The organism is Nocardia uniformis NBRC 13702, from assembly GCF_001613345.1.
Classification (GTDB): Bacteria; Actinomycetota; Actinomycetes; order Mycobacteriales; family Mycobacteriaceae; genus Nocardia; species Nocardia uniformis.
Window position 1 is genome coordinate 56,127 of sequence record NZ_BDCE01000078.1, and the last position, 57,671, is coordinate 113,797.

At 66.6% G+C, this 57,671-nt stretch carries 51 protein-coding genes, 1 tRNA gene and 2 pseudogenes (2 of these 54 cut by a window edge); 33 read left to right on the forward strand and 21 right to left on the reverse strand.

The window, feature by feature from the left end; translation table 11 throughout:
* The 5 genes from NU1_RS30335 to NU1_RS30355 all read left to right on the forward strand — a co-directional run.
* A protein-coding gene (locus tag NU1_RS30335; protein ID WP_067526887.1) for a heme/hemin ABC transporter substrate-binding protein crosses the window boundary here: on the forward strand, positions 1-648 show its 3' portion. The gene continues 393 nt to the left of window position 1, outside the view; the window shows 648 of its 1,041 coding nt (coding positions 394-1,041); the start codon falls outside the window, past its left edge; its stop codon occupies positions 646-648.
* Entirely contained in the window at positions 645-1,766 is a 1,122-nt protein-coding gene (locus tag NU1_RS30340; RefSeq protein WP_371859858.1) for a FecCD family ABC transporter permease, read from the forward strand. The genes NU1_RS30335 and NU1_RS30340 overlap by 4 nt, the downstream gene beginning before the upstream one ends.
* A complete protein-coding gene (locus NU1_RS30345) occupies positions 1,763-2,602 on the forward strand; it encodes a heme ABC transporter ATP-binding protein (protein ID WP_245720384.1) in 840 nt (279 codons plus the stop codon). The genes NU1_RS30340 and NU1_RS30345 overlap by 4 nt, the downstream gene beginning before the upstream one ends.
* Positions 2,603-2,682: 80 nt before the next feature.
* Positions 2,683-2,886: a hypothetical protein gene (locus NU1_RS30350; RefSeq protein WP_067526889.1), complete on the forward strand. Its 204-nt coding sequence runs from the start codon at positions 2,683-2,685 to the stop codon at positions 2,884-2,886.
* Positions 2,879-3,184 (forward strand): hypothetical protein, encoded by a 306-nt coding sequence (locus tag NU1_RS30355; RefSeq protein ID WP_067526890.1) that lies wholly within the window; start codon positions 2,879-2,881, stop codon positions 3,182-3,184. Before NU1_RS30350 ends, NU1_RS30355 begins: the two co-directional genes overlap by 8 nt.
* Before the next feature lie 21 nt (positions 3,185-3,205).
* Here the strand turns inward: NU1_RS30355 and NU1_RS30360 are convergent, their stop codons facing one another.
* From NU1_RS30360 to NU1_RS30375, 4 genes are all read right to left on the reverse strand, one after another.
* Positions 3,206-3,577: a YrdB family protein gene (locus tag NU1_RS30360; protein WP_067526964.1), complete on the reverse strand. Its 372-nt coding sequence runs from the start codon at positions 3,575-3,577 to the stop codon at positions 3,206-3,208.
* 2 nt (positions 3,578-3,579) lie between these two features.
* Positions 3,580-5,682, reverse strand: a complete 2,103-nt coding sequence (locus tag NU1_RS30365) for an MMPL family transporter (RefSeq protein ID WP_067526891.1) — start codon at positions 5,680-5,682, stop codon at positions 3,580-3,582.
* The gene (locus NU1_RS30370; RefSeq protein WP_067526892.1) at positions 5,683-6,219 is read right to left on the reverse strand and encodes a WKL family lipoprotein; all 537 of its coding nucleotides are present in this window, start codon (positions 6,217-6,219) and stop codon (positions 5,683-5,685) included. It lies immediately after the preceding gene.
* A 74-nt stretch (positions 6,220-6,293) separates the two neighbouring features.
* Positions 6,294-6,647 carry a hypothetical protein gene (locus tag NU1_RS30375; protein ID WP_307645231.1) on the reverse strand — a complete coding sequence of 118 codons (354 nt, stop codon included), beginning with the start codon at positions 6,645-6,647 and terminating at the stop codon, positions 6,294-6,296.
* Between the two features lie 260 nt (positions 6,648-6,907).
* Here NU1_RS30375 and NU1_RS30380 point away from each other — a divergent pair, with 260 nt between their 5' ends.
* From NU1_RS30380 to NU1_RS30390, 3 genes are read left to right on the forward strand one after another with little or no spacing between them, the layout of a single operon-like run.
* On the forward strand, positions 6,908-7,921 hold the full coding sequence (locus NU1_RS30380; RefSeq protein WP_067526893.1) for a YncE family protein: 1,014 nt from the start codon (positions 6,908-6,910) through the stop codon (positions 7,919-7,921).
* Positions 7,921-8,175 (forward strand): DUF5703 family protein, encoded by a 255-nt coding sequence (locus NU1_RS30385; protein WP_067526894.1) that lies wholly within the window; start codon positions 7,921-7,923, stop codon positions 8,173-8,175. The genes NU1_RS30380 and NU1_RS30385 overlap by 1 nt, the downstream gene beginning before the upstream one ends.
* Positions 8,176-8,189: 14 nt before the next feature.
* Positions 8,190-9,269, forward strand: a complete 1,080-nt coding sequence (locus tag NU1_RS30390) for a quinone-dependent dihydroorotate dehydrogenase (RefSeq protein ID WP_067526966.1) — start codon at positions 8,190-8,192, stop codon at positions 9,267-9,269.
* Between the two features lie 63 nt (positions 9,270-9,332).
* On the opposite strand, the gene NU1_RS30395 is transcribed toward NU1_RS30390, so the two are convergent.
* The 3 genes from NU1_RS30395 to NU1_RS30405 all read right to left on the reverse strand — a co-directional run bounded on the left by NU1_RS30395 (position 9,333) and on the right by NU1_RS30405 (position 10,356).
* Positions 9,333-9,737: a hypothetical protein gene (locus NU1_RS30395; RefSeq protein ID WP_174565949.1), complete on the reverse strand. Its 405-nt coding sequence runs from the start codon at positions 9,735-9,737 to the stop codon at positions 9,333-9,335.
* A 137-nt stretch (positions 9,738-9,874) separates the two neighbouring features.
* On the reverse strand, positions 9,875-10,072 hold the full coding sequence (locus NU1_RS30400; RefSeq protein ID WP_067526896.1) for a hypothetical protein: 198 nt from the start codon (positions 10,070-10,072) through the stop codon (positions 9,875-9,877).
* Complete coding sequence (locus tag NU1_RS30405) at positions 10,069-10,356, reverse strand: hypothetical protein (protein ID WP_067526897.1); 288 nt, start codon at positions 10,354-10,356, stop codon at positions 10,069-10,071. Before NU1_RS30405 ends, NU1_RS30400 begins: the two co-directional genes overlap by 4 nt.
* Positions 10,357-10,915: 559 nt before the next feature.
* Here NU1_RS30405 and NU1_RS30410 point away from each other — a divergent pair.
* The 4 genes from NU1_RS30410 (at position 10,916) to NU1_RS30425 (ending at position 16,159) form a co-directional block, all read left to right on the forward strand.
* On the forward strand, positions 10,916-11,485 hold the full coding sequence (locus NU1_RS30410; protein ID WP_245720385.1) for a GTP cyclohydrolase II: 570 nt from the start codon (positions 10,916-10,918) through the stop codon (positions 11,483-11,485).
* 135 nt (positions 11,486-11,620) lie between these two features.
* Entirely contained in the window at positions 11,621-13,072 is a 1,452-nt protein-coding gene (locus NU1_RS30415; RefSeq protein ID WP_245720386.1) for a carbohydrate kinase family protein, read from the forward strand.
* A 156-nt stretch (positions 13,073-13,228) separates the two neighbouring features.
* Positions 13,229-14,167: a GTP cyclohydrolase II gene (locus tag NU1_RS30420; protein WP_169815172.1), complete on the forward strand. Its 939-nt coding sequence runs from the start codon at positions 13,229-13,231 to the stop codon at positions 14,165-14,167.
* A gap of 156 nt (positions 14,168-14,323) precedes the next feature.
* Positions 14,324-16,159, forward strand: a complete 1,836-nt coding sequence (locus tag NU1_RS30425; RefSeq protein ID WP_067526900.1) for an AMP-dependent synthetase/ligase — start codon at positions 14,324-14,326, stop codon at positions 16,157-16,159.
* A gap of 172 nt (positions 16,160-16,331) precedes the next feature.
* Here the strand turns inward: NU1_RS30425 and NU1_RS30430 are convergent, their stop codons facing one another.
* From NU1_RS30430 to NU1_RS30445, 4 genes are all read right to left on the reverse strand, one after another.
* Entirely contained in the window at positions 16,332-16,868 is a 537-nt protein-coding gene (locus tag NU1_RS30430; protein WP_067526901.1) for a YbhB/YbcL family Raf kinase inhibitor-like protein, read from the reverse strand.
* A 20-nt stretch (positions 16,869-16,888) separates the two neighbouring features.
* Positions 16,889-18,238 carry a M20/M25/M40 family metallo-hydrolase gene (locus NU1_RS30435; protein WP_067526902.1) on the reverse strand — a complete coding sequence of 450 codons (1,350 nt, stop codon included), beginning with the start codon at positions 18,236-18,238 and terminating at the stop codon, positions 16,889-16,891.
* 300 nt (positions 18,239-18,538) lie between these two features.
* Complete coding sequence (locus NU1_RS30440) at positions 18,539-19,753, reverse strand: hypothetical protein (RefSeq protein ID WP_067526903.1); 1,215 nt, start codon at positions 19,751-19,753, stop codon at positions 18,539-18,541.
* Between the two features lie 378 nt (positions 19,754-20,131).
* Entirely contained in the window at positions 20,132-20,491 is a 360-nt protein-coding gene (locus tag NU1_RS30445) for a winged helix-turn-helix transcriptional regulator (RefSeq protein WP_067526904.1), read from the reverse strand.
* A gap of 137 nt (positions 20,492-20,628) precedes the next feature.
* Here NU1_RS30445 and NU1_RS30450 point away from each other — a divergent pair, with 137 nt between their 5' ends.
* Positions 20,629-21,492 (forward strand): NAD(P)-dependent oxidoreductase, encoded by an 864-nt coding sequence (locus NU1_RS30450; protein WP_067526905.1) that lies wholly within the window; start codon positions 20,629-20,631, stop codon positions 21,490-21,492.
* A 136-nt stretch (positions 21,493-21,628) separates the two neighbouring features.
* On the opposite strand, the gene NU1_RS30455 is transcribed toward NU1_RS30450, so the two are convergent.
* Together NU1_RS30455 and NU1_RS30460 are read right to left on the reverse strand one after the other, a co-directional pair.
* The gene (locus tag NU1_RS30455; RefSeq protein ID WP_067526906.1) at positions 21,629-22,852 is read right to left on the reverse strand and encodes a hypothetical protein; all 1,224 of its coding nucleotides are present in this window, start codon (positions 22,850-22,852) and stop codon (positions 21,629-21,631) included.
* The gene (locus NU1_RS30460) at positions 22,852-23,073 is read right to left on the reverse strand and encodes a hypothetical protein (protein WP_067526907.1); all 222 of its coding nucleotides are present in this window, start codon (positions 23,071-23,073) and stop codon (positions 22,852-22,854) included. Before NU1_RS30460 ends, NU1_RS30455 begins: the two co-directional genes overlap by 1 nt.
* Positions 23,074-23,226: 153 nt before the next feature.
* Here NU1_RS30460 and NU1_RS30465 point away from each other — a divergent pair, with 153 nt between their 5' ends.
* Complete coding sequence (locus NU1_RS30465; protein ID WP_084521944.1) at positions 23,227-23,727, forward strand: nitroreductase/quinone reductase family protein; 501 nt, start codon at positions 23,227-23,229, stop codon at positions 23,725-23,727.
* Positions 23,728-23,775: 48 nt separating this feature from the next.
* On the opposite strand, the gene NU1_RS30470 is transcribed toward NU1_RS30465, so the two are convergent.
* Complete coding sequence (locus NU1_RS30470) at positions 23,776-24,096, reverse strand: hypothetical protein (protein WP_067526908.1); 321 nt, start codon at positions 24,094-24,096, stop codon at positions 23,776-23,778.
* 175 nt (positions 24,097-24,271) lie between these two features.
* Between NU1_RS30470 and NU1_RS30475 the strand changes: the two genes are divergently transcribed.
* Positions 24,272-26,560, forward strand: a complete 2,289-nt coding sequence (locus tag NU1_RS30475) for an ATP-binding cassette domain-containing protein (RefSeq protein WP_067526909.1) — start codon at positions 24,272-24,274, stop codon at positions 26,558-26,560.
* A gap of 406 nt (positions 26,561-26,966) precedes the next feature.
* Here NU1_RS30475 and NU1_RS30480 read toward each other — a convergent pair whose 3' ends face one another.
* The gene (locus NU1_RS30480) at positions 26,967-27,809 is read right to left on the reverse strand and encodes a tetratricopeptide repeat protein (RefSeq protein WP_157553252.1); all 843 of its coding nucleotides are present in this window, start codon (positions 27,807-27,809) and stop codon (positions 26,967-26,969) included.
* Positions 27,810-28,197: 388 nt separating this feature from the next.
* Here NU1_RS30480 and mihF point away from each other — a divergent pair, with 388 nt between their 5' ends.
* The 6 genes and pseudogenes from mihF to NU1_RS30515 all read left to right on the forward strand — a co-directional run bounded on the left by mihF (position 28,198) and on the right by NU1_RS30515 (position 35,044).
* Complete coding sequence (gene mihF, locus NU1_RS30485; RefSeq protein WP_067526911.1) at positions 28,198-28,512, forward strand: integration host factor, actinobacterial type; 315 nt, start codon at positions 28,198-28,200, stop codon at positions 28,510-28,512.
* 192 nt (positions 28,513-28,704) lie between these two features.
* Positions 28,705-28,787 (forward strand) — tRNA-Leu (locus NU1_RS30490).
* A gap of 211 nt (positions 28,788-28,998) precedes the next feature.
* Positions 28,999-29,882, forward strand: a pseudogene (locus tag NU1_RS30495) (IS3 family transposase); the annotation flags it as partial.
* A 107-nt stretch (positions 29,883-29,989) separates the two neighbouring features.
* Complete coding sequence (locus NU1_RS30500; protein ID WP_067526912.1) at positions 29,990-32,539, forward strand: NACHT domain-containing protein; 2,550 nt, start codon at positions 29,990-29,992, stop codon at positions 32,537-32,539.
* Positions 32,540-32,602: 63 nt separating this feature from the next.
* Complete coding sequence (locus NU1_RS30505; RefSeq protein ID WP_067526913.1) at positions 32,603-33,637, forward strand: hypothetical protein; 1,035 nt, start codon at positions 32,603-32,605, stop codon at positions 33,635-33,637.
* Positions 33,638-34,345: 708 nt separating this feature from the next.
* Positions 34,346-35,044 carry a restriction endonuclease gene (locus NU1_RS30515; protein WP_067526915.1) on the forward strand — a complete coding sequence of 233 codons (699 nt, stop codon included), beginning with the start codon at positions 34,346-34,348 and terminating at the stop codon, positions 35,042-35,044.
* Between the two features lie 210 nt (positions 35,045-35,254).
* Here NU1_RS30515 and NU1_RS30520 read toward each other — a convergent pair whose 3' ends face one another.
* Together NU1_RS30520 and NU1_RS30525 are read right to left on the reverse strand one after the other, a co-directional pair.
* Positions 35,255-36,148, reverse strand: a complete 894-nt coding sequence (locus NU1_RS30520; RefSeq protein ID WP_084521945.1) for a serine hydrolase — start codon at positions 36,146-36,148, stop codon at positions 35,255-35,257.
* Between the two features lie 44 nt (positions 36,149-36,192).
* Entirely contained in the window at positions 36,193-37,071 is an 879-nt protein-coding gene (locus NU1_RS30525; protein ID WP_067526916.1) for a LysR family transcriptional regulator, read from the reverse strand.
* A 363-nt stretch (positions 37,072-37,434) separates the two neighbouring features.
* Here NU1_RS30525 and NU1_RS30530 point away from each other — a divergent pair, with 363 nt between their 5' ends.
* From NU1_RS30530 to NU1_RS30545, 4 genes are all read left to right on the forward strand, one after another.
* A complete protein-coding gene (locus NU1_RS30530) occupies positions 37,435-39,171 on the forward strand; it encodes a penicillin-binding transpeptidase domain-containing protein (RefSeq protein ID WP_245720387.1) in 1,737 nt (578 codons plus the stop codon).
* Positions 39,172-39,361: 190 nt separating this feature from the next.
* A complete protein-coding gene (locus NU1_RS30535; protein ID WP_067526917.1) occupies positions 39,362-39,850 on the forward strand; it encodes a DUF2599 domain-containing protein in 489 nt (162 codons plus the stop codon).
* Positions 39,851-39,989: 139 nt separating this feature from the next.
* Positions 39,990-41,123, forward strand: coding sequence for a phosphotransferase family protein (locus NU1_RS30540; RefSeq protein WP_067526918.1), 1,134 nt, complete (start codon positions 39,990-39,992; stop codon positions 41,121-41,123).
* Between the two features lie 58 nt (positions 41,124-41,181).
* On the forward strand, positions 41,182-42,270 hold the full coding sequence (locus NU1_RS30545; protein ID WP_067526919.1) for a TIGR03857 family LLM class F420-dependent oxidoreductase: 1,089 nt from the start codon (positions 41,182-41,184) through the stop codon (positions 42,268-42,270).
* A 784-nt stretch (positions 42,271-43,054) separates the two neighbouring features.
* Here NU1_RS30545 and NU1_RS30555 read toward each other — a convergent pair.
* On the reverse strand, positions 43,055-43,789 hold the full coding sequence (locus NU1_RS30555; RefSeq protein ID WP_067526971.1) for a MerR family transcriptional regulator: 735 nt from the start codon (positions 43,787-43,789) through the stop codon (positions 43,055-43,057).
* A 41-nt stretch (positions 43,790-43,830) separates the two neighbouring features.
* Between NU1_RS30555 and NU1_RS30560 the strand changes: the two genes are divergently transcribed.
* From NU1_RS30560 to NU1_RS44395, 3 genes and pseudogenes are all read left to right on the forward strand, one after another.
* Positions 43,831-44,304 (forward strand): DUF6194 family protein, encoded by a 474-nt coding sequence (locus NU1_RS30560; RefSeq protein WP_067526921.1) that lies wholly within the window; start codon positions 43,831-43,833, stop codon positions 44,302-44,304.
* Between the two features lie 490 nt (positions 44,305-44,794).
* A pseudogene (locus NU1_RS30565) lies at positions 44,795-47,086 on the forward strand (MMPL family transporter); the annotation flags it as partial.
* Positions 47,087-47,176: 90 nt separating this feature from the next.
* A complete protein-coding gene (locus tag NU1_RS44395; protein WP_281221281.1) occupies positions 47,177-47,956 on the forward strand; it encodes an MSCRAMM family protein in 780 nt (259 codons plus the stop codon).
* 68 nt (positions 47,957-48,024) lie between these two features.
* Here NU1_RS44395 and NU1_RS30570 read toward each other — a convergent pair whose 3' ends face one another.
* From NU1_RS30570 to NU1_RS30580, 3 genes are all read right to left on the reverse strand, one after another.
* Positions 48,025-48,504, reverse strand: coding sequence for a VOC family protein (locus NU1_RS30570; protein WP_067526923.1), 480 nt, complete (start codon positions 48,502-48,504; stop codon positions 48,025-48,027).
* Between the two features lie 65 nt (positions 48,505-48,569).
* Entirely contained in the window at positions 48,570-50,198 is a 1,629-nt protein-coding gene (locus tag NU1_RS30575; protein WP_067526924.1) for a LuxR family transcriptional regulator, read from the reverse strand.
* Between the two features lie 64 nt (positions 50,199-50,262).
* Positions 50,263-51,375, reverse strand: coding sequence for a flavin-containing monooxygenase (locus NU1_RS30580; RefSeq protein ID WP_067526925.1), 1,113 nt, complete (start codon positions 51,373-51,375; stop codon positions 50,263-50,265).
* Between the two features lie 266 nt (positions 51,376-51,641).
* Between NU1_RS30580 and NU1_RS30585 the strand changes: the two genes are divergently transcribed.
* The 5 genes from NU1_RS30585 to xdhC form a co-directional block, all read left to right on the forward strand.
* Positions 51,642-52,094, forward strand: coding sequence for an alpha/beta hydrolase (locus NU1_RS30585; protein ID WP_067526926.1), 453 nt, complete (start codon positions 51,642-51,644; stop codon positions 52,092-52,094).
* A 351-nt stretch (positions 52,095-52,445) separates the two neighbouring features.
* Positions 52,446-52,949, forward strand: coding sequence for a nucleoside deaminase (locus NU1_RS30590; RefSeq protein WP_067526972.1), 504 nt, complete (start codon positions 52,446-52,448; stop codon positions 52,947-52,949).
* Between the two features lie 713 nt (positions 52,950-53,662).
* On the forward strand, positions 53,663-55,159 hold the full coding sequence (locus NU1_RS30595) for a xanthine dehydrogenase small subunit (protein WP_067526927.1): 1,497 nt from the start codon (positions 53,663-53,665) through the stop codon (positions 55,157-55,159).
* Positions 55,156-57,603, forward strand: coding sequence for a xanthine dehydrogenase molybdopterin binding subunit (gene xdhB, locus NU1_RS30600; RefSeq protein WP_067526928.1), 2,448 nt, complete (start codon positions 55,156-55,158; stop codon positions 57,601-57,603). The genes NU1_RS30595 and xdhB overlap by 4 nt, the downstream gene beginning before the upstream one ends.
* A gap of 1 nt (position 57,604) precedes the next feature.
* Positions 57,605-57,671, forward strand: partial view of a xanthine dehydrogenase accessory protein XdhC gene (gene xdhC, locus NU1_RS30605; protein WP_157553256.1) — the 5' portion only. The gene runs 743 nt beyond the window's last position; only the first 67 of its 810 coding nucleotides appear in the window; it begins with the start codon at positions 57,605-57,607; its stop codon lies off the right edge, out of view.

Consider the following 57,671-nt stretch of genomic DNA (forward strand, 5'->3'; position numbering starts at 1 on the left):
TTGAGCGTGGAAGCCGTTGCGGCACTGCAGCCCTCGGTTTTCCTCACCGATACCACCGCCGCCACCCCCGTCATTCGCGACCAGTTGAACGCTCTCGGTATCACCGTCGTCTACTTCGATCCGCAGCGCACCATGGACACCGTCGCCGCGCAGATCGACGCCGTCGCCGCCGCCCTGGGGGTGCCCGACGCGGGTGCCGCGCTCGCGCAGCGCACCCGCGCCGAGATCGACGCCGCCACCGCGGCTGTCCCGCGGCAGGACGCACCGCCGCGCATCGCGTTCCTCTACCTGCGCTCCACCGCCATCACCATGATCGCGGGCCCGGGTTCCGGTGCGGATTCGCTGATCACCGCCATCGGCGGTATCGACGCGGGCACCGCGTCGGGGATCAGCGAGGAGTTCCTGCCGATCACCAGCGAAGCGATGATCGCGGCCGCCCCCGATGTGCTGCTGGTCATGAGTGAGGGCCTGTCCTCGGTCGGTGGCGTCGACGGGGTCGAGAAGATTCCCGGTATCGCGCAAACCCCGGCCGGCCGCCACGAGCGCGTCGTCGATATGGCCGACACTCTGCTGCTGTCGTTCGGCCCCAATACCGGTCGCGTCCTCGCCGCCCTCACCCAGGCCGTATACGGCATCGACCACGCATGAGTGACCCGGTCGACGCGAAGCGCACCATGCCGCATGAGATTTCGGCGGCCACGGTCGATCCGGGGCCCGTGCGGGGCAGTCGGCGATGGTCGCGGACCGCGCTGATCTTCACCGGCGCGGTGCTGGCGATGGTGGCCCTGGCGGTCTTCTCGGCGGCGGTCGGGCAGGTGCCGACCACACCGGCGGAGGTGGCGGGCAGTGTCTTGCACCGCCTCGGACTCGACTGGGGGTCGATGCCCGCCCACCCGGCCGGATATCTGACCCTGTGGGAGGTGCGGTTCCCGCGGGTGGTGATGGCCGCGCTGGTCGGGGCGGCCCTCGCCACCGCGGGTGCGTTGTTGCAGGGTGTGTTCGCCAACCCCCTCGCCGAACCCGGGGTTATCGGGGTGTCGGCCGGTGCCGCGGTCGGTGCGGGCGCGGTCATCGTCTTCGGTGGGGCGTTCGCCGCGGTGTGGTCGGTGGCGGCGGGCGCGTTCGTCGCCGGACTGGCGACCACGCTGCTGGTGTACGTGTTGGCGCGCTCGAACGGGCGCACCGAGGTGGTGACGCTGGTGCTCACCGGTGTGGCCATCAACGCCTTCGCGGGCGGGCTGCTGTCGTTCCTGCTGTTCACCGCGTCCCCGGCGGCGCGCGATCAGATCGTGTTCTGGCAGTTGGGCAGTCTCAACGGCGCCACCTGGCAGGCGGTCGCGGTGGTCGCGCCGCTGACCCTGACCGGGGTGGCGGCCGCGATCTGGATGGCGCCGCGGCTGGATCTGCTCGCCCTCGGTGAATCCGCCGCCCGGCACCTGGGTGTGGACGTGGAACGGTTGCGGCGCAATGTGATCGTCGTGGTCGCCGTGCTGGCCACCGCGGGGGTGGCGTTCACCGGCATCATCTTGTTCGTCGGACTGATCGTCCCGCACCTGGTGCGCATGCTCGTCGGGCCCGCGCACCGCGTCCTGATTCCGCTCTCGGCGGTGGTGGGGGCGATCGTGCTGCTCGCCGCCGATATCGGTGCCCGTTCCATCGTGCACAATGCCGACCTGCCGTTGGGGATGCTGACCTCGCTCGTCGGTGGGCCGTTCTTCTTCTGGCTGTTGCGCCGCACCCGTGCCAGTGCGGGAGGGTGGGCGTGAAACGCGGTCTCGCCACGGTCTTCCAACGCGCCCACCCGGTGCCCGAGGCCCCCGAACCGGGCAGTGTGACCCTGCGCGCCCGCGCCGTGGTCGTCGAACGCGGTGGCGGCCGCCGGGTCCTCGACGGTATCGATTTCGAGGTGCGGGCCGGACAGATCGTCGCCCTCGTCGGCCCCAACGGTGCCGGCAAGTCCACGCTGCTGGCGGCATTGACCGGGGAACTCGACCTCGTCTCGGGCACCGTCGAACTCGACGATGAACCGCTCACCGCCTGGACTCATCTCGATATGGCGCGCCGCCGTGCGGTCCTGCCGCAATCGCATGCGGTCGGATTCCCGTTCACCGCACGCGAAGTCGTCGCCATGGGTCGCGCCCCGTGGGTGCGCACCGACCGGCAACTGCGCGACGACGACCATATTGCCGCCGCCATGGCCGCCACCGACGTCACCCACCTCGCGGCCCGGCCCTTCCCCGCCCTGTCCGGTGGTGAACGCGCCCGCGTCGCGCTGGCCCGCGTGCTGGCCCAGGACACCCCCACCCTGCTGCTCGACGAACCCACCGCCGCACTCGATCTCGGCCATCAGGAACAGATCCTCGCCCTGGCCCGCGACCGCGCCGGTAAGGGTGCGGCCGTCGTGGTCGTGCTGCACGATCTCGGTATCGCCGCCGCCTACGCCGACCGGGTCGCGGTTCTCGACGCCGGTCGTATCGCCGCCGACGGCCCACCGCGTGCGGTGCTGACCACCGAACTGCTCAGCCGCGTCTACCGCCACCCCGTCGAGGTCCTCGACCATCCGGTCACGGGTGCGCAACTGGTGCTTCCGGTGCGCGGCTAGGGAGGAAGGCCAGGTCGCCGTCGTGATTTTCGGGCGCGTTCCCCCACCCACCCCACCGCGGTTGTGATGCAACTTGTGATATGGCATCAAGGCAGGTCTCGATACGAGTCGACGAACGTGTCATCGACGCCATCGAGCGGATCTCCGGTGGCAACCGGTCACAGGGCTTCGAGAAGGCGGCCCAACACTATCTACTCTTCGCCGCCGCGCAGTCGCTGACCGCCGCCGATGCGGAGTTGCTCGCCGATTTCGACGCGACGTGCGACGAGTGGCGTAGTGCGTAGGGGCGATATCTACGAGATCACCACCGTTACCGGTCGATCCATGACCGCCCTCGTGGTCTCCGATACCGATATCGCCAACCCCATCGGATACGCCTTCATCGCCCCGATCGTGCCGAGCCCACCATCGCGCCAGTACGTCACGACCCCGCTCGCCGCCGTCGACGGCCACGCGATCCTGTGGCGAATGCAGGCGGTCCCCGCCGAACACCTCAGCAAGGGTGTGCACCGCGGCGCGGCCACCGAAGCCGAACTGGGCGAGATCGATGCCATCATGAAGGCGCTACTCGGACTGCAATAGATCTCCTCACCCGACCTTCGTCTACCGCTTGTGCACGGCGGCGACCGTGTCGACCTGATCCCAGAGCACGCGCAGCACCCCGTTGATCACCCACAGCGCGAACAACACCACGCCCGCGGTCGGCGACCAGGTGAACCCCAGCAGTACGGCCCCGCCACCGAACCACAGCACTTCCAGTGCGGCCCTGGACAATCCGGTGAGCTTGTAGCGGGCGTCGCGCGCCGCGCCGAACAGTTTCCACACCACGATGAACACCGCCGTCGCGGCCACGGCCGCGAGAATCCGCACGATCGGCGGGGCGTCGAGGGAGTACCCCCACGCGGCGGCGGTGGCGAGTACCGCCAACTCCAGGACGAACATGAGCAGCAGGTTCGCGCCCTTGGCAATCGACATGTTCACCGCCACACCAGTTTGAGCACCGCGGGGGTCAGCAGCATGCGAATCACGGTGGCGTCCAGGACGAGTGCCGCGATCATGCCGTAGGCGATGTATTTCATCAGGACGAGATCGGAGAAGCCGAACGCGCCGGTCACCACGATCAGGATGGCGGCGGCGGAGGTGATCACGCCACCGGTGTGGGCGATGCCGTAGCGGATCGCCTCCTGCGGTGGTGCGCCGTCGGCGCGCGCCTCGGCCATCCGCGATTGCAGGAACACCTCGTAATCGGTGGACAGGCCGAACAGCACCGTCACGATCAACACCAGCACCGCGAACATGAGCGGGCCGGGAGTGAAGTGGAACAGGTCCGCGCCGTGGCCTTCGACGAAGATCCAGGTGAGGATGCCGAGGGTCGACCCGAGGCTCAACGCGCTCATGGCGACCGCCTTGACCGCCAGCACCAGCGACCGGAACGCCGCGTACATGAGTGCGATCGCCGCGCTGATGAGGATCAACGCCAGCAGTGGCAGACCCTCGATGAGTCCGTGGATGCTGTCGCGTTCGAGCGCGGGCACACCCGCCACCATCACCTGCGTGCCGGGTGGTTGTGGAATCGAGCGCAGTGCGGTGATCGCGGTATCGGCGTCGCGTTTGTCGGCCAACCCCGATCCCAGCACGGTGACCGCGTCCTGGGTCGGTGCGAACGGGTCGAACGGCCCGGTCATCATTCCGGCGGTGCGCTGGGTGGCCTCGTGGCGGATATCGGAGAGCTGTTGCGGATTCGCGTCCACCACAACCAGTTTCAACGGTTCGGTGCGGAAGCTGGGGAACCAGGTGTCGAAATCCTGCTGGGCCACCCGCGCCGGATTGTGTGCCGCCAGATAGCGTTCGCTGAGCCCACCGAATTCGATATTGCGGAACGGCAGGATCAGGGCCAGCAGCATCAGCACGACCGGTGTGATCACCAGCCACGGCTTGCGCATGGCGAACAGCGCCAGCCGGGAGAAGAAGCCGGCGTCGATCTGCTCGGCGGTGCGGATACTGGCCAGCCGATGCCATCCCCACAGGTCGATGCGCTCGCCGACAATGCTCAATACCGCGGGCAGCGCCGTCACCGACAGCACCGCCGCCAGCAGCACCGCGCTGATCCCGCCGAGCGGTACCGACCGCAGTACCCCGTTCGGGTAGATGAACAGCGCGCCCAGGCTCACCGCGATGATCGCCGCCGAGAACAGCACCGTGCGTCCGGCCGTGGCCACCGTGCGCGCGGTCGCCTCCTGCACGCCGCGCCCGGCGGCCAGTTCCTCCCGGAATCGGGTCACCGCGAACAGTCCGTAGTCGATGGCCAGGCCCAAACTCACCAGGGTGACGACGGCACTGGCGAAGACGTTGACCTGAATATGGTCGGTGAGCATCCGCATGATGCCCTGGGTGCCCAGAATCGTCATACCGCCGATGAGTACCGGCAGCAGGGCGCCGATGATCCCGCCGAAGACGAAGTACAGCAGGATCGCCACCAGCGGGAGCGCGATGAGTTCGGCGCGGTGGATATCCTTCTGCATCCCGGTATTGATGCCCTCGACGACCGGCTGCAGTCCGGCCAACTGCACGGTCGTGCCGCCGGGACCGGCTCCGGGGGTGCCCGCGCCGAAATCGTCCTTGATGGCCAGGTAGTTCTCGACGGTGTCGGTGCCGCCGTCGCCGCGCAATCCGATGGAGGCGAAGGCGTGGGTGCGCGACGGGTCGGCGAACTGGCCCATCATCGACCCGTCCCAATAGGAGTCGATCTTGAGGATGTGCTCGTCGTGGTCGGCGCGCAGCCGGGTCAGCTCCCCCGCCACCGCCGCCCGCAGCCCCGGATCGTCGAGGGTGGTGCCCGACGGCGCGGTGTAGATGACGATCAGATCGGAGTCGGTATCGCGGCCGAAGGTGCTGTCGGCCAGTTTCGACGCCGCCACCGATTCACTGGATTCGTCGAACCAGCCCTCCTGGGTCAGATGGTCGCCCAGGTCGCGGCCGTAGAAGCCGGACCCCAGCACCGCCAGCGCGAAGAGGGTGAACACCAGGTACCGATTGCGGTGGATCATGCGCCCCCACCGCAGGGAACCGTTGTGCAGCATCTATCCGCAGGCCGCGGTGGTGTAGTCGGCCGAGCGCAGAATGCCGCACAGATCGGTGCGCGAGATCTTCCAGCGTCCGTCGGTGTTCACGAAATGCACCACCGTGGTGCGCACATTGGTGCCGGTGCCGTCCTTGTCCAGGCTCAGCGTGGCGGTGAGGGTGCCGTCGTGATTGTCGAACACCGGATCCCGGACCCCGTACACCGCGCGCGGATTGTCTTGCAGCGCTTTGTACATATCCGGGATGGCGTCGCGGAAGGCGTCACCGTCCTCGATGAGGGCGACGCGTTCGTCGTCGGGCAGATTCGGATCCAGCGCGGACTTGATCTGGGTGTCCAGGTCGGCGGCGGTCGGAATCGACGGGCGCGCCGCGGCGCTGGTGGCCGCGGCCGCCGAGGAGGACGACAGCGCGGCGTAGGCCGAGGCGCGGGCCGAGGCCACCGAATCATCGTCGGAGCCGCCGCCGCAGGCCGCGAGGGCGGCGCCGAGGACGGCGAGGGACAGTGCGGTGGCGGCGGCCGAACGTCGAAGTGCCATCAACTTCCTCGCGTCGAACTGATGTTGCTTGCCGTTAGTCAATCATGCGCACGCGCAGCAGACCGTCCGGCATGTCACATACCGTCGATCACGGCACTCAATCGCCCCAGCAGCGCGCGCACCGGGGTGGGCTCGCGCGGTTGCGCCGCCGTGACCGGCACCGCCTGGGGTATCAGATCGCGGACCAGTGCCACGATGCTGCGTTCGTCGTCGAGGTCGATATCGGTCACGGTGGTCTGGGCGACGGCGTCGATATCGTCGGTGTCGGGGACGTCGGTCTCGAGGTCGGCGCGGTAGATCTCGAGAACCAAGGTGGAGCGAAAGGTGCGGAATGCGAAGGATCGGCCGTCTCCGGTGCGGCCGAATCCGTGCGCGTACCGACCCGCGGTCACATCCTCGACGGTGAATCCGGATGTGTGGTCTGTCACCAACCAATCTCCCTGATGCGGCCCATTGTTCACTTCCACCGTAACCTTTGCCGCCGACACCCGGCACGAAAGGCCATGTCACGTCATAGAAGTGGGTGCGTCGGTCGGGTGTGGAACTACCCACGGCGCGCCGCCCCCGAACACCCCCGCCCATCCGGGGTGGCGAGAGATCATGGTCAGATGGTCGGGAACCCATGATTGCAGCAGGCAGTGTGATTTCGGCAAGCAGTGTCATCTCGGCAGATAAAGGAGTTCGGTGCATGCGCCGTCGCGGCTGGACCCGCTCGGCCCTCGCGGCCGTGGCGGCGGTAACCCTGCTCGCGGGCTGTTCGTCCCAGGACGACGTCTCGCGCAAGCCCACCCGGGAACCGGCCACACCGGCCGCCGCGCCCACCCTCGCCGCCACCCCCGCCGGTGAGGTGAGCCCGAGTACGCCGATCTCCGCGCTGCTGGTCGAACCGCGCAGCGGGGTGCTGGCGGTGCTGAGCGCGGACGGAAAGTCGTTGCGGCTCATCGATCGTGGGGTCACCCCGGCCGCCGAGCGCACCGTGGCACTGCCCGCCGCGGCCGCCATGCTCGCTCCGGGCGAGCCCGGTGAGATCCTGCTGCCCGCCCCGCGGCGGGTGCTGCGCGTGGACGCGGCCAGCGGCACCGTCGATGAGATCGCGGTCGACGGCGACGCCCGCGCGGTGGCGCTGCGCCCCGAGGGCGGGCTCGCGGTCGGTACCGCCGACGGACGGGTCCTGACCCTGGCCGCCGACGGCACCGTCGACCGCACCGTCACCGGTCTGGTCTCGGTGGACGCGGTGGTGGCCGCCGGTGACGACCTCCTCGCCCTCGACCGCCGACAGACCATCGTCACCGAACTCGACCTGGGCGACAACCGCCCCGGGTTGACGCTGCGCACCGGTGACGGCGCGACCAATATGATCGGCGACCACTTCGGTCGCGTCCTCGTCACCGATACCGCCGGCAACGAGCTGCTGGTCTACACCGCCGATCCGCTCGTACTGCACCAGCGCTTCCCGGTAGGCTCTTCGCCCTACGCACTCGCCTACGATGAGCGGTCCGACACCGTGTGGGTGACGCTGACAGGCACCAACGAGGTCGTCGGCTATGACGTGTCGACGGGTATACCGGTAGAGGTGGGGCGTTTTCCGACGGTGCGCCAACCCGACACGGTAACCATCGACAACCGCGGCGATATGTTCGTGGGATCCGCGACCGGCGACGGTCTGCAGCGGATCGGCGCGGACCAGCGAAAGGGGCAGTGATGGCTCGGGCCTCACACTCGGCGCGCACACTCCCGGCGGGTTGGGAAGACACCAGCGACGAGTACGAATACGTGCCGCTGCGACTACCCCCCGATGTCACTCGGGTCACCGCGTCCATGCGGTTGGCCATATCGGCCGAATTCGGGGGCTGGGAATTGTCGCGCGTGCGCGCCTACACCGACGGCAGTCGCCGCGTACTGCTGCGCCGCCGCAAAACCGCGCTGTTCACCGCCGCGCCGGAGGCGGCGCTGTGACCATAGGGGCCCACCTGTACTCGCTACTGCTCAAACTGATGTTCCTGCTGCCGCCGGAACGCATCCACCACTTGGCTTTCGGTGCCATGCGGCTGGCCACCCGCTTCGCGCCCACCCGCTGGGCGACCTCGAAACTGCTCGTCGTCGACGATCCCATCCTGGCCACCACCGCCTTCGGTGTCGACTTCCCCGCACCGCTGGGTTTGGCCGCCGGATTCGACAAGAACGCCGACGGCGTGGACACCTGGGCGCCGATCGGTTTCGGCTACGCCGAGATCGGCACCGTCACCGCCCAGGCGCAGCCCGGCAATCCCGCGCCGCGACTGTTCCGCCTGTCCGCAGACCGCGCGCTCATCAACCGCATGGGCTTCAACAACCATGGTGCGGGCGCCGCGGCCGACAATCTGGCCCACCGCGCCCCCGACGGCATCCCCATCGGCGCCAATATCGGCAAAACCAAAATCGTCGAGGCCGCCGACGCCGCCGCCGATTACGCGATCAGCGCCGAACTGCTCGGCCCGCTCGCCGATTTCGTCGTCGTGAACGTCAGCTCCCCCAACACTCCGGGCCTGCGCGACCTACAGGCGGTCGAGTCACTGCGCCCGCTGCTGCAGGCGGTACTCGACAGTGTCGAGGTCCCGGTGCTGGTCAAGATCGCCCCCGACCTGTCCGACGACGATATCGACGCCGTCGCCGACCTCGCGGTGGAACTGGGCCTGGCCGGAATCGTGGCCACCAACACCACCATTCGCCGCGATGGCCTGCGCACCGACGCCGCCTCGGTCGAGGCGCTCGGCGCGGGCGGGCTGTCCGGTCCCCCGGTCGCCGACCGCTCCCTCGAGGTGCTGCGCCGCCTCTACACTCGCGTCGGCGATCGACTGGTGCTGATCTCCGTCGGCGGTATCGAAACCGCCGACCAGGCCTGGGAGCGCATCCTCGCCGGAGCGAGCCTGCTGCAGGGGTACACCGGATTCATCTACGGCGGACCGTTCTGGGCGCGCCGGATTCATCGTGGCCTGGCCGCGCGACTGCGCTCGCACGGTTACGCGAACCTGGCCGAGGCGGTCGGCGCGGGCCATTCCGCCCGCGCCTGAGCGGCGGTAGCGCTCGCGGCCGGACCCTCCGTTGCATCGGCCGCGAATTCCCGTCGCGCGCAATCACATCCAGCGTCGTCGCGAGCGGGCGCCCGACACCGCGGGCAGATGCTGGGCCGACCACCCCGACAGCGCCGGTTCCGGATGCGCGGTCGCCGTACGGGCCGCCGCGGTGTCCTCGATCCGGTCGGCCATCCGACAGGCCAGCATGAGCACGGCGTGTTCGACGAGAACGCCCACTCGCCGCGCCAGATCGGCGGCCAGCGCGTGGGTGACGTCGTCGTAGACCACCTCCGGGTCGGAGAGCAATTCGTCGAGTTCCATTCCGGCGCGGGCCTGTTCGGCGGTGAGCCGATGGTCCGGTAGCCAGCTCAATCGCCATATCGGCGGCGCGGCCCCGCGAACGCGACATGCGTATTCGGGGGTGATGTCACTGGTCATCGCCTGGTCATTTATCTCGAGTGCCACAGGTCCTCCCATCGGGCCACAGCGGGCAGAGCGGGTGTCGCCCATCCCCGCGGTGCGTGCCGACGCGAGCGGCTGCCCGCGCCGAAGCTATTGGGTTCTTCATCGGATGCCTTCCGGTTGGTATTTCACGCGCCCGGTCATGCGCGCATTCGCTTCAGCAGCACATAGATGGCGTGCTCCGCCGCAATTCCGAGCTCGCCCGCACTGACAATCACGCGCGCCTGCACCAGCAGCCAACTCAACCGCCACGCCATCTCCCACTTGTCGGCCACCCGGTGCGCGACCTCGTCGGTGAGATCACTGGTCATCTGCCAGTCCGCGACAAAGATCGTCACGATTGCCCCCGCTCCAGTTTGCGCCGATACAGCGCCTCCGCGGCGTCGGCTACCGAAATTCCCAGCCATTCGGCAATTTCTTCGGCGCGCCGATGCCCCTCCGTGCCACTGTGCGGGTCGCTGAGTATCTGGGTGAGTTCCATTGCGTCCCGGGCCTGCTCGCGGGTGAACCGCTGCTCCGGCCGCCAACTCAACTCCCACGCGGGTTCCTCGTCGCTGATACTGCGGCGAGCCCATTCGGGGGTGAGGCTGCTGGTAATGGATCGGCTGCTCTCGTAGATCATGACGGTTCTCCTTGGGGATGAGGAGTCGTCGCCACAGGTGGGAGCCGTTTTCGGTATGCCTGAATCGGTCGATCCCGATTCGGTGATCGACCGGTAGTGTCGCTGCCAAGGAATGACGCGGAATGGGCGACGAATCCGATTTATCGGAGTTGATCCGGGCAGGTGAAATCCCGCCTAGACGCCAACCGTATTTGTCTCCAGCTCTGTATCGGATTCGCTGTGCGCTGCCGTGCGGCACCGTCGGATACGTCGCTTGGGGAGAATCACTCCGAACACCAAGACCTCCCGACCCGTCCGGTGGAGGCGAGGTTATCGCCTACCCCAGCATGGCATTTGCCGCTCGGTCCGGCAATTGCCGTTGCCACAAGTGAATTGACAGTTCGCCGCGCCGTTAAACCCGCTCGGCGGTAACGCTACGAGAACCCGTTCCGGCGCATCGACCGATACGTGTCGGGCAGCTGTCATGATTCCTCTTGTGTGTGGAACCGGACGTTGCTCCGCCGCAGACGATTCGACCCGAACGGCGGCCGTGTCGATCACTGTCGCGGCGGAGCATCCATTGACCCGTAAAGGCCGTGAGATAACCGTCCGGGTGATGGAGGTGACCGGCGGTCACGATATCGGCCATATCCTGGTATTCGGCGAGCTCGGACCGAATCCGCTCGTGCGCTTACACTCTCGCTGCCTCTACGGCGATGTGCTGGGGTCACAGGACTGTGACTGCCGTGCCGAGTTGGAACTGGCCCTGGACATGATTCAGGCCGAGGGGGCGGGCGTGCTCGTCTATCTCGAACAGGAGGGCCGGGGCGCGGGACTGATCGTGAAGGCACAGGGCCTGCGCCTGAGCGAGGAGTCCGGCGTCGACACCTTCACCAGCTACCGCATGCTCGGCGTCGACATCGACTCCCGCTCCTACGAGCACGCCGCCGAAAGTCTGCGCACCGGACTGGATCTCACCGCGGTGCGGCTGCTGACGAACAATCCCGACAAGGTCGAGGCGCTGCGCACCGTGGGACTGGCAGTCGAGGTGATCGCGCTGGGCACGCGGCCCTCGAGTGAGCGCGCGCAGCGCTATATGGAGGCCAAACGGTTGCATGCCGGACATCTGTTTCGCCGACATCCCCCGTAGGGCAATTGCCTTCGCCATAGTGCAATTGCCGTTTTGCTGACGGCGGAAACCTTATGAGCGGTACCGTTGACGCGGATGGCGATGCACCACGGCCCCAGAAGCGCCGAACCTGCCACGGGAGCGCAGGACACCGGCATGTTAGCCGTGCGCAATATTCTCAGCCGCCTGGGCAAACGTTCGGGGTTGAGTCCGGAGCGGTTGCGCGACACCGAAATCGACGTCGACGCCCTGTTGAATCTGCCGATCGTGCACCGCTACGCCACCACGGCGGGCCTGTCACCGGCGGAGGCAGTGCACGGAGTGATCACATACGCGGCGCGGCAGCTCCCACTCACCGAGCGGTTGATCGTCGACGCCGAACTCGCGTTGGGATTGCTCCGCGACAACCCGCCCAACGGTGTCGATCTCGACCGGCTCTATGCCGCCGAACTCGGTGACCGCCGCAGGTACCTGATCGAACGGTGGTGCGACCTGCACGAATCTCTCGGCGCCGAGACCACCCCACGCACGCCCACCGAACGTACGCTACGTGGCGAACCCGAACGTCGCGCCTTCACGGCGCTGGCCCAATTGATCACGGCCGGACCAGCGTTCGGCGCGTCGGCGATCGCTTCGAACGGGGGGGCCGAGGGCAGAGCGCGGGGCCGGGTGACCGTGCTGGGCGACGCGGTGATCGATCACATCTACGTCGTGGACCGTATGCCCGAACCCGGCTCCTCGATGTGGGTCGATTTCCAACGGTCGCCGGGCGGCAAGGGGCTCAATCGCGCGGTGGCGGTCGCGCGGCTGGGGTTGCGTGCGCAATTGCTCGCCGCGGTCGGCGGCGACCCCGACGGCCACGAGATACTGGCGTATCTGCGCATGTGCGGCGTGGAAACGAACCTGGTCGGTGTGGTCGAACGGGCCCGCACCCCGATCACCGCTGTCATCATGCCCGCCGTGGGTCACTCCGCGAATCTGGCGTTCAAGGAAGACCGGCTGCGGCTGCACCCCGACGATCTGGACACTCCGGAAACGCGGGCCGCCCTGACCACGGCCGACGTGGTCCTGTTGACCTTCGAACAGCCGGTCGACGTGATCGTGCGCGCCCTCGAGATCGTCGCGGCAGGCGGCCGGTCACGGGTCATCGTCAGTGCGTCGCCGCCGCTGAACGGTTCGCCGCGCAAGCTGTATCGCAGCTTGCGGTCGGTGCACTACCTGATCGGCACCCCCGACGAACTCGCACGGCTCGCCTCCGAGGACGCGTCGGGCGCCGACGACGCCGTGGAGCGGCTGCTGGTGCTGGGCGTCGACACGGTGTGCACCATCGACGGGTTCCAGCTCACCATTCGTTCGCGGCGGGGTGAGTTGGTCGTGCCGGAGCCTGCTACGGCGATGGCGGGGTCGGCGGGTGCCTATGCCGCGTTCTCCGCCGCCCTGGCCTATCGACTCGCAGTCGGCGGGCAACCCGCGCGCGAGCCGGACTTCCTCTGGGCGGCGGCCGCGATGACAGCGACCCAATCGGTCAGCACGATCGCAGAGGTCATGCCGTCGGTGGCGGAGATCGACCGGTTGATGCCGGTCGACACGACTCGCGAAACCCACTAATCGGAGTTGTCCAGTGCGGCTGGCACACATGTGGCTATCGTTGCGAGGGCTCGGGCCGGCTCGTCGCAAGCGCCGCGGATGTGCTCGCCCAGCAGGGTCTTTCGATGTTTCGCACTTGGCTGACAACGATGTTTGCTTCCCGAAAGGTTGACCACCGTGCTCGCTGCCGACGATAGCTCCGAGCCCACCGAAGTCGTGCACCAGTTCACCCGTAAGGGGCGCACCCTTGCGGTGCGAGTGCGATACATCCCCGGGGTCAGCGATCGCGGCCACCTGTTCGTCTTCGGCGACGCCCGCGACGGCTGTCTGGTACGCATTCACTCGCAGTGTCTCTACGGCGAGGCGATGGGGTCGGACAGCTGTGACTGCGGGCCGGAATTAGAACTGGCACTCGACCTGATCTATCGCGAGCGCGCCGGTGTGCTGATCTATCTCGAGCAGGAGGGGCGAGGGTCCGGGTTGATGGCGAAGGCCCAGGGCTACGCCTACAGCCAGGCCAATCGCACCGATACCTTCGAAAGCTACGAGCGGCTCGGCCTCGCGCCCGACTCCCGCGACTACGGCGGTGCGATCGACGCACTGTGCGCGCTCGGATTCCTCCGGTCGGTGAAGTTGCTGACGAATAATCCGCGCAAGGTCATCGCCTTGCGCGATGCCGGGTTCGATGTCTCGCGGGTGCGGCTGTACACCAAACCCAAAGGCCCGGCCGCCGCGGCATACCTCGATGCGAAGCGTCGGCAGCGTGGCGACATTCGGCACGGTCTGCTGTCCCCACACGCCTGGTGGTGGCTGACCGCGGCGAAATGGTCGCTCCGATTGGCCGGTGGGTCCGCTGTCGCCCTGTCAGTGTGGTCGATGGTGCAGCACTGGCAGTTGAACGCGCAGGCAATGGCCGCCGCGTTGGCGTTCGCGCTCTCGGTTGCCGTCACCCGTCTGCGGTGGAGAGCCGGCCCTGCGCGGCCGCTCTCGCCGTGGCTGGCGGCGACCTGGGACAGGTGGCGGCCGGGTTTCGCGCACGTTGGGGCCGCACCGCTGGACTCGAATCCCGGTGAGGTTTTGGGCCACCGTGGGGTAGCCCGCGACACGGCTGCATGACTATGGCTACGATAAGTGAGCCGCGCCACATGTGGGTCGCGTCGCCAGTGCGTGATCGGTGTGATCGCCCCGGATTCATCTCCGGAGATTCGGGTTCGCGCACGTCAGGGTGTGCGGGTCGGGCGAGGTGTCGGAGTGGAAATCGGAAGCAGGGATATGACGACAGACATCGGCTATACGCACAAATCGGGCAAAACGGTCTACACGGTGCCGGCGGCGTTCCAGGAAACGCTGACGGTGCGACCGGATCAGGTCGCGCTGCGGACCGTGGGCGGAACCCAGCAGATCACCTGGAAGCAGTACGGCGAGCGGGTGCGCAGCATCGCCGCCGGACTAGCGAAGCTCGGGGTGGGGCACGGTGACACTGTCGGGATCATGCTGACCAACCGGCCGGAGTTCAACCTGGTCGATACCGCCGCCCTGCATCTGGGCGCGACACCGTTCTCGATCTACAACACCTCCTCCTCGGAGCAGATCACCCACCTGTTCACCAATGCCGGGAACAAGGTCGTGATCACCGAGCCCGTCTTCCTCGACGCCGTGCGCGGCGCGGGGGTCGAACTCGAGCACATCGTGCTGGTCGAGGGTTCGGCCGCCGGGACGGTCAGCCTGGCCGAGGTGGAGGCCGCTCCCCTCGACGGCTTCGATTTCGACGCCGCGTGGCAGGCCGTCAAGCCCGATGACGTCGCGACCCTCATCTACACCTCCGGCACCACCGGCCCGTCCAAGGGTGTGGAGCTGACCCACAGCAATGTGGTCGCCCAGATCAAGGGTCTGCTGGCCGGACCGCTGATCGTCGGATTCGACGACCGGTCGGTGTCCTACCTGCCCGCCGCCCATGTGGCCGACCGCATTTCCGGTCACTGCGCCAACCTGTTCACCGGCGTGCAGATGACCACCGTGCCGGATCCGCGCGAAATCGCGGCCGCGCTGCCCGACGCCCGCCCGACCGCCTTCTTCGGCGTGCCCCGGGTGTGGCAGAAGATCAAGGGCGGTATCGAGGCCAAGCTCGCCACCGAGGCCAGTGGCGTGAAGAAGGGCCTGGCGAACTGGGCCATCGGTGTCGGTGTCGAGGCCGCGCGCGCCGATCTGGCCGGTAAGGGCCGCCCGGCCATGCTGTCGATGCAGCACAAGCTGGCCGATGCGCTGGTGTTGTCCAAGCTGCGCCACACCCTGGGCCTCGACGAGCTGAAGGTCGCCGCCTCCGGTGCGGCCGCCATTCCGCCGGAGACCCTGGAGTACATGCTCGGCCTGGGCTTCACGGTCACCGAGGTGTGGGGCATGTCGGAAACCTCCGGCGTCGGCACCTACACCGAACTCGACAAGCCGCGACCGGGTTCGGTCGGCCGGGTCATCGAGGGCGCGGAGATCAAACTCGGCGAGGACGGCGAGCTGCTCATTCGCGGCCCCATCGTCACCCGCGGCTACCGCAAGATGCCGGAGAAGACCGCCGAGGCCATCGACGCCGACGGCTGGCTGCACACCGGTGACGTGGCGACCATCGACGGTGACGGCTACGTCCACATTGTCGACCGCAAGAAGGAACTGATCATCAACGAGGCGGGTAAGAACCTGTCTCCCACCAATATCGAGAATATGGTCAAGGCCGCGTCCTCGCTGGTCGGCCAGGTGGTGGCGATCGGTGACGCCAAGCCCTACATCGCGGCGCTGATCGTGCTCGACCCCGACACCGCGGCCGTGCGCGCCAAATCCCTCGGCAAGCCCGACGCCGATATCACCGCCCTGTCGAGCGAACAGGCGATCATCGACGAGGTGCTGGCCGCGGTGCAGACCGCCAACGCCAAACTCTCGCGCGTGGAGCAGATCAAGCGCTTCGTGCTGGTGCCGCAGGCCTGGGAGCCCGGCGGTGCGGAACTCACCCCGACGCTCAAGCTCAAGCGCAACCCGATCGCGACCAAGTACGCGACCGAGATCGCCGAGCTCTACACCACGCCACTGCCGGACACCGTGATCAACGTGTCCTCGACGTAGCTCCGCTTCGTCATCGCGAGCGTGCTTCGCGGCCGGGATCTGCCTCAGCAGGGTGGATTTCGGCCATAGGCACCCCGCAATGACGAGGGGGTAGGCCCCGAATATCGCTGTGGCCCCGAGCTCTTCGCTCGGGGCCACAGCCATGTCCGTCGTGCTCAGGCGAGCGTGCGGCTCACTTCTCCTCGTAGGTCGCTACGATCCGCGCACGGGCGATGGCGTGGAAGAACAGGTTGAAACCCAGGTAGGCGGGGGTAGCGTCGGCGGTGATACCGAGCGACTCCACATCGACCGCGTGCACGGTGATGAAGTAGCGGTGCTTACCGTGCCCCTTCGGCGGGGACGCACCCACGAAACCGGCGAACGCGCCGTCATTGCGCAACTGGATGGCTCCATCGGGCAGCGCCCCGCCCTCGCTGCCGGCCCCACTGACGAGCGAGGTCGTCGAGGCCGGGATATCGGCGACGGCCCAGTGCCAGAAACCCGACGCGGTCGGCGCGTCCGGATCGAAGACGGTCACCACGAAACTCTTGGTCTCGGCGGGAAATCCGCTCCACGACAGCTGCGGGGAGATGTCCTTGCCGCCGGAGCCGAACACCCCGCTCACCTGATCATTGGCGAACTGCGCACCATCGGCGACATCGGCGGAGGTGAGGGTGAAACTCGGCAGCTCCGGCAGCGGGGCGTAGGGGTCGTAGTTGTAATCGGGCACAGGAGAGGTCCTTTCGCGAGTCAGCTGTTCAACAGGAAGTGTTCCAGTACGCGGGTGCCGAATTCGAGCGATTGCACCGGAACCCGCTCATCGACACCGTGGAACAGCGCGGTGAAGTCCAGATCCGGCGGCAATTGCAGCGGCGCGAAACCGAAGCAGCGAATTCCCAAGCGGGCGAACGCTTTCGCATCGGTACCGCCGGAGAGCATGTAGGGCACGGTGCGGCCGTGCGGGTCGTGGGCGAGGATGGCGGCGTTCATCGCGTCCACCAGATGCCCGTCGAAAGTCGTTTCGTAGGAGTCGAGTTTGGTGATCCACTCACGCTCCACATCCGGTCCGATGAGCGCGTCCACCTCGCGTTCGAATTCGGCCTGCCGCCCCGGGACCACGCGGCAGTCGACCACCGCCTCGGCGGTCTGCGGAATCACATTGGCCTTGTACCCCGCCCGCAGCATGGTCGGATTGGCGGTATCGCGCAGTGTCGCGCCGATTATGCGCGAGATGGTGCCCAGTTTCGCGAGCTGGCCCTCGATATCGGGGCTGTGCGGATCGAATTCCAGCCCCGACTCCTCGGCGACGGCGGCCAGGAATTCGGCCACCGAATCCGAGACCACCAGCGGGAAGGTGTGCGTACCCAACCGCGCCACCGCCTGCGCGAGAATGGTGACCGCGTTGTCCTCGTGCAGGAACGAGCCGTGCCCGGCGCGAGCCTTGGCGCGCAAACGCATCCAGCCCAAACCCTTTTCGGCGGTCTCCACCAGGTAGAGGCGACGTTCGCTGCCGTCGGGGCGCGGTACGGTCAGTGAGAATCCGCCGACCTCACCGACCGCCTCGGTAATGCCGTCGAACAGGTCCGGGCGGTTGTCCACCAGCCACTGCGACCCCCACTTGCCCCCGGCCTCCTCATCGGCGAGGAAGGCCCACACGATATCGCGCGGCGGCACCGTGCCCTCGATCTTGAACTGGCGGGCCAGGGCCAGCATCATGCCGACCATATCCTTCATATCGATCGCGCCGCGCCCCCACACATACCCGTCGCGCACCGCGCCGGAGAAGGGGTGCACGCTCCAATCGGAGGCCTCGGCGGGCACCACATCGAGGTGGCCGTGCATGAGTAGCGCGCCGCGCGAGGAGTCCGCGCCCTTCAATCGCGCGAAGACATTGCCGCGTCCGGGCTGACCGGATTCGACGTACTCGGTGGTGTATCCGGCCTGATGGAGCTGATCGGCCACCCATTGCGCGCATTCACGCTCGCCCTTGGTGGTTTCCAGCTCGCCGGTATTGGAGGTGTCGAAGCGGATCAGCTTGCTGACCAGGTCCACCACTTCGGAGACGGCGCGGGAGGTGTGGGGTTCGACGGTTTCGGACACGTCCCTTTCCTACCACTGTGTGGCCCCGCACCGGTCGGGTACCGTGCACCCACCGTGTCGCCGCCGCGGGTGAACAACCGCGTCCGGTATCGGAATCTGCCCTCGGACAAGAGTTTCCGCGCAGGAACACCCGATGCCGAGGTGGAACGCGCCGTATCGGCAGGCCAGGTCGTTCGGCGTAGGTTCGGCCGGGATCCGGTACTGCGGGAGTGTGGGTTCCGGTCACACACGAGGACGGTGTCCGGGCGACATCACTACCTCGGCCCCAGGAAGCGGCGGGCGGTCAGAAATCGGTGGTGGTCAGCGGTAGACGCGCAGGGTCGTGGTCAAGGTGGCGAGCAGGCTTTCCAGCCGTTGGTCCTGGATGCGGCGGTCGAGTACATCGATATTGAGCCGGGGTGCGCGTGCCCAGCGTTCGGCCACCATGGCCTGGGCGTCGACATCGGATCCGGCGAGCACCCACAGCAGGGGCGGCCACAGGCGGGCGGCCTGGGCGAAGGTCGGCAGCATATGCAGGGTGGCGGGTTCGAGGGCGGCCAGTTGCCGGCCCGCGCGGCGGCGCACCTCGCCCGGGGAACGCGCCAGCAATTCCAGCATGCCGCGCCACAGCGCGATCTCGGTGCTGCCGTCGCATTCGGCGACCAGTGTCTCGGCCACATCGCCGATACCGGGATTGAGCGCCAGTTTCAGCAGCGACGGCGCACTGAGCTGCCCGACGAAGCGCAGCACATCGGGTGTGCCGCCCGCGCCGACGACGGTGGTGAGCAGATCGGCGATACCCGAGGGCGGGATATGTTCGAGCAGCAGTTCGCCGACGGCGGCGATGACATCGTCATCGCAGCGCGCGAACACCGATAGCGCCGCGAGCCGTAATTCCTTGGATCCGTTGACCACCGTGGCCAACATGGTCGGTATCCGGTTACCGGTGTCGAGGAGTTGCCGGACGACGGCGCTGACGGCTTCGGCGGAGAATGCGTAGGACGCCGAGCGGATGAGGCCCTCGTCATCGGCGACCCCCGCCTCCACGGCACGTACGAGATCGGCGGTGGCGTAGGCGAGGAACGGGCCCGCGGTGATGTAGTCGCGGCGGCTGAGCAGTTCGTTGACAATGCGCACCACCGGTTCCGGCGGCGCGACGTCGGCGAGCTGCCCGACGGTGCGCGGATCCAGGTACGGCGCGCAATCGGCGGCGTAGGCCACATCGAGCAGCCCCACCGCGTCGGCGGCCTTCTTCGGATGCTGCACGCCGACCGCGCCCGCCGCGCGTCCGGTCATGACCGGTGGGACGAGGCGCTGCACGATGGGAATCGAGATACGCAGCGGAATGATCGGCACCAGCGAGCTGATCCGCTCGAATATGGGATTGTGCTGATCGAAGAGGGTGCCCGACATTCGATCCTGCAGTTCGTGCAGCCGCTGCGCGCCGAGCCTTTCCAGGTGAGCGACGCGTTCGACGGGGACGTGCAGGGTGCGGGCGAGCAGTACCAGTTGAGCCCGGACGACCAGATCTGTCATAGGCCGAGCCGGGTTGTTCGGGTCCCCCGCTGGTTGAATCCGGTTGTGGTGGACATCGTTTCCCCGTCCTCCGACCGTCTCAGTCGGATACCCGTGCGCAACGGCCCGATCATAGATGCGGAAACCGGGGAAAATCGACAAACAGCGCAGACTTCTCAGGTGCCCCTAAGTTCCGGCGCGCGGTAATCCACCGGATTGGTATCTCGCACAACAGGGTCGCGCCGGGTTCGGCGGTTCGCCCGCCGACCAGCTGGCGGGCTGGTTCGGCCGCGACCCCGCGTTCGCGAACCAGACCACGGCGATCCGCCGAACCCCACCCGGTCCCCCGCCGCCGAGCCGATCACGACGCGGTGGGCCGCTGGCTCACGACGCCGGATCTCACGACGCCAGATGCGGCACCCGCTCCGCGCCGATCCGGTCGATGCGTCGTCGCCCCCACTCGGCCAGCGGCTCCAGCGCCGCATTGAGTGCCCGCCCCTCCTCGGTGAGCGAATACTCCACCCGCGGTGGGATTTCCGGGTACACCTCGCGATGGATGAGTCCGTCCTCCTCCATTTCGCGCAGCTGCTGACCGAGCATCTTCTCCGAGACACCGGGCAGCCCACGACGCAGCTCGCCGAAGCGGCGGGTGTCGCTCGCGTGCAACTCCCACAGGATCAGCGATTTCCATTTGCCGCCCACCACATCCATGGCGGCGTCGATACCGCAGACATACGGCCCGAATCTTTTTTCGCCCATTCCACCCTCGCTAGCTCGATACACACCACACGGTAGGTGTCTGACCCAATAGTGCGTTCTTGTGGGGTCAACCCGGCGGGGGCAAGCTGGATTCCAGCGCGCCGACAACCACTTCCCCCGTTCGAAGGAGTATCCGCATGGCGGACAACACGACAGTCACCGTTCTCGGCCTCGGCGCCATGGGTTCGGCCCTGGCCTCGGCATTCGTGAAGGGCGGCCGACCCACCACGGTATGGAATCGCAGCGCCGGTCGCGACGCCGAACTCCTCGCCCAGGGCGCGGTGCGCGCCGACTCGGTCGCCGAGGCGGTGCGGGCAGGCGAGGTCATTGTCGCGGTGCTGCTCGACCACGCCTCCGTCCACGAAACCCTCGACCCGGTGGTCGCCGACTTGGCCGGACGCCAGCTGATCAACCTCACCAGCACCGCACCGGAGGAGTCGCGGGAACTGGCGCGGTGGGCGGCCGAGCACGGTATCGAATTCCTCGACGGCGGCATCATGGCGATCCCGCCGATGATCGGCCAGCCGGGTTCGGCACTGCTCTACAGCGGATCGCAGACCGTCTTCGACCAGCAGCGCGACACCCTCGAATTGCTCGGATCCACCGAGTATTTCGGCGAGGACGCGGGCGTGGCAGCGCTCTACGACTTCGCACTGCTCTCGTCGATGTACATGATGTTCAACGGCTTCTTCCACGCCGCGGCCATGGTCGGTTCGGCCGGAGTGTCCGCGGAGGCGTTCGGTGAACGCGCCGCGGGCTGGCTCACCGCCATGGCACACGGACTGCCGGAGTACGGCAGGGTCATCGACTCCGGTGATTACCGCACCGACGTCCAGCACCTGTCGTTCCAGAAGGCCGCGGTCGACGCCATCGCCCGCGCCAGCACCGATGCCGGGGTCGCCCTGGACCTCATCGCCCCGGTGAAGGACCTCATCGACCGCCAGGTCGCCGCGGGCCACGGCGGCCTCGCCTACCCCCGCACCATCGAGGAACTGCGCTGATCCGCCACTGAGCCCTGCTGCGCCACGCCGCCCGAACCCGATTCCGGTTGCGGGCGGCGGCGTTCCGCCCTGCCTACCGGCATGATGGATATCTGCGATGTCGCGTCACGTGACCGTTCTTCCGAATCGGCCCTCGTCAGTGCACGAGATGCAATGTGGCGGACAATGCCGCGAGGGCCTCCTCGATCCCCAGATCCGCGATGCGCCCTTCGAGTTCGCGCCGCTGCGCTTCCGGGAGCGTCGACCAGATTTCACCGACGCGGGACTGGGCGTCGGCCTCCGCAGCCGCCAGCACCCGCAGCAGCGACGGCCACTGCCCGGTGTCGGTCACGATGGGCGGCAGTTCGGTCAGCGTGGCGGTATCGAAGGCCGCCACCTGGGTGCCGATGCGCCGCGCGATGTCGGGTTCGACCCGTTCGGCCACACTCAGCAGCCCGCGCCACAGGTCGGTTTCGGTGCATCCGTCGAGCGCGGCGACCAGGGCGGTGATCGCGGCCGGATCCCGCAGAATCGGATTGGCCGCCAGCATGTCGAGTGCCGTGGCGCTCAGATGCGCGGTGAAGCGCAGCGTCTCCGGGGCTGCCTCGGCGTCGAGGAATACCTTGATCAGATCGGTGATCTCGGCGGTCGAGCCCAGGTCGAAGATGATGTCGCCGAGCGCCGGGATCACATCGGGTTCGGTACGCGTGAAGACCGAGAGCGCCGCCAGTTTCAGTTCGTCGGACCCGTCCAGGATGGCGCGCACCAGTCGCGGGATGCGCTGGTTCGGTCCGGCCAGCAGATGGCGCAGGATCGCACTCACTGCCGCACCGGAATAGGAGTAGGCGGCCGAGCGGATCATGCCCTCGTCGTCGTGGACACCCACTTCGACCGCTTCGATCAATCGCGGTGTGGCGTAGGCGAGGAACGGTCCGGCGGTCACATAGTCCTTGCGCCGCAGAATCTCATTGACGATCTCCACCACCGGTTCCGGCGGCGCGACATCGGCGAGCTGACCGACGGTGTGCGGATCCATATACGGCGCACCGTCGGCGGCATAGCCCGGGCTGAGCATGCCGACCGCCTCGGCCGCCTTGCGCGGATGGTCCACGCCGATGGCTCCCGCCGCGCGGCCCGCCATCATGGGCGGCACCAGGCGCTGCACCAGTGGCAGCGAAATACTCAGCGGCACAACCGGCACCAGCAGGCTCAGTCGCGAGAATGTCGCATTGTGTCGCGCGAAAATGACGCTCGCCATGCGTTCCTGTAGTTCGTGCAAACTCGCCGCGCCCAATTTCTCCAGGTGCGCGAGTCGTTCGGCGGGTACGTGCAATGTCCGGGCCAGCAGAATGGTCTGCGCCCGGGTAACAAGATCACTCATCAGCCCAACCGATTCCCGAACATGATCTTCTTCGCCGCCGTCCGCAACGGCCACGGCAAGGCCCCGACGGTTTTGTCGACCGCTTCCACCATGGCGGTCTGTTCGGTCTGCTGCGCCTGCTTGAACAGCTGCAACAGATCCGCGACCTCCGCGTCGGTGAGCGCGTCGAGCGAGGCCAGCGGCCCACCCAATTCCCGCTCGAGTTCGGCTCTGGCACTCATACATCTCCCCGTTCACCCATGAACCGGATCACTCCGTACCCCCACTTGATCACAAATCGGACGCGCCGACAAACGTTCGGCGGGCTCCGGCGAAGTCGCGGGAACCGGACGATACTGGGTTGCGTCCGAACCGATTTCGTCCAGGAGCGCCCGATGAGCTCACCTAGTGAAAACCCCTACGGCACCCCCAGCACCGATGGCCCCGAGCCGATTCGCGGCTATCAGAACGTGGTCAACACCATCGTCCGCGGCCTGCTGAAGGTGCCCGGGCTGTCCAAGGGCGTCGGCAAGCGCCTGCTCACCCTGCATGTGGTGGGACGCAAATCCGGGCAGGTGTACGACGTTCCGGTCGCCTACACCCGGCACAACGGCGACCTGCTCATCGGCACGGGTATGCGTCCATGGGTGAAGAACCTGCGCGGCAAGGTGCCGGTCAAGGTGTCGATGGGCGGTGCCGCGAAGGAAATGCTCGCCGACGTCCTCGAGGACGAGAAGTCGGTCATGGTGTGCTACGAGGTGATCGCCGCCGACAATAAGGCGAACGCCAAGTTCAACGGCATCGGCTTCCACTCCGACGGCACCCCGAACAAGGCCGATATCTACCAGACGTGGCAGCAGGGGGGCGTGATCGTGCGCCTCACGCCCCTGGCCTAGGTGTTCGATTCCCTTGCGGCCGTAGCGCTTCGGCGCACGCGCGCGCACTCACTTATTGATGAAGATCCCCGCGATGTCGGCGTTCTTGATCGGGGTTTCCGCATTGTTCTGCACCGAGCACAGCGCCTGCACCGCGGCCATGGTGAAGTCGACCGAGGTGCCGGTGGGCTCGTTCTCGGTAGTGGTCTGCTGCTTGATGAACTTGGTGACCGTCACGCGCTGGGTGTCGACATCCTGAGCCAGGTATTCGCTGCACTTGGTGTCGCCGCCCTTGTTGAGTGCGCGCTCGACATCGCTACAGCCCGAGAGCAGGGTGGCACCGGCTGCGACGGCGACAATCGCACCGGCTGCCCATCGCGTGGTCTTCATGGTGGTTCCTCTGGGGTTGCCGCGCGGCGGATTCGGTCCGCCGCGATCGCCCGCCAGAGTAGTTGGGCGACGATGGTGGACGACAATGCCGAGCAGATGAGAACACTACCGGCAAATGTGATTTGAGTCACAATCGCCTGCGCATTTCGGGGTCCGGTGATGGCATCGTGGGTGCATGTCAATCGCCTCCGCCGATACGATCCGGGTTCTCGGCGCCCGCGAGCACAATCTGCGCAACGTTTCCCTCGACGTCCCCAAGAACAAGATCACCGTATTTACCGGGGTGTCCGGTTCCGGTAAGTCCTCGATCGTCTTCGACACCATTGCCGTGGAATCGCAGCGGCAGCTCTACGCCACCTTCCCGGCGTTCATCCTCAACTTCCTGCCGCGCTACGAGCGTCCGCACGCCGAGGCCATCGAGAATCTGACCGCGCCGGTGATCATCGATCAGCAGCCCGTCGGCGGCGGACCGCGCTCGACCGTCGGCACCATGACCGATATCTACTCGATGATCCGCGCCATGTTCGCCCGGTTCGGCGAGAACTCCACCGGACTGGTCTTCGACTACTCCTTCAATACTCCGCAGGGGATGTGCACCGAGTGCGACGGACTGGGCGTGAGTGTCAGCGTGGACCCGGACAAGCTGGTCGATCGCTCGAAGTCGTTGAACGACGGCGCGATTCTGCTGCCCGGCTACGGTGTGGGCAGCGGCGAATGGCAGCTCTACGGCAATTCCGGCCGCTTCGACCCGGACAAGAAACTGTCCGACTACTCCGACGCCGAATGGCAGGACTTCCTGCACGGCAGCGGCGGCAAGGTGGAGCTCACCTACGCCAAGGGCAGCTGGAAGGCCAATTACGAGGGCCTGGCCGACAAGTTCACCCGCACCAAGGTCAAGCGCGATACCTCCGGACTGTCGGAGAAGACGCGCGAACAGATCCAGAAGTACCTCACCGAAGGGGTGTGCCCGGTCTGCGGTGGCGCGCGGCTCAATCCGAAGGCCCTGGCCACAAAGATCAACGGTCGCACTATCGCCGAGTGGACGGCCTTGCAGATCACCGATCTGATCGAGGTGCTCGGCGAGATCACCGAACCGGCCGCCCAGGGTCTGGCCGACGCCACCCGGGTCGCGCTGAGCCGGATCGCCGATATCGGACTCGGGTACCTGAGCCTGGACCGACCCACCAACACCCTTTCCGGGGGTGAGGGGCAGCGGCTGAAGATGATCAAACATCTCGGCAGCACCCTGGTCGGGATGACCTACATCTTCGACGAACCCAGCGTCGGCCTGCATCCGCGCGATGTCGGGCGGCTCAACCGCATGCTGGAAGCCCTGCGCGACAAGGGCAATACCGTTCTGGTGGTCGAACACGATCCCGATGTCATCCAGATCGCCGACCATATCGTCGATGTCGGCCCGCGCGCGGGCGTGCACGGCGGCGAGATCGTGTTCACCGGCAGCTTCGCCGAACTCCAGCACGCCGACACCCTCACCGGTGCGGGTCTGCGGCGCGCCTTCACGGTGAAATCCGACTTCCGCACCGGCACCGGTGCGCTGACTGTCGCGAACGCCACCGCGCACAATCTCAAGAACGTCACCGCGGAGATACCGACGGGCATCCTCACCGCCATCACCGGTGTCGCGGGTTCGGGCAAATCCAGCCTCATCCGCGCCGAATTCATGTCCCGCTACCCGGATTCGGTGTTCGTCGACCAGTCCGCCATCGCCGCGTCATCGCGATCCACCCCCGCCACCTACCTCGGCCTGATGGACCCCATCCGCAAATTGTTCGCCAAGGCCACCGGGGAACCGGCGAGCCTGTTCAGCTTCAACTCCGCGGGCGCGTGCCCCGAATGCGAGGGCCGCGGCGTCATCATCACCGAGGTCGCCTACATGGACCCGGTCACCACCCACTGCGAATCCTGTGACGGCCGCAGATTCTCCGACGCGGTCCTCGCCCACCACCTCCGCGGCAAATCCATTGCCGACGTGCTGGAAATGTCGGCCGAGGAAGCCGTCGAGTTCTTCACCGAAAAAGCACTCAATGCCAAGTTGCGCACCATGAATGAGGTGGGTCTGGCCTACCTCAGCCTCGGCCAGGCCATGTCCACCCTTTCCGGCGGCGAACGCCAACGCATCAAACTCGCCACCCAACTGCAGAACACCGGCACCGTCTACGTCCTCGACGAACCCACCACCGGCCTGCACATGTCCGACGTCGACACCCTCCTCGCCCTCCTCGACGGCCTCGTCGAACGCGGCAACACGGTCATCGTCATCGAACACAACCTCGACGTGGTGGCACACGCGGACTGGGCCATCGACCTCGGCCCCGACGGCGGCAAGAACGGCGGCGACATCGTGTTCACCGGCACCCCGGCCGAACTCATGAACCACCCCACCTCGCTCACCGGCGAGTACCTACGCCGCTACCGCAACGGGACGGGCACGGCCACGCGGTAGGCAGGACCCCGCGCCGCCGTGAGTGATTCGGCGGCGCAGGGGTTCGGGGCCGTCCGTCACGAGATCCGCAGGTGGGAGTCCACCGGTACCGGCACGGGCCATCCGGTGGCGCGGAGTCCGCCTGTGCCCGTATCGACTGTGCGGCGCGAGTCGCCAGCCCTGCCCATCAGACTGAAAGCTCTTGTCGGTTCAGTCATCCCGGCACGTTTTTGGCCGGGATCCACTACTGCGAAGGTGTGGATTCCGGCCAAAAGCACGCCGGAATGACGAAGGGAGCCAGGTGACATCGCGACGCCGACCTCGGTAGAGGAGAATCGTGCGATGGGAGCCGGTGCTCGAGTATCGGGCTCAGGGGCGAAGCCCTCTGAGAGTCCCGAGAGTTGGGCCACCCCACCGGGGTTCCCCCTCAGCGCGTGGATTCGGCGTCGGATCGGGATTCGGCGGCGCAGGCGGCTCGCCAGACGCGCGCCTCGCTGGGATTGCCCTGGCGGTCGAGGGCCTCGGCGAGGCCGGACATGGCGCGGGCGTCGCCGTGGTCGGCGGCGGGTCGCCACCAGCGTTCGGCTTCGGCGTAGTCGCCGTGGCGGAAGCGGACCACACCCAGGTCATAGGCCGCGCCGAGGTGGCCGAATCCGGCTGCCTGCGTCCACAATTGGCAGGCCTGGTCCTCGTCGCCGCGGCCCTGCATGGCCACGCCCAGGTCGTAGAGGGCATCGCGGTAGCGGCTGGCGTCCGGGGAGGGTGGTGCCGCGGTGTCGGCGGCGGTGCCGAGTTCGACGACGAGTTCGGTGAAGTTCGGTACGCCGATGCCGGTGCTGCAGTGCAGCACGGTGGTCTCGCCGGGCTCGACGAGCATGCCGTAGTTGCCCGTCCACGACACGGTGGCGCCGGTGGGGTCCACCCAGACCGGGGTGAGCGAGAACGAGCTGCCGGGCCCGTCCGGGCGAATACGCAAGGCGACTCCCCCACTCATCGCGTCGGTCCACACATCCACACCGCGCAACCGCCGCCCGTCGAGCAGGACGTGCCCGCCCTCCACCGATAATCCCAGCCCGAGGCTGCGCACCCCGGTCGGCGCGGCGACCGACCGCAGGGTCAGCGTCACCGTGCACGGCTGCGCGCCCAGCGCTGCGCTGTGTACGGGGTACACGGTGCGGCCGTGCCAGTTCAGCGGTGCGCCGCCGTCATAGCGCGCCGCCAGCGGTGGTGCGGTCGTCGTCGACTCGGCGTCGGGATACGCCCTGCCCATCTGCGCCGCCTTCCACCAGTGCCTCGCCGCGATGTATCGGCACACGGTAATACCGGTGCGCACCGGAAAGTCGGCGTATTTGCCAGGAGATTCGACCAGCTAACACTTGGGCGCTTGTCCGGCACCTTCGGCAGAGCCCCCGATCAGACCCCCATGATCAGCGAAAGGTCAGCTACCGCAGCCCTTTTCGGTGATCATGAAAGGCCCCGGAAAAGTCGTCAACCCCACCTGAAATCCGGCCCCGATCCGGCTCCCCGAGGCCATCGGCCGGATGACCTCCGCACGGGCTCCCCTGGTCCGCGCGGTGTGTCGGGCTTGCGCCCGGCCAGTCGTGATGTTGAATCGACGCCGAACGACGTACCAGCGAACGAGTGAAAGGGAACTACATATGGCTCTGCCCACCATGACCCCCGAACAACGCTCCGAGGCGCTGGCCAAGGCCGCAGCTGTCCGCAAAGCGCGTTCGGAGCTGATCGCGCAGGTCAAGCAGGGCTCGGTCAGCCTGGCCGAGGTTCTCAAGCGTGCCGATAACGAAGACCTCGTCAAGAAGACCAAGGTCGCCGCGGTCATCAAGGCGCTGCCGGGCATCGGCCCGGTCAAGGCCGCCAAGCTGATGGATGAGGCGGAGATCCCGGTCGACCGCCGCATCGGTGGACTGGGCTCGCGTCAGCGCGCCGCCCTGCTGGAGGCGCTCAACGCCTGACGCTTCGGCGTCTTGCTGGACGGGCGGTGGCGACCTCTCGCCACCAGTTCCGTTCTTCGGGGGGCCGCCCGGCCACCACGCACGTCGGCCCGGCGGCAACCACTCCCAACACCCCCTGATCAGGGCCGGTTTCCTGGTCCGAACCGATTTGGCCCGCGCGGCCACATCCGATAATCTTGCTGAGCACCACCGGTCCGGGTGGCGGAATGGCAGACGCGCTAGCTTGAGGTGCTAGTGTCCTCAGGGACGTGGGGGTTCAAGTCCCCCTCCGGACACGGTAACAACACCCATTGCGGTGTGTTTGACCTGGGATTATGGTCGACCACCACGGTGGGTGTTCTCATTGGGTGGTTCGATACGCCCAGGTCAGACCCGTAGGGGTTCAAGTCGGGTCCAGCTGTGAGCATCCTGTTAACGGCAAATAGCGACGAACCGCGAATCGCCCGGGGCTGGGCGACTGTTCGCCACAGCCCTTGACCTGACCCTGCCGACGCCGAGCTGGAGAAGGCGGCGTTGAAGGAGATCGCCAAGGGAAAGTTCTAAACCCGGAACGCCGGTGGGCCGCCATGGCGCATCTGATGCGCGTGCTCGAATGCAGCGAGCGGTTCGCCTGCCGGTCACCGGGCAGCACCGAAGCACCCAACACCAACCTCCGGTCGCGCAGGCGACCTCCGATCCTGACGCAGGACTGCGAGATTGGTTGCGGACCTGGTCCAGAGGCCGTCCGCTGCAGCGGTTCCGCCGCGCCTACCACGACGCCCGCACCGAGGGCTGGGCGGTCAACCACAAGAAGATCCAACGTCTCTGGCGTGATGAGGGATTACGGGTGCCGCAACGGCGACGCCGCAAACGCCTGGGCGCCTCCGCGGCCACCGAGGTGGCCGCGGAGGCGCCGAACCGAGTGTGGGCGGTGGACTTCCAGTTCGATGCCACCGAGGACGGCCGCCCGGTCAAGATCGTCTCGATCGTCGACGAACACACCCGCGAATGCCTCGGCGGCCTGGTCGAGCGCTCCATCACCTCCGACCGGCTCATCGACGAGCTCGACCGTCTCGCCGCCGATCGCGGCTATCCGGGGGTGTTGCGCTGCGACAACGGACCCTAGCTCGCGGCCGCGGTGATGAACGACTGGGCAGGCGAACGGGTCGGTTTGGCGTTCATCCCGCCAGGTCAGCCCTGGCGCAACGGCTACATCGAATCGTTCAACGGTCGCCTGCGCGACGAATGCCTCAACATCAACAGCGTCTTGTCCCCGACCCAGGCACGGGTCGTGATCACCGGCTGAAGGACGAGTACAACCACCGCCGAAGACATTCCACACCGGGCTAGCTACCCCAACCCGATACGCTGCGACCTGCCTCCACCGATAACCGGCTCTCATATCAGGCGGACCGATCTCCGGGGTCCCGGCAAAGCGGCAACGTGTCGGCCGCCGGAACTAACATCTACGACGCAACCGCAACCGAGGGAGGTGTAGATGTCGGGATGGGCGAACCAGGCCGGCGTCGCATATCAGCAAGCGCGCGCGATACTCACCTGTCTGGAGGCGGTCGACGGCCAATACGGCCCCGTTGCCGCAATCTGCGTCGAGAGTGAAACCGATGCGTTCGACCTCGAACTGCTGGATGAGACGAAGAGCCTGATCGCGGCACAGCAGATAAAGACCCGGCAGCTGTCCGATTCTTGGGGACCTGCTGAGATCATTGCGATCTTGAACAGTTTCGATACTGTTCATGCAGCAGGCGACGCGCTGTTCGGCATCACCTTGGGTGGCCGACTCGGGCCGAGAGGCGAGGGTCTTCGCGACGCATTGGAGCGGGCGCACGCACTTTCCACGACAGAACCACTACTGAACGTTACGGGCGACAAGCTCACAGCGGCTGCCGCGACAATAGCGATGAGAACTCGCTTGATTGTCGACCCGACCCCGACCAGCGCCCTGCTCAATGCGGCAAGAAAGCAGGTGATCGCCCATCTTGGGTCGCCTGGATTCGACGCCGTCAGCGAGGCTGACGACATCGTCCATCGCCTGTATATGTTGGTAACCGAGCGCGCAAGTCAGCCACGTCCCGAAGACAGACTCGTCGTCCTCGACGATGTCCGAACCGCGTTTCATGGCGCATTCGTTTCCACTGCTGGGCGATGGGATATCAGCACGAAGGAAGCGTACTTCGAAGCCATCAACGGCCTGCCTGAATCGCGAGCTGTCGACGTCGATCTACGTCGACTTCGAACCCCTATCGAGCAAGCAGCGGGCGTCGAGGCTGCACAGGTTCATTTGGCTGACCTGATCGATCACCGCGATCACCGGCTTTCACTGGTGTCCGGGCAGTCAGGCTCAGGGAAATCGACACTGAGTGACAGCATGCGTCGGCTCGGCGCCGCACATTCGAGTACCGCAGTGCTCCTGGTAGATGCGCAACGGTACGTGCCAGGCCGCTTCTGGGTTCTCGTATCGGATGCTGCCGCTGCGACACTGAACAGACCATCGTCCATCGAGCTTGCCCGCGGATTTCTGGCAGACCCTGACTCGATCCTGGTGCTCGATTCGGTTTCTGAGATACCTGAGAGCACAAGACACGAGCTCACGGCTGAAATCCACCACGCCGTGAGCTCGCGACCTCATTGCGAAATCGTCCTGATCGGGCGCGATCCCGCGGTTCTCAACTCGGTGGTTCCGGTCGGGGTCGAACGCTCCGCTTATCAGTTGGTCGGCGTTCCGCCGGATGGCCAGCAGAAGATAGTGGCGCGTGTAGTCGCCGACATCGATAGCAGCCACCAGGCTTTCGGAGTGATCGAGAAGATCCGGTACGCCCTCGGATCGGCTTCCGCGGTGCCCTACCTGCTCGAGATGGCGGCTCAACTTGTCGCGCGCGGATTCGACATCAAAGGGCGGGCACAAATGTACACCGTGTTTGCTGCGGAGATGGCGCGGAAGACAGGCGTGGTGAACCTTCAGATCAGCCTTCTCGGTCTTGGGATTGTGTTCTCGGAGCTGCTTACCAGAGGGCTACGCCAATGCGACCAGTTCGATTGGAGCATTCTGCTGAATTCGGCGGCTGACCGACTCCGCACCTCCGGCATCGATATATCCGCAGATGAGTTGCGCCGGGTGGCCATTCGCGGCGGTTTCGTGGCATATGAGGATTACGACCAAATCGTTCGCCCTGCACACGATTCGCTGGCTGATTTCGTCTCCGCTCTTGCACTGTCGAAAGGCGTTGTCGACGCGCCGACGTCGGTCGACTCGAATGATTATCTTCGCCTGCGGTTTCTGGTCGAGATGGCAGGCATCGCCGATGAAATAGCGATACTTGTGTGCCGCGACTTGCCGCTGGCCGTAGCCGAATTCGCGCAGTTCGAGTATCCCAACCTCACCCCTGACGCTCCTTCTATCGCGACAAACTTGTGCCGGATACTCCTCCCAGAGCACATGACGGCCGACGCAGCGGTGCAGATGTCATCCGGCTCGAAGCGGAACCTGACCACGCTTGGACGCGCACCGTCCTGCTATGTGTCCGCTCCGGAATTAGCTGAATCATCGGCATCCTCCGGCCTGTTCGAGTTCCGGGGCGGGCCGCTGTCAGCTGCAGAACGGATCTGGCGGGCACACCTCGATTCGCGCCTCACCGCCACCGGCTACCCTGCTCAAATACCCACCACGGCCGAGAAGGCAGCCGAAGCTGTCCGCGAACATACCGCAGAAACTCGACGTCAGCTTCGGCTGATTGTCGATGCGACCATCCGCGCCGACCTGCGCACACGGGTCCTGGAACTCGCAACACCCGAACCATGCCTGATCAAGATTCTCATGCGGCGAAGCGATTCGGAGCCGTACTGGCCGGTGATCTATCTATCGTCCGGAGCCACGACCGTTGAGCTGTGCGAGGACTTCCCCGATGCCGATGAGCAGGCAAAACGTGGATGGGGCAGCGTTGACTCGATCCTCCGAACAACACCGGCCGACACCGCACGCGATCTCGTTCGTAAGGCCTTGAACGACTTGGCCGACTGGCGATGGCTCTAGCACCATCGCGCTACCAGCAGACCTGGCAGCCACCCACATCCTTCAGCAAAGGCGACGGCTTCAATGACGAACAGCGAGACCTGGTCCGCGGCAGGACAATTGGCCGCGCAATGGCAAGAATCCCGTGTGGTGCAGTCGTTCCGATCCGAATTCCCGCAGACGATGCCTGTGCAGGAACCGGTGGCGTGTATGAAGGAGCTGACCCTGCAGGGGCATACACATAGCTCGCCGGTGCATGCCTACCGTGCCATCCCTCACATGGGCACACCGATGAACAACCGGGTCAAGATGTTCCTCGCCGCCGGCACGTTCGTCGATCGAGCGGTCTCCATGCTCACTATGTGGATCCGATCTGGCCTGCCAGACTACCCAAACCTCCATGCACCTCAGCTCGCTGCGGGCTCGTATCACACGATGCAAGACAGTAACTTCGACGTCCCCTGGTTCCCTGAAGCGATGACCGCCGGTCTCGAAAAGGATCCCGGCCCGAAGCAGGCCAATCGGGAACTCGGCATCAGCGGATACGGACCAGCTCAGAAACTTGCCAAGGCCATGGCGACCACTGATTCATGGCGCGGCTTCGTCACAGCCGCCGCCATTCTGACTGCCGAATCCCGTCTTGAACTCGCCGACACACGAATACGATTGTCACACCGCTTGGATGAAGATCGCCGCACCGGGCTCGGATACGACGACCCCAGACTTATTCTGAAACGACGAAAAGCCTTGACCGCCCTGGTCGCGGGCGAGCTGTCCGGTCCCGCCGCCGACTACGCCCGCGCATTCGAAGAGGTCAACGACGACATCAACTTCGTAGTCACACATATATTCTCGCAGTTGCTGATTTTTGGAATGCCCATTCAGATGGGAGCCACGGAGGGACTTGAGCTACTTCCAGGTACCGCGCCGCGTGTCAAGTTCCAGACGAACGAGGTCCTTCATGTCGGCCGACTCTACTGGTCGGATGACCCCATTGTCGCTGACTCGGTCCATATCGACTCCGTGAGCCTCAGCAGCTCGGCGGTTCACGGTACCGTCTGTTCCTGCTCAGGAACAATCCTCAAAGGAAGCGCCCGCGCGTGGCGCCGAGGTAGATGACGACGTCCACCCCTGGCCAAGGTTGTGGCCGACGGCATTCGGGGACGCCGTGGAAGTGGACGTTGTCGGCGATGGCGTTTTCGAACCGGGAGACGACCTGGAGGACGATGGCGGTGAGCCAGGAGATGCTGACGCTGCCGAACTCACGTACCTCCTGGCCACCGCAGGCAATGATCAGCAGCTTCTGGCGGCGGAGCGCGTGGGCGTAGTGGTCATGTCCCCTCCTGACACAACTCGACGCGAAAGCCTTTGCCCTGCAACGGAGTTCGAGCCCTACTGGTGTATCCCCGACTTGGACCCCCACGGAATCGCTCTAGCGGAGAACTTCGGCACCCTGAATCGCCCGACCTCCACCCCTGAAGCAACGCTGTCTAGCCATCGTAGGGATCAGCACCGACATGAAGAAGGGGCGAGATACTTTCGTACACAACGAGGCTCACGTCGACGCCCAGGCCGAGATACTGCCTGAATGAGGCGGACGTCAGAGTGTCAACATCGCTCGGCTCGTTGCCGGTCAGATCATCCGGTCATTCCATCCCCGGACATACTGTCCGGTGGAGGCGCTACCGCTCGTGTGCGACAACGTCAGTCGGATGTATCCAGCCGGTGCGCCCATCCGTATGTGTCAGTGGGTGCTGAGAAACTGTGGTTACCGGAATTCGAAGTCGGACAGTTGCTTACCGCAACCGCGAGTATGAATGGACTGGAGTGACCCGTATCAGCAAGATCGCGCCGGGTGTGGGCGAGCCGCCGCAACCACGCGACGTCGATGAGGACACCACCTGTACCTATCACGTGATCGAAGCCGAGGATGGCGCCAAGCTGGTCCATCTGACCGTGAGCGGCAGAAAATTTATGAAGAGCATGCAATTCGACGCGGATGGAGCAGGCCGACTCGTTGAGATCTTCGGCGATGCCTCCGTGCTCGAGCGGCTGACGCTGTCGTGGGATCGCATTGATGCCGACGGGTTCGAACGGCTGCTGGTGTGTCTCCTTGATCTGTCCGGCGCATATACCGGTATCAATCGGCTGATGCATCTGCACGGTCCTGACGGCGGCCGCGATGTCGAAGCCTTCTTGAAGGTGGGCGATGGTCTGGGTGCGGACAGCCTCGAACGGGTGATCGTGCAAGCCAAGCATTGGCCTCGGCAGGGAGTCAACGCCTCCCAGATCGCAGATTTGGTTCATTCGAAGATGCCTTTGTGGGAGGGCGAGCCGGTGCGACGTCTGATCATCGCAACCAGCGGATCGTTCACACAAGACGGCGTCCGCTGGACCGAAACCCACAACCGCGGACCCTACCGGCCGACAATCGTCCTATGGTCTTCTAGTGAGCTAGAAGGAATGCTACGGCGATGGCCGACCCTCGCAGCGGAGTTCGGGCTGACCACCAGCGCGCCCCCGTAGGGGATTTCAGATACAGGAATTCGAGTGGGTTCCTGCGCCGTGTCAGTTACCGGTCACCAGCTGTTTCCGCTGGTGGAATGCGTGGGCGTAGTGGTCGTGTCCCCCTCCGGACACCAGTGCTAACCACACAGGGGTTAGCGACACAGCGGCGATCCCCCCCGAACACCGGGCGGCCCGAAGCGATACATACGATCGCCGCCACGCGAACGGTCACCCTCGCAGTTCGTCATGGAGCATCCGAGCCACCTTCGCCATTGTCGCTTCGGCACCCACTTGCACCGCCGCGGCCACCTGGGATTCGGTGAGTGCGGCGACTGCCAGCGTTTGCCCGTCCGCATGCTCGACGACTCCGACCTCGTGCCGAAGATTGAGCAGGGTTCCGGTCTTCGATGACCACCGTGTGGCATCGGAACGGAAATCGGGCGCCAGTTGATGTCGAAGCACATTGTCTGCCATCAACTCTCGGACCCTGATCGCAGTCGATGGGTGAATCGTCCGCGGGCGCCAGAGCCCCTGCAATAGGTCGACGAATGCACGTGCCGACCCGGTGTTCGCCTGCCCGATATCGAGCTGCGGCACCGGGTGTCCGCGTCCGGCATTCGAGGCTTCGATGGCGAGTGCGTGGGCGAGATGGATCTGGGTTCGATCGAAGAGTTCGGCCGGTGTCCGCGTGAGCTCGTCCATCAGATGGCGTACCGCGATGCCCTCGTATCCGAGTCGCCGCAGTTCGTCGGCGACCCGCGTCGGCGGCGTGCGGGCGAAGAGCGCGTCGGCGGCGGTCCCGTCGCTGATCGCGACGCTCAGGTACAGCAGGTCGTCGAGGGCGACGGTGGCAGGGTAGCGGAACTTGGTCAGACCGGTCGGGCCCGGAGTGGTGATGCGGCCGGGTTGCACCAGAATCGGTGTGGCGGGGTCGAGTTCACCGCGAGCGACGCGTTCGAGCGTCGCCACCGCCAGCGGTATCTTCACCAGCGACGCGATCGGCATCTCGACCTCGGCGTCGAGTCCCAGTTCCTCACCGCTGTCGAGGTCGCGCACCAGGTAGGCGCCGCGCAGTCCGGCATCCCGCAGTTCTTTCCGCGCATCCTGCAGGGCTTTGGTCATCCCCAACATTCACATCCGCTCTCCGGGGACACGGCCACCCGGGTTCAGTTGTTCGGTAGACCGAGACAGCGCGCGATTGTCGCTGACGGCAGCGACCCGATGCGTTCCGCGTCTTCACGTTGCGCGGCCGCTACAGCGTAACCACGGGACAACTCCAGTTCACCGATCGGCCGCCAGTGCAGACCGAACTCGACAGCCTGACTGTGCGCACACAGCAGCAGATCATCGGTTCCGAGCACCTCAGCGGTAGCGGCGACCAGTGAGGTGCCAATGGCTACCTGGGCGGGTAGAAGTCCGAGGGCATCACGCGTGCGGGTGAGGCGGTCGCGGATATGCGGTACGTCATCCTCGGGCTGAATCCAGACCCGGCGTCGGCGAGAGCGCCGGTCGGCACGGCCGGTCCGGAGGGTCTCCAGATAGAGGGGCCCGAAGTGCGGGCCACTGGAGTCGGCCACCCCTAACGGAACCCGCCACATGCCCTGGTCGGGCGCTACCGCAATGAATGCGGCGCGCACCTCCCCCGTGCGGGCTAGCTCCGCTCGCTCCGTCGGATCGGCCTGGTACAGGTCGAGATTCAGTTGGCAATGGTGCGCATCCGCAACGAACTGCGCGAGCGCCAGTGCGGTGGAGGTGGTCGGCACCGCCACCCGAAAAGGGCGCAATTTGGCGCGTTCTGCCTCCTGTTCCAGTGTCGTGGCGAGCTCGACCAGACGCCTGGCCGGAGGCAACATCTCCTTGCCGAACGCGGTCAAGGTGGCACTGCGTGAGGTTCGCTCGAGCAGCCGGGCCCCGTAATGGCGCTCGAGCGCCGCGATACGGCGGCTGGCAACGGACTGCGGGATACCCACCGCCGCTGCTCCGACCGTGAAACTGCCGTGGCGGCTGACCGCCACGAACGCCTTACACGCGGCCAAGACATCCACAGCGGCCAGTCTATGCCGAATCAGCATCGAAACCCCAATTTCTGACTTGGACAGCATCTATCGCCGGATGCCAGGCTCGGTCCCGTCCGCGACGCCGTTCGACACGGCGGTCGACTCACGAAGGGAAACCATGACGACGACTCTCATCCCTGCCCGATCCCGGCCGTGCCGCACCGCACTCGTTGTGGCAGCCACGGCCCTACCCGCACCGCTCGCCGCCTGCACTCCTGAGCAGGCGGCGAGCGCACGCGCCGCGAACGCCGGACTCACGGCATTGCATCGCGAGGTTCCGCGGTGACCGAGGCATCAGGTTCGGATAGGGCACGCCGTGGTGTCTGCGCCCTCGCCACGAGAATCTCCGCGGTGCTAGTTGTCGGGACCCTCACGCTGACCGGCTGTGGGGTCTTCGAGCAGACGAACGAACGGATAACCTCCGTCGCGAACGCTTTCGCCGACGCCCTCAACAATGACGACCTCGCCGCGGCCGCCGCGGTGACCACCGACCCGACCGCGGCCGCCGCCACGGTCGCCGCCCTCTACGACGGGCTCGGCAAGGATGCGCGGTTCGAGGTGCGCGATGTCGACGACGACGCCCGCACATTCACCCTCGCCGCGACCTGGAAGCTGGGCAGGGACGGCGAGAACGAGTGGACCTACACCACCACCGGGACCGCCGAGAAGACCGGTGACGGATGGCGGATCGGGTGGGATCCGGCGACGGTGGCGCCCGGACTCGATATCGGGCCGCTCACTTACAGCCCGGTCTATCCGAATCCGGCGCGGGTACTCGACAATGCCGGTGGGGAACTCATGTCCCAGCAGGTGGTGACCCTGGTGAATCTGTCTCCCGGGGTGGACACCGCGGCCGTGGCGGCATTGCTGTCCCCGATCGCGCCGACCATTACGGCGCGGTCGCTGCGCACCGACCTCGAGGCCGCGCAAGGTAAGCAGGTCACCGCGATCACTTTGCGTCCGAGCGATCTCGGGCCGATCCAGGACGCGCTGTCGGCGATGCCGAATGTCACTCTGGCACCGCAGACCCGACTACTCACCACCGACAAGGACCTCGCCTCCCCCACCCTGGCCGGGTTGTCGGAGCTGTGGCAGTCCGAGGCCGATGCCGCGGCCGGATGGGCGGTGCGCGCCCAGACCGCCACGGGCACACAGCGTATCGCCGGGCAGGAACCGGTCCCGACCAGCAATATCCGCACGACTTTGGATATGAGACTGCAGCGGGCTGCCGATGCCGCACTCGACCCCATCACCACACCGGCCGCCATCGTCGCCCTGCAGCCATCGACGGGCAATATCGTGGCGATGGCCCAGAATTCGGCGGCCGACGCCCAGGGCCCGATCGCGTTGACCGGGCTGTACCCGCCCGGATCGACCTTCAAGACAGTGACAGTGTCAGCGGCCCTGCAGGCAGGAGCGGTGACCCCGCAGACCATTGTGGCCTGCCCCGCATCGGCGAATATCGAAGGCCGTCGCATCCCCAACGACAACAATTTCGAACTCGGCGAGGTGCCCTTGCACACCGCGTTCGCGCAGTCCTGCAACACCACCATGGGCCGGCTCGCGGTAGCGCTGCCGCCGAACGCGCTCACCGACGCGGCCGCACAACTCGGTATGGGAATCGACTACCTCACCCCGGGCCTGACCACCGTTACCGGTTCGGTCCCCGCCGCCGACACCCCCGCCCTGCGCGTGGAGGGCGGCATCGGGCAGCGCACGGTGACCGCATCACCGTTCGGTATGGCCATGGTCGCCGCCTCCCTGGCCCGCGGCTCCGCACCGAACCCGACCTTGGTCGCCGGAGCGCCCGGCATACCCGACCGCACCCCACCCGCATTGCCCGCCACCGTCGCCGACCAGGTGAGAACCATGATGCGCGAGACGATCACCGCCGGCACCGCCACCCAATTGCGTGATATCCCCGGCTTGCTCGGCAAGACCGGCACCGCCGAATTCATCGATGACACCCACGCGCACGGCTGGTTCGTCGGGATCGACGGCGATCTCGCGTTCGCGGTCTTCATCTCCGACGCCAACAGCTCCGGACCCGCCGTCAACGCGGCCGGACGGATGTTGCGCGCCCGGTAACCATCAGACCCGATCCACCCGCTTGGTAGCTCGGCCCGGTGTCGGTGACAACCTCGCGCCCCCGGGACCGACCGGTTTCCATGGATGTCATGATCGGATGGTGTCGCCGTGCTCGGGCCACCTTCCGAGCGAAACAGTCGAAGGCTCGGCCGGAGTCGACAAACCAACCTCGGATTCGAAGGACAGACCTATGCGACGATGCGGAATTCCCGCAATCGGCACCGCGGCGCTACTGGCCGCACTCATCTGTAGCACCGGAACGGCCGGTGCCACGGCCCCGGGGTCCGGGCATCAGCTCCCGAAACCTGTTGATACCGCGCCCGTTTCCACACTGTCCAGCGACGAAGCCCTCGATCCGTTCCTCGATCGCCCGCTCATCGACCACGTCGTCTGGACCGATGGCGCCGACGGCACCCGACTGATGATCTACCCCACCGCCGCCGGCCGCCAGGACCCCTTCCCACCCGCCGCCGAACGCGCCTGGCAGGAAGTACTACGTCACGCCGACACCGCGGACACCCCCGGCATGCGCGACCAGTTCATCTGCCACTGGGACTGGGCACGTATCGCCATGCCGGACAAACCGAGCTGGAACCTCGAACCCTGGCGACCTGTCGTCGGCTACCCGGCAACCGTCGCCGCTCTGTGCAATCCAGGAGCTCCCGAACACGAACTCTGACCCGTGCACGCTCTCTGCGCGCGTCCCAGTCCGCCTGCTGGTGAATCCGCCACTCCCATTCACCGAGAGTCCCTGTTGACTGCCGCGTACGTCCGGGCGAATGGTTACCCCAGCTTTCGTACACTCGTCAGGGGTTTCCATGTCTTCGTCACAGCACGAAAAAGGCATGCGACTGCGGCGCAGCAGCCGCGATACCGGCACGCTGATCCCGCTTCTCACCCAATGGCTGGCCACGTTGCTGCCGGAGGGGGCCGACCCGCGCGTCACGCTGCGGTCCGGAATCGACAGCAACGGCATGTCGGCGGAGACGCTGGTGCTGGATATGACCTGGACCGAGGCCGGAGGGCGACGGGCCGCCGACTTGATCGGCCGGATGGTGCCGGCGGCGGGTGACTTCCCTGTCCTCGAACACTACGACCTGCGCGAGCAGTTCGACACCATGCGCATCGTGGGTGAAGTGAGCGGCGTCCCGGTCCCTCGGGTCCGGTTCCTCGAGTCGACCGGCGAGGTCCTGGGCACTCCCTTCTTGCTGATGGACCGCATCGACGGCCTGGTGCCGCCCGATGTCATGCCCTACACCTTCGGCGACAACTGGCTCTTCGACGCGACCCCCGAGCAGCAGAACCGGTTGCAGCACAGCACGATCGAGGCCCTCGCCGGACTGCATGCCATTGCGGACGCGGCCGCAACCTTCGACTTCCTCGACCCGCGACAGCCGGGTGCGAGCCCGCTCGAACGAACCCTGAACCGCTCCAGGTCGTGGTATGAGTTCGCGGCCCGCGATACCGGATCGTCACCGCTGGTGGAGCGAATGCTGTGGTGGCTCAGGGCGAACCTTCCGGTCACGTCGCCCGATGAGACCGTGCTGTGCTGGGGTGACGCCCGCATCGGCAACTGTATGTACCGCGACTTCGCGCCGGTCGCTGTACTCGACTGGGAGTTGGCGACGATCGGACCCCGCGAACTCGACCTGGCCTGGATGGTGTTCGGGCACCGCGTCTTTCAGACGATCGCCAGCACCTTCGGCCTGCCCGGGATGCCGGGTTTCCTGCGCGAGGAGGACGTGACGGCCGCCTATACCGAATGCTCCGGGGCGCGGGTCGGCGACCTGACCTGGTACACGGTCTTCGCGGCCCTCAACTACGCCATCGTCTTCCTGCGCGCGGGCGGACGCCAGATCCACTTCGGCGAGATGGAGCGCCCCGATGACATCGAGACTCTCCTGCATCACCGGTCGCTCGTCGAAGAAATGCTCACCGAAATCGGCGCTTGATACCCGGCGTCACCGTCCATCGCCCCGAAACCGAAAACCCTGTGGGGAGCACACTCTCGTGACCGAACAATTGAATGAACTGGCCTACTACGCCATCAGCCGACACCCGGCCGACGCCCGCGTCCTTGTCCCGGAGGCGCGCGACGCCGAGGCGATGGGACTGGGCTCGTGCATGATCGGTGAGCGCATGACCGTCAAGGACACCGCAGTCCTCTCCGGTGGCGTCGCCGGATGCACCACCGAGCTGGGCATCGCGGCGGCGGCGACCCATCATCACACCCGACATCCGATGGTCACGGCGACCATCGGCTCGACAATGCACGCCATGACCGAGGGCCGCTACGCTATGGCTTTCGCGCGCGGCGTGAAGGCGAACTGGCAGGCGATCGGCCTGCCGGTGGTCACCGAGGCCCGACTCCGCGACTTCGTCGGCATTCTGCGGCGACTGTGGGACGGCGAGACCATCCTCAACCACGAGGGGCCCGCCGGGTCCTGGCCGGTGCTGTATCACCAGAACGGTCTCGAGGACTCGCCGCCGATCGGCTTCGTGGCCGTCGGCCCCAAAACCCTGGAGCTGGCCGGCGAGATCGGGGACTTCGCCATACTGCACACCTTCTTCTCCGAGGAGGCCACCGTGAATTCCATTGCGGCGGTGCGTCGTGGCGCCGAACGAGCCGGTAAGGACCCCGACAGCGTCCGGATCTGGTCGTGCCTGGCGACCGCGAGCGACGCCCTCTCCGAGGAGGACCGGCTGCGCCGTCGCGCGGGCCGCCTGCTCACCTACCTGCAGGCCTACGCCGACCCGCTCATCGACGCCAACGGCTGGGACCGCCGGGCATGGGACCGGCTCCGTACCTCGCAGCTGTTTCGCGACGCCGCGTCGGCCGGCCCCATCGACGCCTCGGCGTCCGTCGAAACCCTGGAAAAGCTCGACGCCCTCATCCCGGACGAATGGCTCACCTCGGCCGCGTACGGCACCCCGAAGCAGTGTGCCGAGAAGATCTCCCGCGAACTCGAACTCGGCTGCGACTCGGTGATCATGCACGGCGCCAGCCCGCACGAGCTGAAATCGGTCGTGGCCGCCTACCGAGAGAACCGGCCCACGCTGCGCCGCCAGGTGGCAGCGAATCCGGGAAAGTTCTTGTGAGATAAAGGACAGCAGATCCCCGCGACGATGCCGGTCGCTCGATCGAGGCCATCTACCGCGCGTCGATCACCTGACGCGGTCGCGACCGGAGCGTCGTCGTGAGCGCCTGGGTCTCCGACGCCAGTTCCGTTCCATCGAAACGGGGTTGCGCATCCGCGCGGTGTGGTCGCGCGCCGAGGGAGACCCCGAGGCGGCATTGGCGCGCGCGGTCGAGGTGGAGCGGGATGTCCGCCACTGAGGTCGGATACCTTGGCCGCCCGAGAATCGCTCGCACTGCACCCTTCGACCACGCCACCGCGCACCGGTGCCGCTCCGCTTGCGGTCATCAGCGAACGAGCACGGGCGCTCCGCCTCGGCCAGGCGTTGCGCGATGGCGAAACCGCCTATGCCGGAGTGGTATTCAGTGAATATCGGTGGTGGATGGATGCCTTTGCGTGCCACGGCACGGAGAGGCGGCCGGTGAGGTCAAACCTGGAGGGGTACCTGGTAGATATTGTCGGCGGGGTGTCCCGCGCGCGTGTGGTTTGAGACTTCCCACTATCCTCCCTGGTCCGCCGCACCGCCATGGCCTTCGTCGATGCCGTCGGCACGCCGACCGCGAAGGGGGATCCGACGTCGTGGTCGGCGTTGAGATCACCTGGGAACAACTCGACGAGGGCATCGACTGAGTTCCGTGCTCGATGGTCGCCAGACCCGATCACCGCGGTCCGGCTTCGACGCGGAGGACGAACCGGAAACCATCCCACGCATTGCGCGCCGTCGAACTCCTAGCAAAGCGGTCGTCCTAGCTGCTCTCGCCATCGCGGATGATCTGGCCGATGGTCGCTACCGCGCGCAGGAGAGCCAGTTGGCGCTGGGCGATCGTGTGCAGGCGGTCGTCGAGTGCCGCGAGCGAGTGACTCACATCCCGCAGCTCACGGATCGCCGTCAGGGTCCGCTGGATGTCGGTGATGCCGTAACCGGCCGCCCGCAGGGCTGTTGTGATGCGCGCGTGGTGGATCGCTGCGGGTTGGTAGCGGCGGGCCGAGCCGGATCGGGTCGGAACCCGGTCGGGCGTGATGAGCCCGGCCTGCTCCCAGAAGCGCAGCGTCGAGGCTCGGAGCCCGAGCGCCCTGGACAGCTCGGTAATCGTCATCGCGTCCGCCGCGACGGGCGCGGTGTCGGTGGCGGCCTCCGCGCTGATGGCGTGTAAGGCCACGCGGGCGGCGAGCGCCTGTTCGCGTTCCTGGTTCAGGCGCGCGGGAAGGTCGCACACCAGAGCCGCGGCGTCGGTCAGCGGCAGCGAGCGGATCGCGCGCAGCACATGCCTGGCTTCGACCGGCCCCACCGCGTAGGCGAGATCGCGGTAGGCGTGCAGGTCACGGACGTGGTCGGGGGCGAACTGCCGGTAGCCGTTGCTCGCTCGGATCGCCGCGGCGAGGACCCCGAGCCGCTCCAGGTCACGGACCTGCTGGACCGAATAGCCGGTGGCCTCCGCGACCATCGTGACCGTCAGCACTGCCGCCGGCTCCTCGATCATCACCGAACCCTCCATAAGCACTTCAAGTTCATGCTTGAACCATGAGTATGGACCAGATTCTGACAGCGATCCGCCACGCGGACGGGGTACTCGAGCTCGCGCCCGCCCCGGGCGACCCATTTCCGGAGCTCGCCTGGGGCGACCACTTCTTCTACTACGCACCCGACGGCCAAGTGCCCCAACGAGAGCAGCCGTACGCCACCATCGTGACGAAGAACTATCCCGACGACGCTTCCGGTGACCTCGACCCGCCCGGCCGCTGGCGGCTGAACATCCATGTCGGCAGGCGCGTCTTCACCGAACTGCTCGGCACCGATCCACGCGAGAATCCGGCGACAGCGGTGGATTTCACCGCCGTCGATGTGGTGCTCCCGCATCCGCTGTATCGCCGACAGGGCTGGATTTCGATCATCAACCCGGATGCGCGAACGACCGCCCTGGCCGTCGATCTCCTGCGTGCGGCGCACGACGATGCCCGGCGACGCGTAACCCGTCGGACGTCCACCGGTAGCTAGCGCGGTGGCGACCGCCGCCGAAAGACGAACTGGCGGTTGCGGACAACACACCGGTCCCCCTCGTTGAGGTGTGCCCAGTGCATGGCCCGCCACTTCACCCATCGCTGCCCGATGCTCGGGACGGAGTGCGTCCGCGGATAACGCCCGGCCCGAAAACTGCTGTCGTGCAACATGACCGGCGGTCGCGGTCAAGGTCGAGCGGCCGCGGCGGTGTGGTGGGGTGTGATTCAGTGGTCGGGCTGCAGGTCAACATTCCGAAGCAGCCGGAGCCTGCTCTGGCCGACGGCGGTGTCGATTTTTCATGCGGTAAGGTCTCTCGAAATCTGAGGTTACTCCTCCGCTTTCGACTGTTTTCGATCTACCAGCCATACCGTTCGGTAGCTGGAGAGAGGACGTCGGGGGGAGCTGTTCGCATGCAAGCGGGCCGCGAAGGTGCTGTACACGGGCCCGGAAATCAGCGCTATCCGGTTACGTCTAGGAGAACCCTTTCGTGTCGGTATACCTCTATCGGTGGGGCAGATTCGCCTTCCGCCGCAAGTGGATCGTTCTGCCCGTGTGGTTCGTGCTCCTCGGAGTGCTCGGCTTTGCCAGTAGCTCGCTGAGTCAACCGATGAGCGACGAGTTCAGCATGCCGTCGCTGCCGTCGGAACGCGCCACCGAAATCCTGGACAAACAGTTCCCCGGCATGTCCGATCAGTTCGGTATCGACGCCGTCACCGGTACCTACGTCATCAAGGCGCCCGCGGGTACGAAGCTGACCGATAAGAACAACCGCGCCGCCATCGACGCGCTGATCACCGATCTGAAGGCGCTGTCGGTCGACGACGGCACGCCGAAGCTCGTCACCGACAAGGACGCTGCGGCACTGAGGAATCCGGTCGACGCGACCGAGGCGATGGGCTGCCTGACCGACGCCGACCCGGCCGTGTGCGCGGGTGCGCCGCTGAATGTCCTGAACGAGAACGCCCCGGCCACCGTCGCCGTGCTCACGGTGCCGTTCGACATCGCCTCATCGACGGATATCGGCGACGCGGAGCGCCGTGCCGCCTACGACGTGGCCGACACCGCACGCGAGCGGGGATTGACCGTCGAAATCGGCGGCGCCATCCAGCAGGTGCAGGAGCAGCCCAGCGGCCAGGCCGAGATGATCGGGATGGGCGTGGCACTGGTCGTGATGGTGATCGCCTTCGGCGCCCTCGTGGCCGCCTTCGTGCCGATCATTACGGCCCTCGTCGGCCTGGGTGCGGCCATATTGGTGATCTCACTGGGCACCTCGATCATCGAGGTCCCGAGCTTCACGACCTTCCTGGCGTCGATGATCGGGATCGCGCTGTCCATCGACTACGCACTGTTCATCGTCTCCCGCTACAAGCACGAACTGCAGGTCACCGACAGGCCCGAAGAAGCCGCGGGCATTGCCGTCGGCACCGCCGGATCCGCGGTGGTGTTCGCCGGACTCACCGTCATTGTCGCCCTGGGGGCGCTGAGCGTCGTCGGGGTGAACTTCCTGACCTTCATGGGCCTGGGTGGCGCTATCGCGGCGTTCTTCGCCGTGCTCACCGCCATCACCCTGATGCCCGCCCTGCTCGGCGCCTTCGGCGGCATCCTGTTCAAGCCGAAGATGCCACTGGTCGCCGAGCACGACCCCGACGACGACACCTCCGTCACCAATGGCATGCGGGTGGCCCGCCTGATCGGTAAGAGACCATGGGCCGCACTGGTCATCGCCGTGGCCGCACTGGCCGCACTGGCCAGTCCGGCACTCGGCCTGCAGTTGGGGTTGCCGGGTGAGGACAGCTTCCCTACCGACTCCACGGTCCGGCAGGCCTACGACATCAGGACCGAGGGCTTCGGCGAAGGCAGCAACGGCATCCTGACCGTGGCCGCCGATCTGGCGAACGTGCCGGAGGGTGAGCGCGAAACCGCGGTCACCGCGCTGCGCGACCGGCTGGCCGAGTTCCCGGAGATGGATTACGTCACCATGCCGCGGTTCAGTGCGAACGGGCTCGGCGTCATGCTCAACGGTGTCCCGAGATCGGGGCCGAACAACCAGGACACCAAGGATCTGGTGCGCGACGCCCGCGCCGCCGAAGGCGAACTGATCGAGCGCTACGGTATCGAGTACGGCATTACCGGCACCACCGCCATCTACGCCGATATGGACCACGTCCTGCTCGGCAAGATCGTCCCGTATCTAGCGATCGTGGCGGCTGCGGCCTTCGTCCTGTTGATCCTGGTGTTCCGGTCCATTCTGGTCCCGCTCACCGCGGCCCTGGGCTTCCTGCTCTCCATGGCGGCCACCTTCGGTGCCACCGTGCTGATCTTCCAGGAAGGCACCTTCGGCCTGATCGCCGATCCGCAGCCGATCATCAGCTTCCTGCCGATCATGTTGATCGGCTTGGTATTCGGTCTCGCCATGGACTACCAGGTGTTCCTGGTGACGCGCATGCGCGAGGAATACGTGCAGGGCAAGTCGGCGAGGGACGCCATGATCTCCGGTTACCACCATGGTGCCCGCGTGGTCACCTCGGCGGCGATCATCATGATCTCGGTGTTCGGCTCCTTCCTGCTGGAATCCGATGCCACCGCCAAGTCCATGGGCTTCGCACTGGCCGCCGGTGTCGCCATCGACGCCTTCGTGGTGCGCATGGTGCTGGTCCCGGCCCTGCTGGTGATCATGGGTAGGTGGTCCTGGTGGATGCCGAGGTGGCTCGACCGCATGCTGCCCGATATCGACGTCGAGGGCACGAAGCTGCGAGAACTGCGGCAGCCGCAGTCCGATCAAGGCGCACTTGGTGTCCCCGACTCGGACACGAACGGCAGTGGGGCGCAACGGTTGCCAGGTGTGACGACCGAACGGGTCGTCGCCTCGGTGCGCGGTCGGACGATCGGTGGCTGTATCCGCCGCGCGGACGGGCACCCGGTGCCGGACGCGGTGCTGACACTGATCGATTCTCGTGGACATCAGGTTTCGCGTGCCACCGGCGACGGTGGCGGCACCTACCTCCTCGAGTCGCCCGCGCCGGGAAGCTATGTCCTGATCGTCGCGGCGAACGGGCATCAACCGGCCGCGGTGAACGTCACCGCCGTGGCCGACGGCGCGCTACACGTCGACGTCACCCTGCCAGGGTCCGGCGAGTTGTCGGGTGTGGTGCGCACGGCCGCGCACGAGCCGGTGGCAGGTGCCACGGTCACCGTGACCGACCTGCGTGGTGAGGTGGTCGGCGCCGCCGTGACGGCCGCGGACGGCGCCTACGCCTGTCCGGGTGTGCCGGCGGGCACCTACACGTTCGTGGCGGTCGCCGCCCGAATGCGGCCTACCGCGACGACACTGACCGTGCCGGACAGCGGCCGCCTACGTTTCGACGTCGAGCTGGCGCCGATGGCGGTGTTGTCGGGAACGGTGCGGGCCGACGGCCAGGCGGTGTGCGACGCCAGGGTCACCGTGCTCGACTGGTCCGGTGCGACCGTCGGCACCGCCCGTACCGACGAGGACGGCCGCTACACGGTGGCCGACCTGCCCGAGGGCGAGTACACCGTCGTGGCCCGCGGTTATCCGCTGGTGACCGGCCAGGTGACCATTACCGGCAGCGAAGTAGCCCACGATGTACGGCTGGGTTTCGGTGCCGACGAACACGCGGAGCTGTTATGAGCGAAAGCCGCTGCTCCCGCAACGGCTTTCGTCGTTTCCGGTGCGCCACCACAGTGGCGCTTTCGCCGCTACCCCCCTGCCGCGGCGCGTTCCAGCGTGGCGAGGTCGATCTTCTTCATCGACTCCAACGCCTTGTTGACGCGGTCGGCGCGGGCCGGGTCGGCGGGGTCGGCCAACTCGTAGTAGCGCTTCGGGGTGATCTGCCAGCTCACGCCGTACTTGTCCTTGAGCCAGCCGCACGGGCCCTCCTGACCACCGTCGGCGCTGAGCGCGTTCCAATAGTGGTCGACTTCGGCCTGGTCTTCGCAGTCGATCATCAACGAGATCGCCTCGTTGAACGACCAATCCATCTTGCCGCCATTGAGGGCGGTGATCTTCTGCCCATTGACCTCGAAGTCCACCACCATGGTCTGGCCCGCCTTACCGGGGAAGGCTTCACCGTAGGGCACCACGGAATTGATCTTCGAATTCTTGAAGATCGAGGTGTAGTAGCGCGCCGCCTCCTCGCCCTCGTCGTCGAACCAGAGACAGATTCCCAATCCACTCATCGCAATCTTTTCCTCACTCTTGTGTGGGTGTTGCCATCAGTTGAGACGGTCACGGAACCGGAAACTCATCGGTGGAGTCGATGCTCGTAGGCGAAGGCGGCTGCCGCGGTGCGCGAGGTGACGGCTATCTTGACGAAGATATTCGACAGGTGCCGCGCCACTGTCTTTTCGCTCAGCACCAGCGCGGCCGCGATCTCCGGATTGCTGTGCCCGGCCGCCACCAGTCGCAGCACCTCCAGCTCGCGAGCGGTCAGCCCGCAGGGCGCGGACGGGCGCAAGAGTTCGGCCGCAGCCTGTTCGGCCGAGGCGGCGCCGAGTTCGGCGAAGACGCGGTGGGCGGCGGTCAGTTCGGAGCAGGCGGATTCCTCGTCGCCGAGCGCGCGCACCGCGCGGCCGATCGCGACCCGACACCGCGCCGTCTCGTACGGTGCGCCGAGTTCGGACCAGGTGCGTGCCGCGCGGCGCAACTCGGCGATGGCGGTGCCGTAGTCGGCCCGAGCCAGTGCGACGCAGCCACTGGCGTGGCCGGCCATCGCCCGCAGCGCGGTGCAGCCGAAATCCGCACCGATCCGGGTCAGTTCCCCGCTCAGGCCGGCCGCTTCCTCGGATTCGCCTGCAGCGAGCAAGATCTCGATCGCCGCGGGCAACATTCGGGATCGGTGCACGGGATCGCTCGCCTCGGAGACCAGGCGTCGTGCGGCACCGAGCGCCGCCGCGGTTCGGTCACGAGCCAGCCAGAGCAGCGCCAGTCCCGGCTGCGGTTCGTGGCCATACGCCAGGGCGTCGTGATAGGCGTGGTCGGCTGCGTCGTAAGCGCCGCGAATGCGTAATACATCCCCACGTTCGGCCATCGCCAAGCCCGCGGCCGCTGTTGTCTGCGCCGCGGTGTATCGGCGTACCGCGAGCCCGAACTCTTCCAGTGCCGCGTCATAGGCGCCGTGCATCCGCATCAGCTGCCCGCGATGTACGGCACATTGACCGGTGAACATCACCAGGCCCGGTTGATCAGCACACCAGGTTGTCAGTGCCATCGTCCATTGCTCGGCCCGGCCGAAGTCGGAGATCTCCTGGCATCCCTCGATCATCGTGCAATAGACATGGCCGACGAATACCGGCGACACTTCGCCGGTAGCGATGCAGACCATCGCCTCGTCCATGAGCGCCAGCCCCTCCCGAACGTGCCCGGAGTACAGCGCCAACCGGCCTTGGGAGGACAGTCCCGTTGCGGTCAGGTCGGGTTCGCCGAAGTTCCGTCCGTATTCGGTGATCTCGTCGGCGTATCGGGCGGCAGCGGCGAACTCGCCCGCGAAAACATGGTGGAGCATCACCGCGAGCAGGACATATCCGCGTTCGACCGCATCGCCCGGTACCTCCTCGAGCAGCCGCCGCGCGCGGGCCACCCACCCACTGCCGACAGCGGACTCACCGTTGGTCACCAGGGTCCGCGCTAGCCAGGATGCGCTGCGGATCGCCGCCAGCCGGTCGCCCGCATCCAGATGCAGCTGGTAGGCGCGCTGCTGCGCCAGGATGCTGTCGTTGGTACGACCGGTCAGATAGGCGGCCGTCGCCAGTCGCTCGAAATCGGCGCCATCGAGTGCGTCATTGTCGAGATCGGACAGCGTGGCGAACGCGGCCAGCCACTCCCGCCGCTCGTAGGCCTTCCGAGCCGATACCAAGCTGTCGACGACACCCATCGCATATCACCTGGTAGGGAGGATACGCGCTGGACATCACGGTGTGGGTGCGCAGCGGTCGGTGTCAGGCCGCCGCTTCGCGCGTTCCGGTCCGATCCTGCGCTCGCGCGGCGATCCGGCGCGCGACGTACGCCGTGTCCCGGCCCACTCCGGGGAACACCATCGAGGAGAACGCGTACTGGAAACTCAGGCCGCAGAAGAACAGCCCGGGTGCCGCGTCGACCACGCCGCGGTACTCCCGCGGCCAGCCATCGTCGCCGATCACCGGCAACTCGATCCAGTCGAATACGTGTCGGAAGCCCGTGGCCCAGACGACATTTCGCACATCCAGTACGGTGCCGTCGTCCATTTCCGGCAGCCCGTCGCGTACCCCGGCCACGCGCCCGGTCAGCCGCCGCACACCGCGCTCGGCCAGATCCGCGCGCTTGACGCGCAGCATCGGCCCGCCATGGAATCGCACCGCCCGCATCTCTTTTCGCCCCATCGGCGTGCGACGGGTGATGATATGGCGCCACAGGAACACCAGTACCGGTAGCGCCAGCTTGATCCGGCGGGAGTCCCAGCGCAGTGGAATCTCACCGCAATCGCGCCCGCACAGGATGGTCGGCCGAGTGGTCGCCAGCTCGTAGGCGATATCGGTCCCCGAGTGCGAGGCGCCGACCACCAGCGCTGGTCCCTCCTGCAGTTGGCTCGGCCGGTGGTATTCGCTGGAATGTAGTTGGGTGAGCCCCGGGTCCAGCTCCGCGGCGAATTCCGGTCGGGACGGTGTACGGCCGAAGGGGCCGGTCGCGACCACCACATTGTCGCAAGTGATCGTGTCCCCGCCGATGTGCGCGATATAGCCGCCGCCGGGTCGGGCCATCAGCCGGTCGACACCGGTACTCATGCGGACCGGAAGATCGTGCTGCAGCGCGTACCGCTCCAGGTAGTCGGCCACTTCGTCTTTGCCGGGATAGCTCCACCGGTCGGCCGCCGGGAATGCCATCCCGGGCAGCCCCGTGTACTTGGCCGGGGTGTAGAGCCGCAACGAGTCGTAATGCCTGCGCCAGTTGTCCCCGATCCGTTTACCACGGTCGACGATCAGAAACGGCCGCCCGAGCCGCCGCAGCTGGTAGCCGGTGGACAACCCTGCCTGCCCGGCCCCGACAATAAGTGTCTCGATGTACTGCGTGGTCATTCCGGCCTCCTATTAGTGCTGGTGAGGCCTCTGACGCTAGGAGTGACGCGCGCGATCGCGCATCGGGCGATCTACCCATCCCCGGCTCGACCGGCATGGGTAGACCCACGCACATCAGGCGGGTGGGGTCGAACCGTCGAGGTGCGGCCACGGTATCCATCACGGGGGCAAAGGATCTGTGGACCGACAGCAGTCGCTGCGGCATCGGCCGCAGCAGCAATGAAGGAGCGGATCACCTTTCGGACCGGTGGGCTCGCGGTCGCGGGGTGTTCGATAGCCGAACCTTCGGCGAAAGCGAGGGAACACCACGGCAGTTGGAGGATCCACTGGGTAAGGCTTCCGACATCGGTGCGGCGGTATCGGCGCTGCGGGTCGACGAGCGGCTCGCGGGGACGTCGGTGGTCGCCTTGGGAGTGTGTGCCGGCGCCGGTTACATGGCGCGGGCAGTCGCCGACGACCCGCGGATTCGGGCCTTCGCCGGGGTTGCCGGGGTCTACCCCGACGCCGCGGCCGCTACCGCGGACCCCGCCGTGCGCGAGCGAGGCCGTCGCGCCCGGGAACGCCGCCTGGCCACCGGTGTCGTCGAGACGATCCCGGCGGTAGCGGCGGACAACGCAGACGTGGCGATGCCGCTGCGCGAAGCACCGTGGGGTCCGACAAATCCGAACTGTGGCTGGACTCTGCCGGCCAAATCGACTTCTACGACGACCCGCAGGTGATCGAGCCCGCCGCCGACGCCGCGGCTGCCCTGTTCAGGGCAGCGGTGGGATAGCGGTCGGCATCCGACGAGTTACCGGATCTGGTCGCGGCTCAGCGGTTGGTCAGCACCGCCTTTCGGGCGGTGACCTCGCGAACGGACCGGGCGTTGTAGAAGTCTACGAAATGCCGGTCTCAGCCCACAGCCCTCTTCATGGCTTCCACCCCTAGCTGACTGCCCTCGATTGGAGGTGTACTCCTCACACACGTTGCAATACAGCAAGGGATGAGTGCCGTGGAGTTCCTCCGACCCGATACATGGGCGGAAGCACTGGACGCAAAGGCCCAGCATCCGTATCCGAGAAGGAGTGACCATGACCGCGCACACCCGAGAAGCGAGCATTCAGGAGCTCGAGCGGGCCTGGATGGATGAGGCGATCAGGGTGGCCACCGAGAATGTGCACAATGGCGGCGGTCCGTTCGGCGCGCTGATCGTCAAGGATGGCGAGATTGTCGCGACCGGACACAACCAGGTCACCTCGACCTTGGATCCGACGGCACACGGCGAGGTCAACGCCATGCGTGCCGCCTGTCAGCAGCTGGACACGTTCTCCCTCGAGGGCTGCGTCCTGATCACCTCGTGTGAGCCGTGCCCGATGTGCCTGTCGTCGGCACTGTGGGCACGCGTCGACCGGATCATCTTCGCCGCCGATCGCGACGACGCCGCGCTGGCCGGTTTCGACGACCGCAAGTTCTACGACCTGTTCGAGAAGAAGCCCGAATCGATGTGGCCGACCAGCATCGAACGGCTGGATATGCCGAACCGGATGGCGCCGTTCGACGCGTGGCTGGCCAAGTCGGACCGTATCGACTACTGAGAACCCGGTCCCTCGGGACTCGCCGAATCGGAGCTCTCCCCGCAGTCAGCGGGAGAGCTCCATTTCATGTCGCGCCGCTGCGGACGTTGGTCCGGCTGGCACGGGGCGCACCGCCCCGATCGCTGTTCCGGATGGAGTTGGCGGCCGCGTCGGTATCGGCGGTGGCCTATTACGGGGACGGAAATACCTCCGTGCGATTACTGAACGATACGTCGCACCTGCGGTGAGCTCGGACCGGTTCGCGTCATAATTCGCAACGACGTGTTTACCGCGAGAAACATTGCGGCCAAATCCCTTTGTACGATGAGCCGATACGGCAGGCGGAGCGGGCTGGGTTTGTCGGAGATTCCTCCAGACTGTTCCTGGCCTCCGCACGTCAGCTTGACCGATGAACCCGTGGCAACGTAATTTCGAACACACCGACCCGTGAGCAGCTGAGAGGAGGCGAAATCGGATGTCGACCATCTCCGACCTGCGTCGCCTCGCTCACCGGACTGCCTGGGTTCCGGGTCGGGTAGCGCACGGCTGCTGAGCGGCCCTTCCGGCGTGCCCGATCGCGGCCCCGGCACCTTTCGATCTCTGTCACCGCCTGCGGCACGTCATCGCGTGCCAATTCGCGCTCCGGGTTCTCGGGCTGCGCCACCGAAATAGAAAGCTTCTGAAATGGCGACTAGGATTATCAGATCGACCGCGCACCGAAATGAGGATGTGCCATGGTAGCGGCGCGAATTACGGTTAATGGGAAGGTCACCCCGATTTCCCCGGCCGCACCCCATACTTCTGTCCTGGATTTCCTGCGGGAGCGCGGCTTCACCGGGAGCAAGGAAGGCTGCGCCGAGGGTGAATGCGGCGCCTGTTCGATCATGGTGGCCCGCCCGGGCGTGAACCAGCCCACCGACTGGGTCGCGACCAACGCCTGCCTGGTCCCGGTCGCCGCCCTCGACGGCCAGGAGATCGTCACCGCCGAAGGACTCGGCACCCTCGACGGCTCGGGCACACCCACCGCCCTGCACCCGGTGCAGCGGGAGATGGCTGTTCGCGGTGGCTCGCAATGCGGTTACTGCACACCCGGATTCATTTGCAGTATGGCGTCGGAGTACTACCGTCCCGACCGCTGCGCGGGCGCCGATTCGGCGGACACGGCTGCGGATCCGGTCGCCGCCGAACCGCACACGCACGATGCCGAACACGGCCCCAATGGCTTCGACCTGCATTCGCTGAGCGGAAACCTGTGCCGCTGCACCGGCTACCGCCCGATCCGCGACGCGGCCTTCGCGCTCGGTGCGCCCAGTGCCGACGATCCGTTCGCGCAGCGCCGCGAGCAGGCCGCCCCCGCACCGGTCGCCACCGAATACACCCGGGACGGCCGCACCTTCCAGCGACCGGAGACCCTCGCCGACGCGGTGCGGCTGATGCGCGAGCGCCCCGACGCGGTACTCGTCGCCGGCGCCACCGACTGGGGCGTGGAAGTGAATATCCGGGCCCAGCGCGCGGATTACGCCATCGGAATCGATCGCCTCCCGGAATTGCGCGAGCTGCGCGTGGCATCCGATCACATCGAAATCGGCGCGGCCGTACCGCTCACCGAGATCGAACGACGCCTCGACGGCAGCGTGCCCCTGCTCGCACAGCTGTTCCCGCAGTTCGCCTCCCGGCTCATCCGCAATACCGCCACCCTGGGCGGCAACCTGGGTACCGGCTCCCCCATCGGTGACAGCCCGCCCGCGCTGCTCGCGCTCGGTGCGTCGGTGCTGCTCGCCTCGGTCGACTGTGAGCGCGAGATCGACCTGGCCGACTACTTCACCGGATACCGGCAGAGCGTGCGCCGACCCGACGAGCTGATCCGTGCCGTGCGCATCCCGCTGCCGCTGGCACCGGTAACGGCCTTCCACAAGATCGCCAAGCGCCGGTTCGACGATATCTCCAGTGTCGCGGTCGCTTTCGCGCTGGACCTCGAGGACGGGAAGGTGCGCTCGGCGCGCATCGGCCTGGGTGGCGTGGCCGCCACCCCGATCCGCGCCCGCGATACCGAGGCCGCACTCGTGGGCCTGCCCTGGTCCCCCGAAACCGTCGAGGCCGCCGCCCGGGTGCTGCGGTCCGAGGGCACCCCGATGAGCGATCACCGTGCCAGTGCCGACTACCGATCCGCGATGCTCGGCCAGAGCCTGCTGAAGCTGTACGCGCAAACCACCGAGGCGGTGCTGTCATGAGCTCCCTGTCCGAGCGCCCAGCGCGCCCTGTGGTCGGCCTGCCGCTGCCGCACGAAAGTGCGTCGCTGCACGTCACAGGTACCGCGCTCTACACCGACGACCTGGTGTACCGCACCAAGGACGTGCTGCACGCCTTCCCCGTGCAGGTGATGAAGGCCTGCGGCCGGATCACCGCCGTGCGCACCGAGAACGCGCTCGCCGTACCCGGTGTGGTGCGCGTGCTCACCATCGCCGACGTGCCCGGCGTCAATGACGCCGGTATGAAGCACGACGAGCCGCTGTTCCCGGAAGAGGTCATGTTCTACGGCCACGCGGTCGCCTGGGTGCTGGGCGACACCCTGGAGGCGGCCCGGCTGGGCGCGGCGGCCGTCGAGGTGGATCTCGAGGAGCGGCCCGCGATCGTCTCGGTGCGCGAAGCGATCGACGCCGAGAGTTTCCACGGCGCGCGGCCCACCATGATTCGCGGCGATATCGAGGCGGGCTTCGCCAATTCGGCGCACGTGTTCACCGGCGAATTCGAGTTCAAGGGCCAGGAGCACTTCTACCTGGAGACCCACTGCGCGCTGGCGCAGGTCGACGAGTCCGGGCAGCTGTTCATTCAGAGCAGCACCCAGCACCCGTCCGAGACCCAGGAAATCGTCGCGCACGTCCTGGGCCTGCACAGCCACGAGGTGACCGTGCAGTGTCTGCGCATGGGTGGCGGTTTCGGCGGTAAGGAGATGCAGCCGCACGGGTTCGCGGCCGTCGCCGCACTCGGCGCGAAGCTGACCGGTCGCCCGGTTCGGTTGCGGCTCAACCGCACTCAGGATCTGACCATGTCCGGTAAGCGGCACGGTTTCCACGCGGGCTGGCGCATCGGCTTCGACGCCGACGGTCGTATCCAGGCCCTGGACGCCACCCTGACCGCGGACGGCGGCTGGAGCCTGGACCTGTCCGAACCGGTGCTGGCCCGCGCGCTGTGCCATATCGACAACACCTACTGGATTCCCAACGCGCATGTCGCCGGTCGCATCGCCAAGTCGAATACGGTCTCCAACACCGCTTTCCGTGGCTTCGGTGGTCCACAGGGCATGCTGGTCATCGAGGACATCCTGGGTCGGTGCGCGCCACTGCTGGGGCTGGATCCGGCCGATCTGCGCGAGCGCAACTTCTACCAGCCGGGCCAGTCCACGCCGTACGGGCAGCCGGTCGGCCAGACCGACCGGATCGGCCGGATCTGGCACGAGGTCCAAGACAGCGCCGACTGGGACGAGCGGCAGCGTGAGATCGCGGCGTTCAATGCCGAGCACCCGAACACCAAGCGCGCCTTGGCCATCACCAATATCAAGTTCGGCATCTCGTTCAACCTGACCGCCTTCAACCAGGGCGGCTCGCTGGTGCTGATCTACAAGGACGGTTCGGTCCTGATCAACCACGGCGGCACCGAGATGGGCCAGGGCCTGCACACCAAGATGATGCAGGTCGCCGCGACCACCCTCGGCATCCCGCTGCACAAGGTGCGCTTGGCTCCGACGCGAACCGACAAGGTGCCCAACACCTCTGCCACCGCCGCGAGCGCGGGCGCCGACCTCAATGGTGGCGCCATCAAGAACGCCTGCGAGCAGTTGCGGACGCGCCTGGTACAGGTCGCCGCGTCCCAGATGGGCGCGAACGCCTCGGATGTGCGCATTGTCGAGGGGGTGGCCCGGGTCCTGGGCAGCGAGCAGGAGCTGGACTGGGACACCCTCGTGCGCACCGCCTACATGCAGCGGGTTCAGTTGTCTGCCTCCGGTTTCTACCGGACCGAGGGTCTGCACTGGGATGCGAAGGTTTTCCAGGGCTCACCGTTCAAGTACTTCTCCTACGGCGCCGCCGCCACCGAGGTGGAGGTGGACGGGTTCACCGGCGCCTACCGGATTCGACGCGTGGATATCGTGCACGATGTCGGCGACAGCCTCTCCCCGCTGATCGATATCGGCCAGGTCGAGGGCGGATTCGTGCAGGGCGCGGGCTGGCTGACCCTGGAGGATCTGCGCTGGGATACCAGCGAGGGCCCGAACCGGGGCCGGTTGCTGACCCAGGCCGCCAGCACCTACAAGCTGCCGAGCTTCTCGGAGATGCCCGAGGAATTCAATGTCACGCTGATGGAGAACGCCACCGAAGAGGGCGCGGTCTACGGATCCAAGGCAGTGGGCGAACCGCCACTGATGCTGGCGTTCTCGGTGCGTGAGGCACTGCGCCAAGCCGCCGCGGCGTTCGGGCCGAGCGGTATCAGTGTCGAGCTGGCTTCGCCCGCGACGCCGGAGGCGGTGTACTGGGCGATCGAGTCCGTCCGCCGGGGTGATATCTCCGGAAACGGTCACGTCCGCGCCGGTTCGGCCGTCAACGCCGACGGCAACGGGAGCGGCGTGCCCGTGGGCAATGGCAAATCCCGTTCCGACGCAAGCGCTTTGAGCAGTGCCTGACATGACCTGGGTGGCCGCGGTCGCGCGGTTGCGAGCACGCCGGGAATCCGGCGTGCTGGTGACCGTCG

Bases quoted from the DNA above. Each gene is read 5' to 3' on its own strand.
- NU1_RS30340 (WP_371859858.1), top strand. From the start codon at position 645: ATGAGTGACCCGGTCGACGCGAAGCGCACCATGCCGCATGAGATTTCG.
- NU1_RS30350 (WP_067526889.1), top strand. From the start codon at position 2,683: ATGGCATCAAGGCAGGTCTCGATACGAGTCGACGAACGTGTCATCGAC.
- NU1_RS30360 (WP_067526964.1), bottom strand. From the start codon at position 3,577: ATGTCGATTGCCAAGGGCGCGAACCTGCTGCTCATGTTCGTCCTGGAG.
- NU1_RS30365 (WP_067526891.1), bottom strand. From the start codon at position 5,682: ATGCTGCACAACGGTTCCCTGCGGTGGGGGCGCATGATCCACCGCAAT.
- NU1_RS30370 (WP_067526892.1), bottom strand. From the start codon at position 6,219: ATGGCACTTCGACGTTCGGCCGCCGCCACCGCACTGTCCCTCGCCGTC.
- NU1_RS30380 (WP_067526893.1), top strand. From the start codon at position 6,908: ATGCGCCGTCGCGGCTGGACCCGCTCGGCCCTCGCGGCCGTGGCGGCG.
- NU1_RS30385 (WP_067526894.1), top strand. From the start codon at position 7,921: ATGGCTCGGGCCTCACACTCGGCGCGCACACTCCCGGCGGGTTGGGAA.
- NU1_RS30405 (WP_067526897.1), bottom strand. From the start codon at position 10,356: ATGATCTACGAGAGCAGCCGATCCATTACCAGCAGCCTCACCCCCGAA.
- NU1_RS30415 (WP_245720386.1), top strand. From the start codon at position 11,621: ATGTTAGCCGTGCGCAATATTCTCAGCCGCCTGGGCAAACGTTCGGGG.
- NU1_RS30425 (WP_067526900.1), top strand. From the start codon at position 14,324: ATGACGACAGACATCGGCTATACGCACAAATCGGGCAAAACGGTCTAC.
- NU1_RS30440 (WP_067526903.1), bottom strand. From the start codon at position 19,753: ATGACAGATCTGGTCGTCCGGGCTCAACTGGTACTGCTCGCCCGCACC.
- NU1_RS30445 (WP_067526904.1), bottom strand. From the start codon at position 20,491: ATGGGCGAAAAAAGATTCGGGCCGTATGTCTGCGGTATCGACGCCGCC.
- NU1_RS30450 (WP_067526905.1), top strand. From the start codon at position 20,629: ATGGCGGACAACACGACAGTCACCGTTCTCGGCCTCGGCGCCATGGGT.
- NU1_RS30455 (WP_067526906.1), bottom strand. From the start codon at position 22,852: ATGAGTGATCTTGTTACCCGGGCGCAGACCATTCTGCTGGCCCGGACA.
- NU1_RS30460 (WP_067526907.1), bottom strand. From the start codon at position 23,073: ATGAGTGCCAGAGCCGAACTCGAGCGGGAATTGGGTGGGCCGCTGGCC.
- NU1_RS30465 (WP_084521944.1), top strand. From the start codon at position 23,227: ATGAGCTCACCTAGTGAAAACCCCTACGGCACCCCCAGCACCGATGGC.
- NU1_RS30470 (WP_067526908.1), bottom strand. From the start codon at position 24,096: ATGAAGACCACGCGATGGGCAGCCGGTGCGATTGTCGCCGTCGCAGCC.
- NU1_RS30475 (WP_067526909.1), top strand. From the start codon at position 24,272: ATGTCAATCGCCTCCGCCGATACGATCCGGGTTCTCGGCGCCCGCGAG.
- NU1_RS30480 (WP_157553252.1), bottom strand. From the start codon at position 27,809: ATGGGCAGGGCGTATCCCGACGCCGAGTCGACGACGACCGCACCACCG.
- mihF (WP_067526911.1), top strand. From the start codon at position 28,198: ATGGCTCTGCCCACCATGACCCCCGAACAACGCTCCGAGGCGCTGGCC.
- NU1_RS30500 (WP_067526912.1), top strand. From the start codon at position 29,990: ATGTCGGGATGGGCGAACCAGGCCGGCGTCGCATATCAGCAAGCGCGC.
- NU1_RS30505 (WP_067526913.1), top strand. From the start codon at position 32,603: ATGACGAACAGCGAGACCTGGTCCGCGGCAGGACAATTGGCCGCGCAA.
- NU1_RS30520 (WP_084521945.1), bottom strand. From the start codon at position 36,148: ATGACCAAAGCCCTGCAGGATGCGCGGAAAGAACTGCGGGATGCCGGA.
- NU1_RS30535 (WP_067526917.1), top strand. From the start codon at position 39,362: ATGCGACGATGCGGAATTCCCGCAATCGGCACCGCGGCGCTACTGGCC.
- NU1_RS30540 (WP_067526918.1), top strand. From the start codon at position 39,990: ATGTCTTCGTCACAGCACGAAAAAGGCATGCGACTGCGGCGCAGCAGC.
- NU1_RS30555 (WP_067526971.1), bottom strand. From the start codon at position 43,789: ATGATCGAGGAGCCGGCGGCAGTGCTGACGGTCACGATGGTCGCGGAG.
- NU1_RS30560 (WP_067526921.1), top strand. From the start codon at position 43,831: ATGAGTATGGACCAGATTCTGACAGCGATCCGCCACGCGGACGGGGTA.
- NU1_RS30570 (WP_067526923.1), bottom strand. From the start codon at position 48,504: ATGAGTGGATTGGGAATCTGTCTCTGGTTCGACGACGAGGGCGAGGAG.
- NU1_RS30575 (WP_067526924.1), bottom strand. From the start codon at position 50,198: ATGGGTGTCGTCGACAGCTTGGTATCGGCTCGGAAGGCCTACGAGCGG.
- NU1_RS30580 (WP_067526925.1), bottom strand. From the start codon at position 51,375: ATGACCACGCAGTACATCGAGACACTTATTGTCGGGGCCGGGCAGGCA.
- NU1_RS30590 (WP_067526972.1), top strand. From the start codon at position 52,446: ATGACCGCGCACACCCGAGAAGCGAGCATTCAGGAGCTCGAGCGGGCC.
- NU1_RS30595 (WP_067526927.1), top strand. From the start codon at position 53,663: ATGGTAGCGGCGCGAATTACGGTTAATGGGAAGGTCACCCCGATTTCC.
- xdhB (WP_067526928.1), top strand. From the start codon at position 55,156: ATGAGCTCCCTGTCCGAGCGCCCAGCGCGCCCTGTGGTCGGCCTGCCG.